A 57,671-nucleotide genomic window follows, 5' to 3' on the forward strand; every position below is an offset into this window, starting at 1 on the left:
TTGATGACGTCGGTGAGCGTCGCCTGCTGCGAGAGGAACCGCTGGGCCGCGCGTCGCACGCCCTCCTCGTCCCCGCGGACCTTGAAGTTGATCGAGGCCTTGATGGCGAGCTTGATCCGGTTCTTGTCGACGCCCTCGACCGTGATGCCGATCTGACGCTGCTCGAGCGAGATCGGGAAGCCCTGCTGGAGCACGGGCCAGACGAAGACGCGCCCGCCGACGACGACGCGCTGGCCGCCGTCGCCCGCGTTCTTGCCGGCGCCCCGGCCCACGATGACGAGGGCCTCGTTCGGCGGGACGCGCCGGATGCGCTTGGTGACGAGCGTGATGACCGCGACGAACGCGATGACGAGCGCGAGGACGGCGAGGACCGCCGAGCCGCTGCTGAGGAAGTCGGGCATGGTGTCCGGGTCGCCCCGGGCTCCTCTCTTCAGGCCCGCGGCCTGTGCCGCGGGGACGGGTGATTGGGTGGGCCGCGCGGCCCGGTGTCAGGCGCGCCGCACGTGGACGCGGGACCCGGAGACCCCGACGACGACGATGCGGGTCCCCGCCGGCAGCTCCTCGTCGGCCCACGCGAGCCGGCTCTCGAGGTCGCGCACGCCCTCGAGCCGGACCTCGCCGCCCTCGGGGCCCGTCGTCGAGGTCAGGACCCCGAAGGCCCCCTCCAGCGGCGGCGGCGGGGCGTCCTCGGACGCCGCGAGCTTGGTGATCACGGTCTGGGCGACGAGCCCGGCGACCACCGCGAACGCCGCCGCGATGACGTAGGCCCAGACGTCGGCGAGCTCGGCCGAGCGCGCGAGCACGCCGGACGCACCGAACACCACCGCGCCGATCCCCACCGCCAGGCCCGAGATGCCACCGTCGCCGATCTCGAAGGACTCGAAGATCTCGCCCACGACGAGCGACAGGACGAGCAGCAGGAGGCCGACGGCGCCGACCACGAAGAACACGGTCACGGGGGTGCTACCTCTTTCTCGCCGGGTCGGGCGGGTGCACGGGCGGATGAGCCGTCCTCTGCGGCGGGAGCGAGCGTCCCCGGCCGTGAGTAACGGAGCAGTATGTCAGAGACCAAGACTCGGTGTGGGCGGTTTCGGACCGCCTGTGCACAGGACGTCAGGTCAGCAGGAACCCGCGGGCACCGTGCCGTCGGCGGTGGGCCGTTCGAGGTAGCTGTACCCGTCCACCCGGACGAAGCCGAGGTCCGCGTACAGCGCGGCCGCGCCCGTGTTGTGCTCCTCGACCTGGAGGAACGCGTGCGACGCGCCGTGCTCGCGCGCCACCTCGAGCCCGCGCAGCGTGAGCAGCCGCCCGGTGCCTCGCCGGCGGTGCTCGGGCCGCACCGCGAGGCACGACAGCGCACCCCAGCGCCCGGCGCGTGCCACGCGGATGATGCCGACGAGCGCGTCGTCCTCGTACGCCGTCAGGTGCCACGCCTCGCCGCCCGTGAGGATCGCGCGGGCCAGCGCGCGCCGCGCACCGCCGTCGCGTGCGTCGGCGCCCTTGACGTCGAGGTGCAGGTCGAGCCATGCGTCGCCGGGCTCGCGTGCGAGCGACGTGCGCACGGCACCGGCCCCGGGCGTCGCCGCGAGGCCGTCGAGCGGGCGCGCGAGCACCGCGGTGACCGCGCGCTCGGCCCACCCGCGGCCGTCGAGCTCGCCGCGCACCTCGTCCTGCAGGCCGCCGTGGCCGACGCGCATCACCGCGGGCAGACCGGCCGCCGCGTAGTGCGTCTCGACCTCGTCCACCGCGCTCGGGACGCCGCCGTCGGGGACCTGGAGCGCGACCGCGCTGTTCGCGCGCTTCGTCAGCCCGCCGGACAGACCCACCCACCACCCCTGGGTCGTCACGACGCGACGCAGCGGGGGCCAGCACGCCATCTCGACCTCGACCCCCGGCGCGAGCGCCGTCGGCACCGTGCCCCTGGACACCGTTCCCCTGGACAACGTGCCCCTGGACACCGCGGACGCGGGCGCGCCACCGTCCCGCGCGCTCACGCGACGGCCTCCGGTCCCCCGGCCAGCAGCCGCTCGAACCCGGCCTCGTCCAGGATCGTGAGGCCGAGCTCGCGCGCCTTGGTCTCCTTCGAGCCCGCGCTCTCCCCCACCACGACGAAGTCCGTCTTCTTCGAGACCGAGCCGGCGGCCTTCCCGCCGCGCACCAGGATCGCCTCCTTGGCCTCGTCGCGCGAGAACCGCTCGAGGCTGCCGGTCACGACGACCGTGAGCCCCTCGAGCGTGCGCTCGGTATCTGCCCCCGCCTCGTCCCGCATGAGGACGCCCGCGTCGCGCCACCGGTCGACGACCTGCGCGTGCCACGGCGTCGCGAACCAGTCCGTGAGCGACTGCGCGATGGTCGGGCCGACGCCCTCCACGCCCGCGAGACGCCCTGCGGCCGTCTCGGGGTCACCTTCGACGACCTCGCGCAGCGCGGTCATCGAGCGGAACTCCTGCGCGAGCGCGCGCGCCGCCGTGGGGCCCACGTTCCGGATCGACAGCGCGACGAGCACGCGCCACAGCTCCTTCGTCTTGGCGAGGTCGAGCTGGTCGAGCAGCGTGCGTGCGGCCTCGGACGGCTCCCAGTCCGGCAGCTCACGACCCTCCGCCTCGGCCGCGGTGCGCTGCGCGCGGCTCCACGTGAGGCGGCGGCGGAACGGGGTGCGCCGGCGCACGTTGCCGTCCTCGTCCTCGCGCGGCAGCCCCGTCTCCGGGTCCCGCACGACGACCTCGATCTCGGCGAGCCTCGCCAGGCTCGCCGCACGCACGCGTTCGCGCTCCTCGTCGGACGCGTCCGCCGCGTACCCCACGAGGTCGAAGAGGTCCGCCTCGGTGCGCAGCGGCGGCTCCCGCGGCACGTCGGGCTGCGTGAGCGCCGCGGCCGTGACCTCGCCGAGCGCCTCGATGTCGAGCGCGCCGCGCGAGCCGATGTGCTCGACGCGCCCGCGCACCTGCGCCGGGCAGGTCTCCGCGTTCGGGCAGCGCAGGTCAACGTCACCCTCGCGCATCGGGCGCAGCGGCGTGCCGCACTCGGGGCAGTCGGCGGGCATGTGCCACTCGACGCGCGGCACGGAGTCGTCGGGGGCCTGGGGCGCGGGCCCCACGACCTCGGGGATCACGTCGCCCGCCTTGCGCAGCACGACCATGTCGCCGACACGCACGCCCTTCGCCCGCACGACGTCCTGGTTGTGCAGCGTCGCCTGGCGCACGGTCGAGCCCGAGACGAACACGGGCTCCATCACGGCGAACGGCGTCGCGCGTCCGGTGCGGCCGATGCCCACCTCGATCGCGAGCAGGCGCGTGTTGACCTCCTCGGGCGGGTACTTGTAGGCGATGGCCCAGCGCGGTGCGCGGCTCGTCGCGCCGAGGCGGCGCTGCAGGCCGATCTCGTCGACCTTGAGCACGATGCCGTCGATCTCGTGCTCGACGTCGTGCCGGTGCTCGCCGTAGTACGCGATCATCTCCCGCACACCGTCGAGCCCCTGGACCACGCGCGTGTGCGAGGACGTGGGCACTCCCCAGCCGGCCAGCAGGTCGTACACCTGGGACTGCCGCGTCAGGTCCGCGGGCCGGGTGCCGTCGGCCCAGCGCAACGCCCCGATCCCGTGCGCGTACATGCGCAGCGGACGCGACGCGGTCACGCGCGGGTCCTTCTGCCGCAGCGAGCCCGCCGCGGCGTTGCGGGGGTTCGCGAACGGCGCCTTGCCCGCCGCGACCTGCGCCTCGTTGAGCGCGGTGAACGCCTCGACCGGCAGGAACACCTCGCCGCGGATCTCGATGAGCTCCGGGTGGGTCGCCGGGTCGCCCGCGAGGACGTCGGGGATCGTCGTGATCGTGCGGACGTTCAGCGTGACGTCCTCACCGGTGCGCCCGTCGCCGCGCGTCGCCGCGCGCACCAGGCGGCCCTTCTCGTACAGCAGGGCGATCGCGAGGCCGTCGATCTTGAGCTCGCACAGGTAGTGCGGCGGCTCGTCGGTCTCCAGGTCCCGCTGGACGCGGTCCGCCCACGCGCGCACGTCCTCGTCGGAGAACGCGTTGTCGAGCGAGAGCATGCGCTCGACGTGGTCGACCGCGCCGAACTCGGTCGAGAACGTGCCGCCGACGAGCTGCGTCGGCGAGTCGGGCGTGCGCAGCCCCGGGTACGTCTCCTCGAGCGCACCGAGCTCGCGCAGCCGCGCGTCGTACTCCGCGTCCGACGAGCTCGGCGCGTCCCGCACGTAGTAGGCGAACTGGTCCGCGCGGATCCGCTCGGCGAGCTCGTCCCAGCGGTGGCGAGCCTCGGGCGGGATCTCCTCGTTCTCTTGCGTCACCCGCCCATTGTGGCGGCGACCGCCGACACACGCCGAGCCCACGGCGCGCCTCGGCTCAGCGCGTCGCGCGCGCCCGCGACGCTCGCCGGCGCCCGGCGAGCAGCACGCTCGCGCAGGTCACCACGCCCACGACGGCCAGCGCCAGCCCGACCCAGAAGACCGGGACGGACGGCTGGGCGACCACGACGGTCTGCGGCGCGCCGTCGACCAGCCACGTGCAGGTCGCGCGCGGCGGCAGGTACGCGTTGTCGAGCGAGGCGCCCTGGACCGAGCCGCTCACGGCCTCGAGGCACGGCACGTCCCCCGACTCGCTCGCGTCGAGCGACTGCGAGCCGAGCGTGATCAGCGTGGTCAGGAGCATGACGATGCCGACGAGCGCCGCGGCGCTCGCGACCAGCAGCACGAGCGGCCGCACGAGGGTCGCGCGCGTCGGTCGCGCGCCGCCCGCCGGGCTGCCGGTCCCCCCGGCCGCGGGTCGGCCACCGTCGGTCGTCGCGCCGCGCGCGTCTGCCTGGTCCACGTCTCTCCTCGCCTCGCGCGCCGGTCGCGCCCGTGCAGCGTACGACGAACCGCCCGGGACCCGTGCGTGCGACCGCCCGGCCACGGCGCCTGCGCGGGTCAGCCGTGCACCGTCTCCGCGACCACGCGAGCGGCCCGCACGACGCCCGCGAGCGCACCGCGCGCCTCGTCGGGACCGCCCGTCGGCTCGGGCGCGAGCAGCACGACGTCGTCGAGGCCCGCCGCGGGCAGCCCGACCCGGCGCCACGGCTCCGTGACGGTGCGCGCCTGGCCCACCGCGTCCGGCCCCGCGCACTGCGACGAGCGCTGCGGCGGCACGTGCGCCCACAGCCGCAGGCCCGCCTCGACCGCCTCCGCGACGCGTTCCCAGCCCGGCTCGTCGAGCGCCGCCACCTCGAGCGCGACCGCGTCGGCACCGGCCGCACGGACGGTCGGGACGGTCGTCCACGCCGCGCCGCCGTGCACGACGACGCCGCCCGCGCCGCCCGACCGCGCGCCGTCGACCACCGTCCCCACCCGCTCGGCCGCGAGCGGTCCCGGCACCCGGCGCAGCCGCGCGTAGCCGGAGAACGACGGCAGGACTCCCGCGACGGCCTGCGCGAGCGACGGCTCGTGCACGAGCACGAGCGGCTCGGCGCCCGGCACGGCCCGTCGGACGGCGCCCAGGTGCTCCGCGACACCGGCCGCGAGCGAGTCGGCGAGGTCGCGCAGCGCGCCACCGTCCGCGACCGCGCGGTCGCCGCGCGCGAGGTACACCGTCGCCGCGAGCGTCACCGGGCCGAGCACGGGCACGACGAGCGGACCCGCGTAGCCGTGCCCGGCGACCGCGAGCGCGTCGAGGTCCTCGCGCGTCGCCGCGCGCGTGCGGGCGAGGTCGCCGCCCGGGCGGTCGGCGAGCCGCCAGCCGTGCGGTCCGAGCTCGGCGGGCAGGTCGACGAGCAGGCCGAGCGTGCGCGCGACGAGCGTGCCGGACGGGCCGCGCGCGGGCAGGTGGACCAGGAACGGCAGCCCGCGGACCTCGGGCGGGACGTCGACGAGGTCGCCGAGCACGGTCGTCTGGGCCTCGAGCACGTCCTCGCCGGGCCAGGCGCCCGGGCCGCTGACGCCGATCACGCGGTGGTCCGCACGACGGCCTGTGCAGGTGCCTGCGCAGTGGCCTGTGCGGTGCCTCCCACGCGCTCGGTCGAGGTGACCGTCGCCTGGCCGAGCACGCGCGTGCCGGCGTACACGACCAGGGACTGCCCCGGTGCGACCCCGCGCAGCGGCTCGTGCAGCCGCACCGCGACGCGGTCCACCTCGCCGTGGCACGCGGGCGGCTCGACCGTCGCGGCCACGGGAGCGCCGTGCGCGCGCACCTGCACGCTCACGGGCCCGAGGCCGTCACCGGCGCGCGCCGCGTCGTCGTGCCAGGCGTCGTACCGGTCGTCGTACCAGACCGCCCGGTCGGCCAGCACGCGGTCGACGACGAGCTCGTCGGCCGGTCCGACGACCACCCGGTTGGCCACGGGCTCGACGCGCAGCACGTAGCGCGGGCGTCCGTCGGCGGCGGGGCGCCCGAGCGCGAGCCCACGGCGCTGCCCGACCGTGTAGGCGTACGCGCCGTCGTGCGTCCCGACGACCTCGCCGCGGGAGTCCACGACCTCGCCGGGCTGCGCGCCCAGCCGGTCGCGCAGGAAGCCCTGGGTGTCGCCGTCGGCGACGAAGCAGATGTCGTACGAGTCGGGCTTCGCCGAGACGGACAGCCCGCGCGCGGCCGCCTCGCGGCGCGTCTCGTCCTTGGACGCGACGTCACCGAGCGGGAACAGCGACCGCGCGAGGCGGTCGGGCCCCATGACCGCGAGGACGTAGGACTGGTCCTTCGCGGCGTCGCGCGCGCGGTGCAGCTCACGCGTCCCGTCGGCGCGCTCGACGACGCGCGCGTAGTGCCCCGTGCACACGGCGTCGAACCCGAGCGCGAGGGCCTTGTCGAGCAGCGTCGCGAACTTGACGTGCTCGTTGCAGCGCACGCACGGGTTGGGAGTACGACCCGCCGCGTACTCGGCCAGGAAGTCGGCGACGACCGTCTCCTCGAACCGCTGGGACAGGTCCCACACGTAGTACGGGATGCCGAGCACGTCGGCCGCGCGGCGCGCGTCCCCCGCGTCCTCGATCGAGCAGCACCCGCGTGAGCCGGTGCGGAGCTGGTCGCGTGTGCGGGACAGCGCCATGTGCACGCCGACGACCTCGTGCCCCGCGTCGACGGCGCGCGCGGCGGCGACCGCCGAGTCCACGCCCCCGGACAGGGCCGCGAGCACCCGCATCACGCCACCTGCTCGTCGTGCGTGCCCGCAGCGCGCGGGGCGGCGGACGACGAGGTCGCTCGCGACGAGCCCGACAGCCCGGCGGCCCGCGCGCGCTCGAGCACCGCCGGGAGTGCGGTGAGCAGCGCCGCGACGTCGTCGGACGTGGACGTCCGCCCGAGCGAGAACCGCAGCGCGCCCCGCGCGTCGTCCTCGTCGACACCCATCGCGAGCAGCACGTGCGACGGGCGCGGCACGCCCGCCTGGCACGCCGAGCCGGTCGACGCCTCGACGCCCGCGGAGTCGAGCAGGTACAGCAGCGAGTCGCCCTCGCAGCCGGGGAACGTCAGGTGCGCGTTGGCGGGCAGGCGCCGCGCCGGGTCGGCGGGGCCGCGCAGCACGGCGGTCGGGTCGATCGCCCGCACGCCCGCGACGAGCTCGTCGCGCAGGGCGGCGAGCCGCGGCGCCGCGCTCGCGCGCGTCGTCACGGCCTCCTCGACCGCAACCGCGAACGACGCGAGCAGCGCCGCGTCGAGCGTGCCCGAGCGCACGCCGCGCTCCTGGCCGCCGCCGTGCAGCACGGGCGTCAGCTCGAGCCCGCGGCGCGCGAGCAGCGCACCCGCACCGCCCGGCCCGCCCACCTTGTGCCCGGTCACCGTGAGCGCGTCGAGCCCGCTCGCGGCGAAGTCCACCGGGACCTGGCCGACGGCCTGCACCGCGTCGGCGTGCACCGGCACGCCGTACCGGCGCGCGAGCGCGACGACCTCGGCGAGCGGCTGGAGCGTGCCCACCTCGTTGTTCGCCCACATGACCGACAGCAGCGCCGCGTGCTCGGCGTTCGCCTCGAGCTCGGCGCGCAGCGCGTCGAGGTCGACGACGCCCTCGTGGTCGACGGGCAGCAGGACCAGCTCGGCGCCCGCGTGCTCGGCCATCCAGAACGCGGGGTCGAGCACGGCGTGGTGCTCGACCGCGGAGACCAGGATCCGGCGCCGCGACGCGTCCTGCGTGCGGCGCGCCCAGAACAGCCCCTTGATCGCGAGGTTGTCCGCCTCGGTGCCGCCGGACGTCCACAGCACCTCGCTGGGCCGCGCGCCCAGCGACGCGGCGAGACGCTCGCGCGCCTCCTCGACGACGCGCCGCGCGGCCCGGCCGGACGCGTGCAGCGACGACGGGTTCCCGGTGCGCGCGAGCTCCTCGGTCAGCACGCGAGCCGCCTGGGGCAGCATCGGCGTGGTCGCCGCGTGGTCGAGGTACGCGGTGGTGCGGGCAGCGGTCACCCCTGGAGTCTACGAACCCGTGCGTGCGACAGCGGTGCGTCCCCGGACGGGGGACGCACCGTCCGGGCCGGACCTGGCAGGATGTCGGCCGTGAGCGCCGACGACGACGTCCTGGCCATGCCGCTCGCCTTCAGCGGGCAGCGGCTGGACTGGCGCGACCTCCCCCGTCACGTGCGCGCGCGCATCAGCGAGCTCGCCGGCGCCTCGGTGTCCGCCGAGACGGACGCCACGAGCGGCTTCTCCCCGGGGTTCGCGGCGGTCCTGGAGCTCGCGGACGGCCGTGACGTGTTCGTCAAGGCCGTCTCGCCCGACCAGAACCCCCACTCGCCGGAGCTCGCGCGCGCGGAGATCCGCAACGCGGCGGCGCTCCCGCCCGAGGTGCCCGCGCCGCGCCTGCTGTGGTCGGACGACGACGGCGAGTGGGTGGTCCTCGGCTTCGAGGTGGTGCACGGGCGCTCGCCCGAGCTGCCGTGGCGGCCGGACGACCTGGGCGAGGTGCTCGCGACGATCGGGCGGCTCGCGGACGCCGAGCCCGTCGTCGGCCACGCACTGCCCCGCACGGACGACCGGCTCGCCGACGACTTCCAGGGCTGGCGGCGCCTCGCCGCGGGACCCGGGTCCGACCTCGACGCGCTCGTGCGCGACGGCGGTGACCTGGGTCGGTGGGCGGTCGAGCACCTCGAGCGGCTGGTCCTGCTCGAGCAGGACTCGCTGCCCGCGTGCGCGGGCGACGCGCTGGTGCACGGCGACCTGCGCGCCGACAACGTGATGATCGACTACGACCGCGGCCGCGTGTGGCTCATCGACTGGCCGCACGCCTCGGTGGGCGCGCCGTGGCTGGACCTCGCGTTCATGCTGCCGAGCGTCGCGCTGCAGGGCGGCGGTGAGCCCGCGCGCATCTTCCGGGACCACCCGTTGTCGGTCGGGGTGTCGGACGACGAGCTGCGCGCGTGCCTCGCCGGGCTCGCGGGATGGTTCGCGTGCTCGAGCGTGCAGCCCGCCCCGCCGGGGATCCCGAACCTGCGGGCGTTCCAGCGCGCGCAGGCGTACGCCACGCTCGACTGGCTGCGCGCGACCTGACGCGGTCCGGTCTCAGCCCTTGAGGCGGCGCAGCTCCGCGGTGAGCTGCGGGACCACGGTCGTGAGGTCGCCGACGATGCCGTAGTCCGCGATCTCGAAGATCGGCGCGTCCGGGTCGGAGTTGATCGCGACGATCGTGCCCGAGGCCTGCATGCCGCCGCGGTGGTGCACCGCGCCGGACACGCCCGCGCCGATGTACAGGCGGGGCGAGACGGTGATCCCGGTCTGCCCGATCTGCGCGTCGTGGCCGATCCAGCCCTCGTCGGTGGCGACGCGTGTGGCGCCCACCGCGGCACCCAGCACGTCGGCGAGCTCCTCGAGCGGCGTGAAGTCGCCCTCGGTCCCGCGCCCGCCGGTCACGACGATGGTCGCGCTGCCCAGGTCGGGACGGCCGGTCGCGGGACGCTCGGTCCGCTCGACCACGCGGACGCGCGACGCGGACGGCGACGCAGTGAACGCGTGCTCGGTGACCTGCGGCTCGACGGGCGCCTCGGCGTCCGTCGCGACCACGCTGTTCGCCTTGACCAGGACGACCGCGAGCGGCGCGCGGACCGCGCATCGCGTGCTCCAGGTGCCGGCGAACACCGTCTTGCCGGCGACGAGCGTGCCGTCGACGCGCTCGAGCGTGTCGGCGTCGGTCACGACGCCCGCGCCCGTGGTCACCGCGAGGTGCGCCGCGACCTCCTTGTTCTCGAACGACGACGTCGCGAGCAGCGTCCGCGCCCCCGTGGCCTCGAGCAGCCCGGCGACGCCCTCGGCGAGCACTGCGGTCGCGTGCAGGTCGGCGTCGGAGGTGAGGCGGTAGACCTGCGTGACGCCGAGCGCGCCGAGCTCCGCGAGCGTCTGCGCGCCCGGCTCGGCACCGTCGACCGCCCACGCCGCGGTCACGGCGCCGCCCAGGCTGCGGGCGAGCGTGACGAGCTCACGCACGGGGGTGCGCAGCGCGCCGGCCGCGGTGTGGTCGAGCAGGACGAGGGTGTCGCTCACGGTGGTCCTCAGTTCTTGCCGGGCCACGCGCCGCGCGGGGCGGCTCGTGGCGGGTCACGCGGGAGAAGAAGGGTCAGACGAGCTGGTTCTCGACGAGGTAGGCCGCGAGCCTGACGCCCGCGTCCCCCGTGTCGTTGACGAGCACGCGGTCCTCGCGCGCGGGGCGCGGCGCGGCCTCGAGCACCTGCGTGCGGGAGCCGGCGTCGCCGACGAGCGTCGCGTCGAGGCCGAGGTCGGCGAGCGTCAGGGTGGTGACCGGCTTCTTCTTGGCCGCCATGATCCCCTTGAAGTTGGGGTAGCGCGGCTCGTTGGCCTGGTCGGTGACGGACACGAGCGCGGGCAGGTCCGCCTCGAGCACCTCGCTCGCGTGGTCGAGGTTGCGGGTCACGCGCACGGTCGTGCCGGTGACCTCGAGGCTCGCCGCGAGCGGGAGGGCCGGCACGTCGAGCAACGCCGCGAGCGCGGTCGGCACCAGGGACGTGAGGCCGTCGAGCCCCGCCATGCCGGTCACGACGAGGTCGGCCCCGCCGACGTGCCGCACCGCGGCGGCGAGCACGCGCGCGGTGCCGAGCGCGTCGGAGCCCGCGATCGCGTCGTCGAGGACGTGCACGGCCTCGTCGGCGCCCATCTGCAGGCCCTTGCGCACGGCGTCCACCGCGTCGTCGGGGCCCACGGTCACGACGACGACCGAGCCCTCACCGCCGGCCTCGACGACGGCGAGCGCGGCCTCGAGCGCGTTCTCGTCGAGTTCGTTGAGCGTCCCGTCGCCGCCGTCGCGGGCGGTGCGACCGTCGACGAGCCGACGGTCCGACTGGATGTCCGGGACGTACTTCACGCAGACGACGATCTTCACGTCCGGAACGTTACCCGCCGCACGCCCCGACGCGTCCGGTGCTGCTCGCCTGCCGGACGCCCCGGTGCCGCCGGACGCCGGCTGTCATGGCCGCGACACCCGCCCGACACGGGCGTCGGACACAATGTGCGGCGTGAGCCCGCGACCGACGACCCCTCGCCGCCCGGCGCGCCTGGGCGTGCACCCGGTGCGCGGCGGCATCGAGGTCGCCGTGCTCGCGACCCACGCGACCGGGGTCGAGGTGTGCCTGTTCGACGGCCACGGTGACGAGCCGCACACCACCGAGCGCCGGTACCCGCTCGACGGGCCCGTGCACGGGGTGTTCTCGGGCTTCGTGCCGGACGTGGCGCCCGGGACGCGCTACGGGCTGCGCGCGCACGGCGCGTGGGACCCGGTGCACGGGCTGCGGCACAACCCGGCCAAGCTGCTGGTCGACCCGTGGGCCCGCGGGCTCGAGGGCAGCCTGCGCTACGGCCCGCAGACGTACGGGCACGTCGTCGACGACGAGCTCCGCGGGGACGTGCACGGCCCGGCCGACCCGCGCGACTCCGCGGGGCACGTGCCGTACTCGGTGGTCGTGGACACCGCGGCGCTCCCGGGACCGGACCCGGCGGCGAACCGGCCGTGGGTGCCGTGGGAGCGCACGGTCGTCTACGAGGCGCACGTGCGCGGGCTGACGATGCTGCACCCCGACGTGCCGCCGGAGCTGCGTGGCACGTACGCGGGTCTCGCGCACCCGGCCGTCGTCGACCACCTCGTCGGGCTCGGCGTCACCGCGGTCGAGCTGCTGCCGGTCCACGCCGCGGCGTCCGAGCCGCACCTGACGGCCCGCGGCCTGACGAACTACTGGGGCTACAGCACGCTCGGGTTCTTCGCGCCCGAGCCGCGCTACGCGACCGCCGCGGCGCGCGCGGCCGGCCCGGCCGCCGTGCTCGCGGAGGTGCGCGGCGCGGTGCACGCGCTGCACGAGGCGGGCCTCGAGGTGCTGCTCGACGTGGTCTACAACCACACGTGCGAGGGCGGCAACGCCGGTCAGCACGTGTCGTGGCGGGGCCTGGACAACACGCTGTACTACCGGCACGACGGCGGTGTCCCGGCGACGCTCGCGGACGTCACCGGGACGGGCAACACGCTCGACCTGCGGCGCACCGAGGTCGTGCGGATGACGCTCGACTCGCTGCGCTACTGGGCGGACGTGGTGGGCGTCGACGGCTTCCGGTTCGACCTGGCGGTGACGCTCGGCCGGGGTCCGGACGGCTTCACGCCGGACCACCCGCTGCTCGTCGGGGTGGCGACCGACCCGTCGCTGCACGGTCTCAAGCTCGTCGCCGAGCCGTGGGACGTCGGGCCCGGGGGGTGGCGCACGGGTCAGTTCGGGCTGCCGTGGGCGGAGTGGAACGACCGGTTCCGCAACGCCGTGCGCTCGTTCTGGCTCGCGGACCCGGCGCGCGCCGCGCACGGCCTTCCGGGGCACCGCGTGCGGGACCTCGCCACGCGGCTGTCGGGGTCCGTCGACCTGTTCGGCCACGGCGACCCGCCGCTCGTGCGCGGGCCCGAGGCGTCGGTCAACTTCGTCACCGCGCACGACGGGTTCACGCTCGCGGACCTGGTCGCGTACGACCACAAGCACAACCTCGCCAACGGTGAGGACAACCGCGACGGCACCGACGACAACCGCTCGTGGAACCACGGCGTCGAGGGGCCGGTCGAGCTCGACTCGCCCGCGGCCGCGCTCCTGCCGCTGCGCCGCCGCTCGATCCGCAACCTGCTCGCGACGCTCGTCGTGGCCGCGGGCACGCCCATGATCACGGCCGGCGACGAGCTGGGCCGCACCCAACGCGGCAACAACAACGCGTACTGCCAGGACACCGAGCTGGGGTGGGTCTCGTGGGACCTGTCCCCGTGGCGCGCGGACCTGCTCGCGACCGCGCGGTACCTGCTCGCGCTGCGCCGCGAGCACCGGGCGCTGCGCGCCACCCGGTTCTACTCGGGGAGGCCGCTGCGTCCGGGCGGACGGCCCGACCTCGCCTGGTACGCCGCCGACGGCACCCCGTTCGACCACGCCCGCTGGCACGACCCGTCGATCCGCACGCTGCAGATGGAGCGCGCGACGGACGACGACGCGCGCACGGCGGCCGACGTGGTGCTCGTCGTCGTGAACGGGGCGCTCCAGGAGGTCGACGTGACGCTCGCCGGCGGGCCCGGCGACCGCTGGCGCCTCGTGTGGGACTCCGTGTGGGACCACCCCGACGAGGCCCGCTCGTCGGCGATCGCGGGTGCGCTGCACGCGACGGCGGGCGCCGAGACGGTCCTCGAGCCGCTGAGCCTGCGGGTCTACGTGCTGGACCCCGAGCACCTGCCGCCGGTCCCCGCACCGACGTCCTGACCTGCGCCTCCTGACCTGGGCCTCCTGACCTGGGCCTCCTGACCTGCGCCGCAGGGACCTCCGGCCCACCCGACCGGCGCACGCCCCCGCGATCCTGGAGGCATGGTCGCGGTGGTCGTGTTCGAGTCGATGTTCGGGTGCACGCGCGCGGTCGCGTCGGCGATCGCCGAGGGCATGACGTCCGCGGGCCTCGAGACGGTGGTCCTGCCGGTCGACGAGGCACTGGCCAACGACGACCTCGTCGCGCGCGCCCGCCTGCTCGTCGTGGGGGCACCCACGCACATGCGCGGCCTGAGCACGCCGCGCTCACGTGCGCTGGCCCGTGCGCGCGGCGCCGACGCGGAGCCAGGGCTGGGCGTGCACGACTGGCTCGACGCGCTGCCGGGGCTCCAGGGCCGCGCGGTCGCGGTGTTCGACACGCGCTCGTGGTCGCGGTTCGCAGGCTCCGCGGGGTCCCGCATCGAGAAGCTGCTCCACCGCCGCGGCGCGGAGCTGGTCGCACCCACGCAGGCGTTCGGCGTGGAGGGCGGTGACGGCGGGCGGGCGACGATCAGCCAGTCCCAGGTGGAGCTCGCCCGCGTGTGGGGCGCGTCGGTCGCCGCGCACGTCGTCGGCGCGTACGCCTGACCCGGGACGTCGCCCGCGCAGCCCCTTCTGGACGGTCGTCCAGCCGGGTTACGCTCGCGGCATGCGAACCCACGACGTCGTGGTCGTCGGCGCCGGCCTGGCCGGGCTCGTCGCGACAGCCGAGCTGACCCGCGCGGGCCGCCGCGTGCTCCTGCTGGACGCCGAGAACGCCGCGAGCCTCGGCGGGCAGGCGTTCTGGTCGTTCGGCGGGCTGTTCCTGGTGGACTCCCCCGAGCAGCGCCGCCTGGGCGTGCACGACAGCGCCGAGCTCGCGCTCGCGGACTGGTTCGGCTCGGCGCAGTTCGCCGACGACGGCTCCGACCGCTGGGGTCGCGCGTGGGCCGAGGGGTTCGTCGACTTCGCGGCGGGCGAGCTGCGCTCGTGGCTGCACGCGCAGGGCGTGCGGTGGTTCCCGCTCGTGCAGTGGGCGGAGCGCGGCGGGTACACCGCGGGCGGTCACGGCAACTCCGTGCCGCGGTTCCACGTCACGTGGGGCACGGGCCCCGGCATCCTCGAGCCGTTCGTGCGGGCGCTGCTCGACGCGCGTGCCGCGGGCCTCGTCGACGTGCGGTTCCGGCACCGCGTGACGGGCCTCGTCGTGACCGACGGGCGCGTCACGGGCGTACGCGGCGACGTGCTGCGCGACGACCACGTGGCGCGGGCGGTCCCCTCGTCGCGCGAGGTCACGGGCACGTTCGAGCTCGACGCCGACGCGGTCGTCGTCGCGACCGGCGGCATCGGCGCGAACCACGACCTGGTGCGCGCGACGTGGCCCGCGGACGCGGGACGCATGCCCGACCGCATGCTCTCGGGCGTCCCCGACCACGTCGACGGCTCGGGGATCGCGGCCGCCCGCGACGCGGGCGCGGCGGTCGTGCACTCGGACCGCATGTGGCACTACCCCGAGGGGATCACCAACCACTCGCCGGTGTGGACCGACCACGGCATCCGCATCCTGCCCGGACCGTCCTCGCTGTGGCTCGACGCCGACGGGCAGCGCCTGCCCGTGCCCCTGTTCCCGGGCTTCGACGCGCTCGGCGCGCTGCAGCACATCACGCGGCGCGGTGACGACCACTCGTGGTTCGTCCTCGACCGGACGATCCTCGGCTCGGAGTTCGCGCTGTCCGGCTCGGAGCAGAACCCCGACCTGACCGGCAAGGACGTCGCGCTGCTCCTGCAGCGCGTCAGGCCGGGCGCCGTGGGGCCCGTCGCGGCGTTCGCGCAGCGGTCGCCGGAGTTCCTGTGGGCGGACACGCCCGCCGAGCTCGCCGCGAAGATGAACGCGCTGTCCGGCGACGAGCGCATCGACGCCGCCGCGCTCGAGCGGACCATCGTCGAGCGGGACCGCCAGGTGACCTCGGGCCTCGGCAAGGACCTCCAGGTCGTCGCGACGAAGCAGGCGCGCGCCTACGGCGTCGACAAGCTCATCCGGGTCGCCAAGCCGCACCGCCTGCTCGACCCGGCGCACGGGCCGCTGCTCGCGGTGCGCCTGTCGGTGCTGACCCGCAAGACGCTCGGCGGGTTGCACACCGACCTCGAGGGGCGCGTGCTGCGGCCCGACGGCGAGGTCCTGCCCGGGCTGTGGGCCGTCGGCGAGGCGTCCGGCTTCGGCGGCGGCGGCGTGCACGGCCACCGCGCGCTCGAGGGCACGTTCCTGGGCGGGTGCCTGTTCACGGGCCGCACGGTCGGCCGCGCGCTCGCCGCGCAGGCCTGACGGTCCGCCCGGTCAGCGCAGGAGACCCGCCGCGAGCGCGGGTGCCAGGGCGGGCGTGAGCGGCAGGCGCGGGAGGAGCGTGGCCTGGACCGCGTGGTAGAGGTCCGCCTTGCCCGCCCACACCGTGCGCGAGACCGCGTTGTCGGGCCCGAGCTCGTGCCACCACGAGCCGCCCGCCCGGTCGACCACGTGCTCGTCGACGTAGTCCCACCACGTCGCGTACCAATCCTCGAACCGCGCGTCCCCGGTGGCGGCGTGCAGCGCGGCCGCCGCGCCGATCGCCTCCGCGGCGACCCAGTGCATGCGCTCCCGCACCACGGGCGCCCCCGACCAGTCGACGGTGTAGACGAACCCGGGCGCGCCGTCGACGGCCCAGCCCTGGGCGACGCCCGCGTCGAACAGCGCGACCGCGTCGTCGAGCATCCACGCCGGGGCCGCGTTCCCGCGCGCCCCGAGCGCGGCGCGTGCGTGCAGCGTGAGGCGCGCCCACTCGAACCAGTGCCCGATCGTCGCGCCGTACGGACGGAACGGGTGCGCGGGTGCGTCGGCGTTGTACTCGAGCAGCGGGTGCCACGCGGAGTCGAAGTGCTCCGGGATCCGCCACGCGTGCTCCCGCGCGAAGCCGTGCACGACGCGCTCGACGACGCGCACGGCGCGGTCGAGCCACACGCGCTCGCCCGTGACGTCGGCGGCCGCGAGGTACGCCTCGACGGTGTGCATGTTCGCGTTGACGCCGCGGTAGCCGTCCAGCTCGGCGAACGCGGTGTCCCACTCCTCGACGACCATGCCCGCCGCGTCGTCCCAGAACCAGAGCTCCTGGACCGCGAGCGCGGCCCCGAGCAGCTCGCGCGCACCGGGGCGCCCGGCGGCCGTCGCCGACGACGCCGCGAGCACGACGAACGCGTGGGGGTAGGCGGCCTTGGCCGACGAGGCGGGTGTGCCGTCGCGCTCGACCTGCTCGAACCAGCCGCCGTGCACACGGTCCGCGAGCGGGCCGGTGATCGCGGCGAGGCCGTGGTCGACCAGCCGCGCCGAGCCGGGGCGGCCGAGCAGGTGGCCCAGCGCGTACACGTGCGTCATGCGGCACGCGATCCACAGCTCCCACGGACCGTCGACCGGCCGGCCCTCGTCGTCCTGCCGGGCGAACGCACCGCCGTCGCCGACGCGCTGCGCGGACGCGCGTCCGAACGCGAGCAGACGGTCGGTCTCGGCCTCGAGCCACCGCGCGTGCGCGCCGTCCGCGAGCCAGCCCATGTGTTCCTCCGCAGGTCTCGGGGCCACGCACCGGGCGGACCGGCCGTCGTGTGCCCGACGGTCACAGCCTGCCGCACTTTGTTTGAGTACCGAACTTAACACCGGGGCGAGGCCCGACCGCCAGGGCCGTCGGGCCGGACCTCCAGGTCGTGGCGGCGTGGCGGGCGGACGAGGCGCGCCGTGTCGGCGCGCTGCAGATGCTGACCCCGCCCACGTCTCGGTAGGTTCGGAGACGTGACGAGCTCCCCCGCCGGTCCGCGCCGCCGTCCCGCGAAGACCCCCGCCCGCACGAGCCCCGCGTCGTCGTCCGCCACCCCCCGGTCGACGGCCCCTGCCACGCCGGCAGCAGCACCCGAGCCGGCGCCCACCGCAGCACCAGCAGCACCCGCCCCGCAGCCGCCCGCGGCGCAGTCCTCCACGGCGCGGCCCTCCACGACCCCCGCCGCCGTCCCCGTCGCGCAGGTCGTCGTCGGCCCGCCGATCGGCCGGATCCCGGTGGTCGACGTCTTCCCGGTCGCCGAGGCGGGCCGGTTCCCGGCCAAGGCCGTGGTGGGCGAGGCGTTCCCGGTGCGCGCCACGGTGTTCCGCGAGGGGCACGACGCGGTCGCCGCGACCGCCGTGCTGCTCGACCCGGACGGTCGCGTGCACCAGCGCGTGCCGATGGTCGACGTCGCCCCCGGCCTCGACCGGTACGAGGCGCGCCTGCAGCCGGACCGCACGGGGCTGTGGTCGTTCCGCGTCGAGGGCTGGTCGGACCCGTACGCGACGTGGGCGCACGACGCGTCGATCAAGGTCGAGGCCGGCATCGACGTCGAGCTCATGCTCGCGGAGGGCGCCCGGCTGCTCGCGCGCGCGGCGGACCGCACGGGCGAGGACGCGATGAGCGAGCACGGCGCGCAGACGCTGCGTGAGGCCGTCGCGGCCCTGCGGGACACGCACCGCTTCCCCGGCGAGCGGCTCGCGTGGGCGCTGTCGCCCCACGTGCGCGAGGCGCTCGCGCGCGAGCCCCTGCGCGACCAGGTGAGCGCGTCGCCCGAGTACCCCCTGGTCGTGGACCGCCCGCTCGCGCTGTACGGGTCCTGGTACGAGCTGTTCCCGCGCTCGCACGGCGCGGTGTGGGACGACCGCGCGCAGGAGTGGCGCTCGGGGACGCTGCGCACCGCGGCCGAGCAGATCCCGCGCATCGCCGCGATGGGCTTCGACGTGGTCTACCTGACGCCGGTGCACCCCATCGGCGTGACGAACCGCAAGGGCCGCAACAACTCGCTGGGCGCGCTGCCGGGAGACCCCGGCTCGCCGTACGCGATCGGCTCGAAGGACGGCGGGCACGACGCGATCGAGCCGACGCTCGGGACGTTCGACGACTTCGACGCGTTCGTCGCCCGTGCGCGCGAGCACGGCATGGAGGTCGCGCTCGACATCGCGTTGCAGTGCTCGCCGGACCACCCGTGGGTCGCCGAGCACCCGGAGTGGTTCACGACGCGCGTCGACGGGTCGATCGCGTACGCGGAGAACCCGCCGAAGAAGTACCAGGACATCTACCCGCTGAACTTCGACAACGACCCCGCGGGGCTGTACGCCGAGGTCCGACGCGTGCTGCAGGTGTGGATCGACCACGGCGTGACGCTGTTCCGGGTGGACAACCCGCACACGAAGCCGCTCGACTTCTGGCAGTGGCTGCTCGCCGACGTGGCGAGGGACCACCCGGACGTCATCTTCCTGTCCGAGGCGTTCACGCGCCCCGCGATGATGCAGACGCTCGCGAAGGTGGGGTTCCACCAGTCGTACACGTACTTCACGTGGCGGCACACGAAGTCCGAGGTGAGCGAGTACCTCGCGGAGGTCTCGGGCGACCAGGGCGCGTGGATGCGCCCGGCGTTCTGGCCGACGACGCACGACATCCTGCCGCCCTACCTGCAGGGCGCGGGTGGGCAGGCGTGGGCGGTGCGCGCGGTGCTGGCGGCGTTCGGCTCGCCGACCTGGGGCATCTACTCGGGCTACGAGCTGCTCGAGAACGTGCCGCGGCCGGGTGCGGACGAGCAGATCGACAACGAGAAGTACGAGCTCAAGCCGCGCGACTGGTCGCTCGCGGACCACCTGGGCATCGCCGACCTGCTCGCCCGGCTGAACCAGATCCGGCGCGAGCACCCGGCACTGCAGCAGCTGCGCAACCTGCGCGTGCACCCGACGTCCGACGACGCGACGGTCGCGTTCTCCCGGCACCTCGCGGCGGAGCACTCGCCGACGGGCCGCGCGTCGACCGTCGTCGTCGTGGTGTCGCTCGACCCGTGGAACGTGCGCGAGGGCATGGTCGACCTCGACCTCGCGGCGTTCGGCCTCCCGCCGCACGGCCCGGTCGCCGCGCACGACGTGCTGCGTGACGAGCACTACGAGTGGGGCCCGCAGGTGTACGTGCGGATCGACCCGGCGGAGCGCCCCGCGCACGTCGTCGTGCTGGAGCACGCGTGAGGCCCGCGACGAGCGCGGGCGGCGAGCACGCCGCGCAGCCGCCCGCGGCCCACCTGCCGCGCGTGCGCGAGCCCGCGCCGACCACGTCGCAGATCCGGCTGCCGGCGGGCCGCCAGCCCGCGGTCCCGCCCGTCGACGAGGAGGGGCTGCTCGACGACCCCGACTGGTACCGGACCGCGGTGTTCTACGAGGTGATGCTCCGCAGCTTCTCCGACTCGACCGGGAGCGGCACGGGCGACCTGCGCGGGCTGATCAACCGGCTCGACTACCTCCAGTGGCTGGGCGTCGACTGCCTGTGGCTGCCGCCGTTCTACCCGAGCCCCATGCGGGACGGCGGGTACGACGTCGCCGACTACACGGCGGTGGCGAGCCAGTACGGCACGCTGGAGGAGTTCGCCGAGCTCGTGCGCGAGGCGCACCGGCGCGGCATGCGCGTCGTCGTCGACCTCGTGATGAACCACACGAGCGACGCGCACCCGTGGTTCCAGGCGTCCAGGAGCGACCCGGAGGGCCCGTACGGGGACTTCTACGTGTGGTCCGACGACAACACGCGCTACCCCGACGCGCGCATCATCTTCGTCGACACCGAGACGTCCAACTGGACGTTCGACCCCGTGCGCCGGCAGTACTTCTGGCACCGGTTCTTCAGCCACCAGCCCGACCTGAACTTCGAGAACCCGCGGGTGCGCGAGGCGATGCTCGACGTCGCGCGGTTCTGGCTGGGGCTCGGCATCGACGGCTTCCGGCTGGACGCCGTGCCGTACCTCTTCGAGGCCGAGGGCACCAACTGCGAGAACCTGCCCGAGACCCACGCGTTCCTGCGCACGGTGCGCGCGATGATCGACGAGGAGTTCCCGGGCCGGATCATGCTGGCCGAGGCGAACCAGTGGCCCGAGGACGTCGTGCACTACTTCGGCACCGAGGAGGAGCCGGAGTGCCACATGTGCTTCCACTTCCCGGTGATGCCGCGGATCTACTACGCGATGCGTGACCAGCGGGCGACGTCGATCGTCGACATCCTCGCGGACACGCCGCCGATCCCCGACAACGGCGCCCAGTGGAGCACGTTCCTGCGCAACCACGACGAGCTCACGCTCGAGATGGTCTCGACCGAGGAACGCGCGTCGATGTACGGCTGGTTCGCACCCGACTCGCGCATGCGCGCCAACGTCGGGATCCGCCGCCGCCTGGCGCCGCTGCTCGACAACTCGCGCAAGGAGATCGAGCTCGCGCACGCGCTCCTGCTGAGCCTGCCCGGCAGCCCGTGCCTGTACTACGGCGACGAGATCGGCATGGGCGACAACATCTGGCTCCCGGACCGCGACGCGGTGCGCACGCCGATGCAGTGGACGCCGGACCGCAACGCGGGCTTCTCGGTGGCCGACCCGGGCAAGCTCAACCTCCCGTTGGTGCAGTCGCTCGTGTACCACTACGGGCACACCAACGTGGAGGCGCAGCTCGCGCAGCCGACGAGCCTGCTGCACTGGGTCCGCGGCATGCTCACGGTGCGCAAGCAGCACCCCGCGATGGGGCTGGGCGACTTCCGGGTCGTCGCGAACGACAACGACTCGGTGCTGACGTTCACGAGGACCTCGGCGCAGGAGACCGTGCTGGTGGTCGCCAACCTCGCGGCCACGGCGCGCTCGACGACCGTCACGCTGCCGGGCCACGGGAACGCCGAGCTGCACGACGTGTTCGGCGGCGCGTCGTTCGGGACGCTCGACCCGAGCGGCTCGGCCCGGTTCACGCTCGGCTCGCGCGAGTTCTTCTGGCTCAGCGTGACGCCCGGCCCGGCCTGGACGCTCTGACGTGCTGACCGCGCAGACCCCGACGCCCGCCGACCAGCGGCTGCTCGCGACGATCGCCGCGGACCTGCCCGGGCGGCGGTGGTTCCCCGTCAAGGGCGCGTCCGCCGACCTCACCGTGCACGCGGTGATCCCGCTGGTGGACCCGCAGGGCGCGGCGGACGTGCGGGTTCTCCTGGTCGCGGCGCGCACGTCGGGCGCCGGGTCGCTCCTGCAGGTGCCGCTGGTCGTCGTGACCGGCGACGACGAGGCGGGCACGCCGCTGGGCGACGGTCGCACGGTGCTCGACGGCGCGGCGCACCCGGCGTTCCTGCGCGCGTGGTTCGCGGTCGCCGACGGCCCGGGTGGCGCACCGGCGCACGTGGACCTCACGCACGTGCAGGCGATCACGGGCGAGCAGTCCAACTCGTCCGTCGTGCTCGGCGCACCGGACGACCCGGGCCGGGCGATCCTCAAGGTCGTCCGGACGCTCCAGCACGGCGAGAACCCGGACGTCGAGGTGCCGCGCGCGCTGGTCGAGCAGGGGTACACCGGTGTGCCGGCTCCGCTCGCGTGGCTGCGCGCGCGGTGGCCGGACGTCGCGACCGGCGAGGTGGGTGCGGGGTACCTCGGGGTCGCGGCGGCGTTCGTCGCGGGGGCGCGCGACGGGTTCGAGCTCGCGTGCGAGCTCGCGGGCAGCGGCTCGCCGTTCGCGGCGCACGCGCACGCCCTGGGTGAGGCCACGGCGCGCATGCACGCGGCGCTCGCGAGCGCGTTCCCGACCGTCGCGGACCCGGACGGTCCCGACCGGCTCGCGCGCGCGCTCCTCGACCGGTACGCGTGGGCCCGGGCCGCGACGCCCGCGGTGGAGCCGTACCACGCGGGCGTCGTCCGCACGGCGGACGAGGTGCGCGCCCTGCGCTCGACGCCCCCACGCCAGCGGGTGCACGGCGACCTGCACCTGGGGCAGGTGCTGCACGGCCCCCACGGCTGGCTGGTGCTCGACTTCGAGGGTGAGCCGCTCGCGCCGCTCGAGGCGCGCACGCGCCCGGACCTCGCGGTGCGGGACGTGGCCGGGCTGCTGCGCTCGTTCGACTACGCCGCCGCGGTGGGCGGCGCGACCGGCGACGCCGCGCAGCGCTGGGTCACGGCGGCGCGTGAGGCGCTGCTCGCGGGGTACGCGCAGGCGTCGCCGCCGTCGTCGCTCGAGCCGGGGGACGCCGCGCTCCTGACCCGAGCGCTCGAGCTCGACAAGACGCTGTACGAAGCGGTGTACGAGGCGCGCAACCGTCCGACCTGGCTGCCCATCCCTCTGGCGGGCCTGGACCGGCTCGCGGGCTGACGGTCCCCCGCCCGTCAGGCCGGGGCCACGACCTCGGCGGGCTCGAGCACCATGCGCGTGCCGCGCCGCCGGGGAGCGAGCTCGGCCTGCAGCACGAGCGCGGCCGCGCCGAGCGCGGCGGCCTCGGGTGCGTGGGACGAGATCGCGACGCGCACCCCGTGGCTGCCGCGTGCGAAGAACGACCGCGAGAGCCGCTCCTGGATCACGGGCAGGTAGAGCGAGCCGGCGATCGCGAACGACGGCCCGGTGAGGACCACGTGCGCGAGGTCGAGCACGTTCGCGAGGGTCTGCGCCGCGACCGCGAGGTACTGCGCGGAACGCTCGAGCAGCGCCATCGCGTCGGCCTCGCCGCGCGCGGCGGCGCGGGCGATCTGCGCGAAGTCCTCGGACACGCCGCGGCCGGCGAGCTCGAAGCCCTGCTCGCGCGCCTGCGCGACGACGGCCGCGGGGCCGGCGAGCGCCTCGACACAGCCCGCGCTGCCGCACCAGCACACCGGGCCGTCGAGCGCGACGCAGATGTGCCCCACCTCGCCCGCGTTGGAGCTGGTCCCGCGGTACACCGTGCCGTCGACGAGGATGCCCGCGCCGATCCCGGTGCCCATGTAGAGCGCGGCGAACGCGCTGCCCGTGGGCACGCCGCCGGACCAGTACTCGCCGATCGCGGCGGCGGTCGCGTCGTTGTCGAGCAGCACGGGCAGCCCGACGGCCTCCTCGAGCGCGGCGGCGAGCGGGAACTCGGTCCAGGCCTGCATGACGGGCGGGGTGAGCGTCATGCCGGTGGACGCGGCGATGGGCCCGGGTGAGACGACGCCGAGGCCGAGGATGCGTTCGGGGGCGACGCCCGTGCGCGCGACGGTCGCGCGGATCTCGGCAGCGATGCGCGCGACGACCTCGCGGGGGTCGTCGGACCCGGCGCCGGGGCGCCGCCAGCGGGCGACGACGGACCCGCCGAGGTTGGCGATCACGTAGGTGATGCCCGCGTGGTCGAGGTGCACGCCGACGGCGAACCGCGCGTAGGGGTCGAGCTCGAGCAGCATGCGGGGCTTGCCGCCGGTCGACTCGGCGCGCCCGACCTCGACGACGAGGCCGTCGTCGATGAGGCGGCGCACGACCGTCGAGACGGTGGCCCCCGTGAGCCCGGAGACCCGGGTGAGCTCGACGCGCGAGACGGTGCCCGCGGCGCGGATCAGGTCGAGGATCGCGGACCTGCTGCTCGCGTGCGCGGCGCCGATGCCCTCCTGGGTGCTGCTCACGACCCTCCTGTCGTCGCCCGGCTCACGGCCGGGTCCGCGGCCCATGGTAACGATCCGGCCACTACCGTCCGGGACCGCACCCGGCGCGTTGACTTACTTTGTTCACCGGTCTAAGAATGTCACCCGGAGCGGGGTCGGAAGGTCCCGTTTGGGCGACGATGCCCTCCACCCACGGCCGGCACGCCGACGTGCCGGGACGACGAGAGGATCACCGATGTTCCCTCACCACCGACGGCGCCGGCTGCTGGGCCTCGCGGCCGCGAGCACCGTCCTGGCCCTCACCGCGGCGTGTTCCGGGGGCTCCGACGACACCCCCGGCGACTCGACGCCCGACGCGGACGCGACCCCCTCCGGCGCCATCACGGTGCTCACCTGGCGCACGGACCTCGTCGAGGACGGCACGTTCGACGACTACGTCACGCAGTTCAAGGCGAAGTACCCCGACGTGACCGACGTGAAGATCGAGGGCATCACCGACTACGAGGGCGAGGTGAAGACGCGCATGAACACCGACAACTACGGCGACGTGCTCGCGATCCCCGGCTCGGTGACCCCCGACCAGCTCGGCGACTTCTTCGAGCCCCTCGGCGACTACGACGAGATGGCGAAGGAGTACCGCTGGATCACGGACAAGACGTTCGAGGGCAAGTCCTACGGCATCCCCGTGGTCGGCAACGTGCAGGGCATCGTCTACAACACGAAGGTCTGGGAGGCCGCGGGCGTCACGGACTTCCCGACGACACCCGAGGAGTTCCTGACCGACCTGCAGGCGATCAAGGACGCGGGCATCAAGGTCGCCCCGCTCTACACCAACTACAAGGACAGCTGGCCGCTGACCCAGTGGGACGGCGCGCGCGGCGCCGTCACCGCGAACCCGGACTACGTCAACGAGATGACGGCGACCGACACGCCGTGGACCGAGGACTCCGACTCGGGCGTCATCGACGGGCTGATCTACGACGTCGTCGCGAAGGGCCTCACGGAGGCGGACCCGACGACCACCAACTGGGAGCAGTCCAAGCAGCTGCTCGGCACGGGCGAGATCGCCACGATGGTCCTCGGCTCGTGGGCGATCCCGCAGATGCAGGCGGCCGCAGAGGCCGCGGGCGCCAGCGCGGACGACATCGGCTACATGCCGTTCCCCGCGCAGGTCGACGGGAAGTTCCACGCGGTGGCGGGCGGTGACTACAACCTCGGCATCAACGTGCACTCGAAGAACAAGGTCACCGCGCGCGCGTGGATCGACTGGTTCAACCACGAGTCCGGGTTCTCGGAGTCGCAGGTCGGTCTGTCGCCGCTGATCGACGGCGAGGTGCCGGCCGCGCTGCAGGGCTTCGTCGACGAGGTCGAGCTCATCACGCTGAACCCCGCGCCCGCGGGCAAGGAGTCGCTGTTCACGGACATCGACACCGCGTCCGGCATCGTGACGACCGACCCGAAGTACCGCCAGAAGATCGTCGACGACGCCCGCTCCGGTGCGCGCACCAAGCAGGAGATCTTCGACGACCTCAACGCCGCGTGGGCCGACGGCCGCGCGGAGGCCGGCGCCTGAGGAAGCGGATGACCACCGCCGAGACGGGCGTGCGGCGCCCGACGACGGCGGCCGCCCCGACCGGCCGCGCCCCCGGGACCTCCTCCCCGGGGGGCGCGGCCGGACCCCGCTGGCGCCGCCGGATCGTCCCCTACCTGTTCCTGCTCGTGCCGGTGGCGCTGCTGGTGCTGCTCACGTACGTCCCCGTCGTGAACATGTTCTGGTACTCGTTCACCGACTGGGACGGCCTGGACAAGACGAAGAACCTCGTCGGGTTCGAGAACTACACCGAGGTCTTCACCGACCCGGAGAACCTGCACGTGTTCTACGTGTCCCTGTACTACTTCGTGGCGTCGTTCGTGCAGATGGTGATCGCGCTGTACTTCGCGACGATCCTGTCGTTCAGGATCCGGTTCAAGAACCTGTGGAAGGGCATCCTGTTCTTCCCGTACCTCATCAACGGCGTCGCGATCGGCCTGATCTTCCTCAACTTCCTGCGCCCCGAGGGCGGGCTCGACACCGTGCTCATGTCGCTCGGGCTCGAGTCGCTCGTCCAGCAGTGGACGGGTGACCCGGACATCGCGAACGCGACGCTCGCGAGCGTCTCGGTCTGGCGCTACATGGGGCTGAACTTCGTGATGTTCCTGGGCGCGATCCAGTCGATCAGCTCGGAGATCTACGAGGCCGCCGAGATCGACGGCGCGAGCCGCTGGCACGAGTTCCGGTACATCATCCTGCCGTCCATCCGGCCGATCGTCGGCCTGTCCCTGATCCTCGCGATCTCGGGCTCGCTGTCCGTGTTCGAGATCCCGAAGGTGATGACCGACGGCGGCAACGGCACGGAGACGTTCGTGATGCGCACGGTGTGGATGGCGTTCAACCGCAACATGGTGGGCCTCGCGTCCGCGATGGCGGTCGTCCTGCTGCTCGTCGTGCTGGTCGTCACGTGGGTCCAGCGCAAGGTGCTCCCCGACGACGAGGTGGACCTCACATGACCCGTACCCTCACCGCCGGCCTCGCGAGCACCGCGAAGTACGTGTCCCTGGTGCTCGCGGCCCTCGTGATGCTCCTGCCGCTCGTGCTGATCGTCATGGGCTCGTTCAAGACCAACCAGGAGTTCCTCGCGACCGGCCCGTTCACGGCCCCCGAGAGCTGGACCGACCTGTCCAACTACGCGACCGCGTTCACACGCGGCGGCATGGCCCGCGGCTTCGTCAACACCGTGCTGATCTTCGCGGTGGCGATCGTCGGGACCATCCTCATCGGCGCGGCGACCGCGTACGCGCTCGACCGGTTCCGGTTCGTCGGCCGCCGCGGCGTGCTCAACCTGTTCCTGCTCGCGACGCTCGTCCCGGGCGTGACCACGCAGGTCGCGACGTTCCAGATCATCAACTGGCTCGGCCTCTACGACAGCCAGGCCGCGCTGATCCTGCTGTTCATGGGCACGGACATCATCTCGATCTACATCTTCCTGCAGTTCGTGCGGAGCATCCCGCGCTCGCTCGACGAGGCCGCGACGATCGACGGCGCGGGCCACCTGCGCATCTTCTTCCGGATCATCCTGCCCAACCTCAAGCCGGCGATCGCGACGGTCGTCATCATCAAGGGGATCGGGATCTACAACGAGTTCTTCCTGCCGTTCCTGTACATCACCGACCCCGAGAAGCGCCCCATCTCGACCGCGCTGTTCGCGTTCAAGGGACCGTTCGGCTCGCAGTGGGAGGTCATCTGCGCGGGCGTCGTCATCACGATCGTGCCGATCCTGCTGCTGTTCCTGTTCCTGCAGCGGTTCATCTACAACGGCTTCACCTCGGGAGCGACCAAGTAGCCCGCGACGACGAGACCTGGACCCGCTCACCGCGTACCACCCGGAGCACACTCATGACCTTCACCGACCTCGCCGACGGCTGGCTGCTGACCGCCACGGCGGGCACGCCCGGCGACCTCGACCCGGCGCTGGCGGCCGCCCTGGCCGCGGGCGTCCCCGCCGCCGTCCCCGGCACCAGCCACACGGCGCTGCTCGACGCGGGCCTGATCCCGGACCCGTACCTCGACCGGAACGAGGAGGCGCTCGCGTGGATGCGGCACGTCGACTGGCGCTACGAGCGCCCGCTCGACGAGCCCGCGGCCGCGCACGACGAGCGCGTCGACCTCGCGTTCGACGGCATCGACACGGTCGCGACGACCTCGCTCGTCGTCGCGGGCGACGCCCACGTGCTCGGCCGCACCGCCAACCAGCACCGCTCCTACCGGTTCGACGTGCGCGCGCTGGTCGGCCGCGCCGGCACGACGCTGCGGGTCGACCTCGCCTCGGCCCTGCACCACGCCGAGGCCGAGGAGGCCCGCCTGGGGCACCGCCCGCTCGCGTACCCGCAGCCGTTCAACATGGTGCGCAAGATGGCGTGCTCGTTCGGCTGGGACTGGGGACCCGACCTGCAGACCGCGGGGCTGTGGCGCCCGGTGCGCGTCGAGCGGTGGCGCGTCGCGCGGCTCGCGCAGGTGCGCCCCGTCGTCACGCTGGGCGCCGACGGCACGGGCCGCGCGGAGCTGCACGTCACCGTGGAGCGCTCGGGCCTGCCCGGCGGTGACGCCCCGCTCACGGTCCGCGCGCAGGTCGCGGGCGTCGTCGCGGTCGCGTCGCTCGCGCCCGACGAGGACGCGGCGACGCTCGTCGTCGAGGTCCCCGACGCGCCCGTGTGGTGGCCCGTCGGCCACGGCGACCAGCCGCTCGTCGACGCGACCGTGACGCTCGCGGCGGCGGGCCACGACGACCTCGGCCGCTGGCACCGGCGGCTCGGCTTCCGCGACGTGCGCGTCGACCGCAGCCGCGACGAGCACGGCACGCGGTTCACGTTCGTCGTGAACGGCCGACCGGTGTTCGTCCGCGGCGCCAACTGGATCCCCGACGACCACCTGCTCACCCGGATCACCCGCGAGCGCCTTGAGCGTCGCGTCGACCAGGCGCTCGGCGCGCACCTCAACCTGCTGCGGGTGTGGGGCGGCGGCATCTACGAGTCGGACGACTTCTACGACGTGTGCGACGAGCGCGGCGTGCTCGTCTGGCAGGACTTCCTGCTCGCGTGCGCGGCGTACCCGGAGGAGTCCCCGCTGCTCGAGGAGATCGAGGCCGAGGCGCGCGAGAACGTCGTGCGCCTCGCGTCGCACGCGAGCCTCGTGCTGTGGAACGGCGGTAACGAGAACCTCTGGGGGCACGAGGACTGGGGCTGGAAGGACGAGCTCGGCGGCCGGACGTGGGGACTGCGGTACGCCACGGAGCTGTTCCCGGCGCTCGTCGCCGAGCTCGACCCGGCACGTCCGTACGCGGACAACAGCCCGTACTCCCCCGGCTTCGCGCCCGACGTGGTGCACCCGTGCGACCCGGACCACGGTACGCACCACCAGTGGGAGGTGTGGAACCGCGTCGACTACACGCACTACCGCGACGACGTGCCGCGGTTCTGCTCGGAGTTCGGCTTCCAGGGCCCGCCCACGTGGGCGACTCTCGAGCGCGCGGTGCGCGACGAGCACGGCGCGCTCGTCGTCGACAAGGAGCACCCCACGTTCCTGGCGCACCAGAAGGCGGAGGACGGCAACGGCAAGCTCGACCGCGGCCTCGCGCCGCACCTGGGCGTCCCCGAGGCGTTCGCGGACTGGCACTGGGCGACGCAGCTCAACCAGGCGCGAGCGGTCGCGTACGCCACGACGCACCACCGCTCGTGGTGGCCGCGCACCGCCGGGTCGGTCGTGTGGCAGCTCAACGACTGCTGGCCCGTGACGTCGTGGGCCGCCGTCGACGGCGACGAGCGCGTCAAGCCGCTGTGGTGGGCGCTGCGGCACGCCAACGCGCCGCGTCTGCTCACCGTGCAGGAGCGCGACGGCGCCCCCGTGGTCGCGGTGGTCAACGACACGGCGGACGCGTGGACCGGGCGGCTGGCGGTCTCGCGGCAGACGTTCGACGGCGACGAGCGCGCGTCCGCGACCCTCGCGGTCGACGTGCCGCCGCGCGAGGTGCGCATCCTGCCGCTGCCCGACGACGTCGCGCGCCCGCAGGACGTCGCGCGTGAGGCGCTCGTCGTGCGGCTCGACGACGCGTCGAGCGTGCACCTGCTCGCCGAGGACGTGGCGCTCGACCTCGACCCCGACCCGCTGTCCGCGAGCGCCACGCCCGTGCCCGGCGGGTACGCGGTCACGGTCACCGCGCGCTCGCTCGCGCGCGACGTGACGGTGCTCGTGGACCGGCTCGACCCGGCGGCGACGGTCGACGACGCGCTCGTCGACCTCCCCGCGGGCGCGAGCGTCACGTTCCACGTCCGCACGGACGCGGTGCTCGACCTCGACGCGCTGACCTCGCCGCCCGTGCTGCGCAGCGCCAACGACGTCGTGGTCCGCGCGGCCCGTCCGGCGGTGGCGTCCGGCGCCCCCGCCGCCGGACGCTGAGGTCCGGCACGGCGCCGCCGGCCCCGGTCGGGCCCGTGCCCGCCGCTAGGCTCTCGACCGTGACGCACGCGGACGCCGTCGGGCTCGTGCTGGCGCGGCCTGCGCGCCTGCTCGGCATCGAGCCGTTCTTCGCCGAGCTCATCTCGGGCATCGAGGAACGGCTGTCGACGGAGGGCCGTTCGCTGCTGCTGCACGTCGTGCCGGACCACGAGGCGGAGATCGCCGCGTACCGACGCTGGGCGTCGGGCGGGGTGGACGCGGTCGTCGTCGTCAACGTGGCGCTCGTCGACCAACGCCTCGAGGTGCTCGCCGAGCTGGGCATCCCGACGGTGGTCGTCGGCGGCCCGACGCGCGACCTGCCGTTCTCCCACGTGTGGATCGACAACGCGCGCGCGATGCGTGACGCCGTCGCGCACCTCGCGGCTCTCGGGCACGAGCGGCTCGCGCGCGTGTCCGGTCCCGCGACGCTCGCCCACACGCAGGCGCGCACCGACGCGTTCGTCGCGGAGTGCGAGCGGCTCGGCGTGCAGGGGGTCGTCGTCGAGGGCGACTACCTCGAGGAGTCCGGTACGCGCGCGACGCGCTCGTTGCTGGGCCGCGGCTCCCCGCCGTCGGCGATCGTGTACGACAACGACGTGATGGCCGTCGCCGGCCTCCAGGTCGCGGGCGAGATGGGCGTACCGGTCCCCGAGCGGCTCTCGCTGCTCGCGTGGGACGACTCCGCGCTGTGCCGGCTCGCGCACCCGCCGCTGTCGGCGATGAGCCTCGACGTGCACGCGATGGGCGGGCAGGTCGCGGACTGCGTGCTCGACGTGCTGGCGGACGGCCCGGTGCGCTCCTACACGGCGCCGCTGCCCCGCCTCGTCTCGCGCGGCAGCACGGCCCCCGCATCGCGCTGACCCGGGCGGGTCCCGCGGTCAGGAGCGGGGCGTCCGGGCAGGTCACGCGGCGGGTACACCTGCGGACCGGCGGAAGGGGTGGTTGGCTAGGCATATGAGCGCGACCGCCCCCACCCCGGTCCCCGCCGAGCCCGACACGCTGCACGCGGTCGCCAACGGCACCTGGTACGACCCGCACGGCGTGCTCGGCCCGCACCCGGGCGACGGCGGCGTCACGATCCGCACGCTGCGCCCCCTGGCCGACGCGGTCGTCGTCATCACCCCGGACACGCGGGTCCCCGCGCGCCACGAGCAGGACGGTGTGTGGGTCGCGGTCCTGCCCGGTGAGGACGTCCCCGACTACCGCGTCGAGGTCACGTACGGCGACACGACGACGCTGCTCGACGACCCCTACCGCTTCCTGCCGACGGTCCAGGAGCTCGACCGGCACCTGATCCACGAGGGCCGCCACGAGGAGCTGTGGGAGGTCCTCGGCGCCCACGTGCGCACCTACCCCGGCACGCTGGGCGAGGTGCACGGCACGTCGTTCGCGGTGTGGGCGCCCAACGCGCGCGCGGTGCGCGTGGTCGGCGACTTCAACTACTGGCAGGGCGCGACGCACGCCATGCGGTCGCTCGGCGAGTCCGGCGTCTGGGAGCTGTTCGTCCCCGGCGTCACCGCGGGAGCGCGCTACAAGTACGAGATCCTCACGCCGGACGGGTCCTGGCGGCAGAAGGCCGACCCGATGGCGCAGGGCACCGAGGTCCCGCCCGCGACCGCGTCCGTGGTCGTCGAGTCCGCGTACACGTGGGGCGACGACGAGTGGATGACGCGCCGCTCGCAGAGCGACCCGCACTCGGGCCCGCTCGCGGTGTACGAGGTGCACCTCGGCTCGTGGCGCGCGGGGCTGTCCTACCGCGAGCTCGCGCACCAGCTCACCGAGTACGTGCTGGAGACGGGCTTCACGCACGTGGAGCTGCTGCCCGTCGCCGAGCACCCGTACGCGCCCTCGTGGGGGTACCAGGTCACCGGTTACTACGCCGCCACGTCACGGTTCGGCCACCCCGACGACCTGCGCTACCTCATCGACACGCTGCACCGCGCGGGCATCGGTGTGATCGTCGACTGGGTCCCCGGCCACTTCCCCAAGGACGAGTGGGCCCTCGCGCGGTTCGACGGCACGCCGCTGTACGAGCACCCGGACCCGCTGCTCGGCGAGCACCCCGACTGGGGGACGTACATCTTCAACTACGGCCGCAACGAGGTGCGCAACTTCCTCGTCGCGAACGCCGTGTTCTGGCTGACCGAGTTCCACGTGGACGCGCTGCGCGTCGACGCGGTCGCCTCGATGCTGTACCTCGACTACTCGCGTCAGCCGGGCCAGTGGCGCCCCAACCGGCACGGCGGCCGCGAGAACCTCGAGGCGATCGCGTTCCTGCAGGAGACGAACGCGACGGCGTACCGCCGTGCACCCGGCACGATGATGATCGCCGAGGAGTCCACCGCGTGGCCCGGCGTGACGGCCCCCACCGACCACAACGGCCTCGGGTTCGGCCTGAAGTGGAACATGGGCTGGATGAACGACACGCTGCGCTACCTCGCCGAGGAGCCGGTGCACCGCCGCTACCACCACGGCGAGGTCACGTTCTCGCTGGTGTACGCGTTCTCCGAGCAGTACGTCCTGCCCATCTCGCACGACGAGGTCGTGCACGGCAAGGGCTCGGTGTACGGGCGCATGCCCGGCGACCACTGGCAGAAGTGCGCGGGCGTGCGCTCGCTGTACGCGTACCAGTGGACGCACCCCGGCAAGCAGCTGCTGTTCATGGGCCAGGAGTTCGCGCAGGCCGACGAGTGGACCGAGGCGCACTCGCTCGACTGGTGGTCGCTGGAGGACCCGCTGCGCGCGGGCGTGCACCGCATGATCAAGGACCTCAACGCGCTGTACCGGGCGACGCCCGCGCTGTGGCAGCTGGACCACACGCCCGACGGGTTCGAGTGGATCGACTCCGACGACGCGGACCACAACGTGCTCGCGTACATCCGCAAGGGCCACGAGGGCACACCTCCGGTGGTCGTGGTGGTCAACTTCTCGGGGGTGCCGCACGAGCGCTACCGGCTGGCCCTGCCCGCGGGCGGCACGTGGCGCGAGGTGTTCAACACCGACGCGCACGAGTACGGCGGCTCGGGCGTCGGGAACCTCGGCGCGGTGGACGCGCTGCCGGACCCGCACCACGGCCGCCCGTACTCCGCGCTCGTGAGCCTGCCGCCGTACGGCGCGATCTTCCTGCAGCCCGGCGAGCGCTGACCGGGCGGTACCGAGCACCCTGGGGAGCGCTCGCGCGGCGGTCCTGCGGGGACGACGAGGGGCGGTGACCCTGCGGTCACCGCCCCTCGTCGTGCGTCACCCGTGCGTCATCGGACGCGGACGGTCACCGTGGCCGAGGCCGCGGTGATCCTGTCCGTGCCCGCGTAGCGCGCCTCGATCAGGTACGAGCCCGCGGTCCGGCCCGCGAGCGAGACCTTGACGGCACCCGAGCCGTCCGACGGCAGGCCCACGACCCGCGACCTCCCGCCGATCGTCACACGCACCGTGCCGGTGGGCTTGACGCCCGCCGACGCGACCTTGACGGTCAGCACCACCGGGGCGCCCGGCCGCACCGTGCTGCTCGCGAGCGAGAGCGACACCGTCGGCGTCACCTTCGTGACCTTGAGCGTGCCCGCGGAGACCGTCCGCGGCCCGACGTTCGCGTCGCCCAGGTACTGGACCTTGACGGCGTGGGACCCGACCGCCAGGCGCGGGGCGGTGACCGACGTCTTGCCCTTGCTCGCGGCCGTGAGGGTCACGCGCTTGCTGTAGCTGCCGATGGAGACCCGGACCTGCCCGGTGGCCGTGGTCGTGCCGGCGTCGACGACCACGTCGACCGTCGGCTGCTGGCCCGCGGTGATCGTCTTCGCCCGCAGCGTCCCGGTGACCACCGGGGTGATCCTGACGACCTTGAGGGAGCCCACGGACGCCGTCCCGGGCACCACGCGCACGTCGCCGCCGTACTCCACCGTCACGGGGTGGGTCCCGACCGGGAGTTCGGGGAGCACCAGGGTGATCGCGCCGTCGTTCCCGGGGCGCAGGGTCCCCCTGACCGTGCTCCCGCCGACCGTGACCGTGACGTCACCCGTGGGACGCGCGGTCGTGCCGGCCGCGACGCGCACGGCGACCTCGCCGCGCGTACCCACCGGGACCGACGCCGGCAGGAGCGTCGCCGTGATCGTCGGCTGCGCGTCCGCGGAGACGACGAGCGCGGCGACCGCGTCACGGACCAGCGCTGCGGCGGCCTCGACGTCGTCCTGGGGAGCGAGGTCGCCGCCCGCGAGGACGACCCGCCCGATCTCGACCGCACGGTCGAGCGCCGCGACCGTCGCCGGCGTCCAGCGGCCGCGCAGCACGTCGCCCGCCTCGTCGAGCGCCGCGACCAGCTCGGTCGTGTCGGACGGCTCGACCTTCTCCGTCAGGGAGAACGCGTCGAGCCACGCCCACGCGCCGGCCTGCAGGTCCCACCGCGCGCCGACCGTGACGGTGCCGGACGCGCCCACCTCGACCTCGACCGACGGGGTGTTCCACACCTTCCACCCGTCGAGCGCGAACGGCGCGGACACCGTGCCCTCGGCGGTGGTCGCGACCAGCTCGAACGTGTCGTCGGTGGCCTCACCGTCGCCCTGCGTCGTCGCGGACAGCACGTACGTCCCCGGCGTCAGGCCGGTGACCTGCTGCGTGACCGACCCGGTGTGGTCGCCCGAGGACCACAGGTTCACGCCGTAGAAGCCGTCGTACGGGTCGCCGGAGTCCTTCCATTCGACCTTGACGTCGGTGCCGGAGTCCGTGAGCGTCCACTCGGGCCAGCCCCACGTCTCGAAGCTCGGGTTCGCCACGTGGTTCACGCCGGACGAGACCGCCAGGACCACGACGGACGCGGTCGCGGCGTCGCCGTCGGCGGTCACGCCGGAGACCGTGTAGCGGCCCGGGACGGTGATCCAGTCCACCGAGTCGCTCCATGTGACCGCGACGTCCGCGCTGTCGCCGTCGTTGTAGTTCACGCGCACCGTACCCGGGAGCTCGACGTCCTCCCCCTGGTCGACGGTGACCGACGCGGGCTCGACCGACGACGCCGCGCGCGGCGCGGTCGCGCCGGTGCGCACGTAGTCGAACACGCCGAGCGACGGGAGCGGTACGCCGTCGACGTCGAACAGCGCCTGGTTGTCCACCGCGGACCCGCCGTACCACTGCGCGGCGTCGTCCTCGTACTCGCCCGCGAAGCTCGTCGCCCAGCCCGAGCCGTGCGCCTCCCACAGCGACGCGTTGTCCTGCGTCGGGGTCCCGACGGGCAGCCACGCGGGCTCCCAGTAGTAGACGCCGATGCCGGCGTCACCGACCGCGTGCACCGCCGCGACCACGTCGCGGAACGCGGTCGCCTGGCCCTGCGGGCTGAACGGGTAGCGCGGGTTCGCGTCGTTCTGCCCGCGGCGCACCGTGTTCGCGTGCCCGTCGCCGTCCTCGAGCGTGTACGCCCACGACGTCTCCGCGACCATGACCTGCTTGTCGTGCTCCGTCGCGATCCCGGACAGCACGTCCGTGAGGTTCGTGAGCGAGCCGTGCCAGAACGGGTAGTACGACGACGCGAAGACGTCGTAGTCCACGTCGTGCTCCGCGAGCTCGTCCGCGATCCACGCGTACGAGCCGGCCTTCTCCGGGTTGGTGAAGTGCAGCGCGACGAGCGCGTCGGGGAACACCTCGCGCACCGCGCGGCTGCCCGCGTCGAACAGCTGCGCGACCTGGCCCCAGTCCCAGTCGGCGTCCGCGACCCACACGCCGGACATGCCGTTGGTGGTCTCGTTGCCGACCTGCACCATGCGCACGTCGACACCCGCCGCCTCGAACCGGCGCAGGCTGTCGGCGGTGAAGTCCTCGACCGCGTCGGCCTTCTGCTCGACGGTGAAGCCGTCCCACGCCTTCGGAGCGGACTGCTTGCCGGGGTCCGCCCAGAAGTCCGAGTAGTGGAAGTCGACGAGCACACCCATGCCCGCGGCGGTCGCCCGCTCGCCGATCTCCACCGCGCGCTCCACGTCGACGGTGCCTCCGCCGTAGCCGTGGCCCTGCGCGTCGTACGGGTCGTTCCAGACGCGCACGCGCACGTCGGTCACGCCCGCCGCGGCGAGCGTGGCGAACAGGTCCGCGGGCCGCCCCGCGGCGTCGCGGAACACCACGCCGCTCTCCTCGAGCGACAGCACCGACGAGACGTCGACGCCGGTCACGAAGTCGGCGGGCAGGCCGGCGACGGGCTCGACGACGACGCCGGCCGCGACCGGTCCCTCGTCGGCGGACGCCGCGAGCGGCGGGGACAGGACCAGGAGCGAGCCGGCCGCCGCGAACGCGGCCCACCGGCGTGATCGTGCAGTCAGCGGTGCAGACACGAGTGGTGTCCCTTCGTCGGTCGTTCGGTAGGACCGGTCCCGCCGCCCGCACGTCAGGGGGCGTGCGGCGGACGGCGGGACCGGAGCGTGTCAGCCCTTCACGGAGCCGGCGGTCAGACCACCGACGATGTACTTCTGCAGGAAGAGGAAGAGCATGAGGACGGGGAGCGCCGCCAGCACGGCGCCCGCCGCGAACAGGCCCCAGTTGGCGTTGAGCTGGTCCGAGACCCACCCGTACATCCCGACCGCGAGCGTCCAGTTGCTCTCGGACGTGAGGATGACCCGCGCGAGGATGAACTCGCCGAACGTCGAGATGAACGACAGCAGCCCGACGACCGCGAGGATCGGCGTCACGAGGCGCAGGATGATCGTCCAGTAGATCTGCGAGTGCGAGGCGCCGTCGATCTTCGCGGCCTCGTCGAGCTCGCGCGGCACGCTGTTGAAGAAGCCGTACATGAGCAGCGTGTTCGACCCGAGCGCGCCGCCCAGGTACACCGCGATGAGCGCGAGCTTGCTGTTGAGGCCGAGCACCGGGATGACCTCCCCGAGCGACAGCAGCAGCAGGAAGATCGCGACGAACGCGAGCATCTGCGGGAACATCTGGATGATGAGCAGGGTGGTCAGGCCCGTGCGCCGGCCCGAGAAGCGGAACCGCGAGAACGCGTACGCGGCCGCGGCCCCCATGAGGACCGACCCGATCGCCGTGGCGGTCGCGACGACGAGGCTGTTGCCGGCCCACTGCCAGAACCGCGTGGCGTCGAGCGCCTGGTAGTTCTCCGCGGAGACCGAACGGAACAGGCTTGTCGAGCCCGTGAGCGTGCCCCCCGCGGCGAGCGACGCGGACAGCACGTACACGAGCGGGAACGCGGCGTACACGACGACGACCGCCGCGACGACGTACTTCCAGCTCACCTCGGCGAACCAGCGGCGGCGCCGGCCGCGCGCCCGCGCCCGCGCGTTGCGCGCCATGACGGAGCCCGGGGCGTGCGTGGTGCTCATCAGTTGACCTCCTCGAGCTGGCGCGTGCGTCGGAACATCAGCGCCGAGATCACACCGATCACGACGAAGATGATGAGCGACAGGGCGCTCGCGAGGCCGTAGTCGGCCCGGCCGCCCGAGACCCCGGAGATCTGGTAGACCATCGAGATCAGGATGTCGGTGTGCCCGAGCGTCGCGGACGTGTCGGTGAACCGCGGCCCACCGCCCGTGAGCATGTAGATCAGCGTGAAGTTGTTGAAGTTGAACGCGAACGACGCGATCAGCAGCGGCGCGGTCGAGACCAGCAGCAGCGGCAGCGTGATCGACCGGAACGTGCGCCAGCGGCCCGCACCGTCGATCCGCGCGGCCTCCTGCACGTCGTCGGGCAGCGACTGCAGCGCACCCGTGCAGACCAGGAACCAGTACGGGTAGCTCAGCCACAGGTTCACCATGACCAGCGAGATCTTGGCGAGCGTCGGGTCGTCGAGCCACTCGATGCGCGCACCGAAGAAGAACAGCTGGTTGACGATGCCGTAGTCGGGGTTCGCGTTGAGCATCCCGCGCCACAGGAGCGCGGACAGGAACGCGGGAAACGCGTACGGGAGGATGAACAGCGTGCGCAGCACGGCCCTCCCGCGCACCCTCGGGTCGTTGTAGAGCAGCGCGAGCACGAGGCCGAAGAAGAAGCTGACGACCACGCTCGCGAGCGCGAACACGAACGTCCACAGGACGATCTTGACCAGCGGTCCGGAGTACGTGTCGTCGGTGAACGCCGTGCCGAAGTTCTCCAGCCCGACGAACACCTTCCAGCCGACCGGGAGCGCGGTGCCGTCGTCGGCCACGAACCGTCCCTCGTCGGTCGCGCGGTAGACGACGCCCGTCTCGGTGTTCGTCATGGTCTGCGCGGTCGCGTCGTACGTCAGGACCGAGCGGTACACCGCGCCGATCGTCGCGTCGCCCGTCCGGATCGAGCCGTCCTGCGCCTCGTCCGTGAGCGGGACCCGCAGCGCGAGCACCTCGTCGGCGAGCACGGCGTCGGACAGGACCTGGCCCTTGGGCACGACCTCCCAGCCGGGGACGGCGGTGACCACGGAGTCGACGACCGTCGCGTCGGCCGCGAGCTCGAGCGGCTGGTCGGCGGCGCCGACCTTGGCGGCCCCGCCCTGCACGACCGCGAATCCCAGAGCGTCGCCCTGGCGGACGATCGTCAGCGGGAAGCTCGGCGAGTCGGGGACCTTCTTCTCGTTCTGGCTGAGCAGCGCGTCGACGGCCTGCTCCTGGCTCACGTTGTGGCCGGTGCCGTAGTTCGTGAGCGCCACGTAGCCGGTGTAGCCGATGGTGAACAGCTGGAACACGGCCAGGAACGCCAGGCCCGGGAACAGGTACTTCAGCGGCACGTGGCGCCGCGTGAAGTAGATCCAGTCCGCGAGCACGAGCAGGACCACCATCGCGCCGAGCAGAACCCAGGCACCGTTCACGAAGGCGGACCAGACCGCCGCGAGTCCGAGCGCGTTGATGACGGCCATGAGGCCGAGCTTCGCGAGGAACCCGACGCCGAAGCCGTTCCAGGAACGGGCGTGGGACTCGCGGGCACGCCGCGGTGGCGGCGGGCTGTCGCCGGCGATGGCGGCGGCGAACGACTGCTGGGTCGACATGTCTCCTCCGGAGGCGGGTCGGGTGCGGGAACGGGAGGGTCGGCGGCGCGGGCTACGCCTGCGGCCGCGCCGCCGACCCGGTCCGTCAGCCGAGCTTCGCCTCGAGGTCGGCCAGCATCTTCGTCCACGCCGCCTCGGGCTCCGCGGAACCCGAGATGATCGAGGACTCGGCCGCGTTCCAGAACTCCCACACGTCACCCATCTCCGGGATCGACGGCATGGGTGCGCCCTGCTTCGCCGAGGCGAGGAAGCCCGCGACGATCGGGTCGGACGCGACCTGCTCCGCGACCGACGTCATCGCCGGCAGACGCGGGTCGGCGTCGTACAGCGCCTTGATGACGTCCGGTGTGGCGACGTAGTTCACGAGGAAGTCGTTCGCGATGAGCTTGCTGTCGCTCTGCGACGAGAGGTAGAACCCCTGGACCCCGACGAACGGGGCGGCGGGCTTCCCGCCTGCCGACGGGATCGGGTCCACGGCGACGTCGACGCCCGCACCGGTGAACGTCGCGATGGCCCAGGGGCCGGCGATCGTGTACGGCGCGTTGCCGTCGGCGAACTCCTGGTTCGCCACGTCGTACGTCCAGTCCGTGCTGAAGTGGCCCTCGCCCTTCATGCCGTTCTCGCCGAGGAACTTCGCGAACGCGAGGCCCGCGTCGCCGCCCATGCCGATCTCGTTGGTGTACGAGCCGTCCGCGTTCTGCTGGAACACGGGAGCGCCGAACGAGGTCTGCAGACCGTAGTACGTGTAGGCGTCACCCGTCGTGCCGTTGGTGTTGATGACGAACGGGTACTTGGTCTTCGCCTCCTTGCCCTTGGCGATGAGCTCGTCCCAGGTCGCGGGCGTCGAGTCGACGAGCGCGGTGTTGCGCACGACCGCGATCGACTCGAGCGCGTACGGCAGGCCGTACAGCGCCCCGTCGTACGTGAACGCCTGCGTCGCGACGCTCTCGAACTGGGACGCCTTCTCGCCCAGGTCGACGGGCTCGGCGACGCCGTTGACGATGAACGAGCCCAGCCAGTCGTGCGCGCCGATCGTGATGTCCGGGCCTTCGCCGGTGGGGACCTGCGCGAGGAAGTCGGCGCGGATGTCCTCGAAGTTCTTCACGACGAGCTCGACGTCGACGTCGGGGTTCGTCTCGTTGTAGATGTCCACCGCGGCCTGGACGGCCGGCTTGCGGTTCTCGTCGACCCAGATGGTCAGCGAGCCGGTCGCACCCGCGGGGGCCGCGCTCGTCTCGGGGGCGGCCGGGGCCGTCGTCGCGGCCGGGGTGTCACCGCCGCTGCTGCAGGCGGCCAGCATCGTCACGGCTGCCAGCACGGCCGCCGAGCGGAACAGGGTCTTGCGCATGAGGGTCCTTCCGGTAGGTGCCACAGCGCTGCCCCTGGGTGACGCGACGCTGCGACGAGGTGAACCGAACTGCAACGGACGCGCGTGGCGCCCGGGGCTCTACGGTTGGCCATCACCTCCGAGCTGCGGGGTCGTCGTACGTAGCACGGCGACCGAGCCGGCGGGGATCACGACCGTCCCGGTCACCGTCGTGGCGCCGAGAAGCTCCTGGCCCGCACCGAGGTCGACCTTGACCTCGTCGGCGGTGTGGTTGATCGCGACGACGAAGTCCTCGCCGTCGCCGTGCCGGGTGACCACCTCGACGTCGAGGGGCAGCCCCGAGGGCTCCAAGCCCGCGTCGGTGTACACCGCAGCGAGCACCGGTGCGAGCTCGTCGATGCCGAGCCGGGTCGAGACGTACCAGCCCTGCCCGGCCCCGTGTGCGTGCCGGGTGATCGCCGGGCCACCCGCGGCGGGTCCGTCGACGTAGGTCCCGACGACCTGCGCGCCGTGCAGCACGAGGTCGTCCTGCCACACGTCGGCGGTCAGCGTCACGGGTTCGCCGCCCTCGGGCGCCCAGCGGACGGTCGCGCTGTCGCCTGCGCGCAGCGGCAGGAACTCCTCGACCTCCACGCCGAGCGCGTCGCGCAGCGGGGCGAGGTACCCGCCCGCGTGCACGGCGTCGTGCTCGTCGACGACCGCCGAGAAGAACGACACGAGCAGCGTCCCGCCGTCCTCGACGTACCGCGTGAGGTTGTCGGCGTCCGCCTGCCGCAACAGGTAGGACGCGGGGGCGACGACGAGGCGGTAGCCGGACAGGTCCTGCGACGGGTGGACGAAGTCGACCGTGACACCGTCGCGCCACAGCCGCTCGTAGTAGGCGCGCACCCGCTCCTTGTGCCGCACGTCCACCGACGGGCGCCACTCGAGGTCCTGCGCCCAGAACGACTCTGCGTCCCACAGGATCGCCGCCTGCGCCCGCACCCGCGCACCGCGCAGCGGTGCCAGCGCGCGCAGGTGCCGGCCCAGCTCGACGACCTCGCGCCACACCCGCGACGACGTGCCGGCGTGCGGCAGCATCGCCGAGTGGAACTTCTCCGCACCCGAGCGCGAGGCCCGCCACTGGAAGAACAGGATCCCGTCGGCGCCGCGCGCGAGGTGCGACAGCGAGTTGCGGGCCATCTCCCCCGCGCGCTTGGCGACGTTGCGCGGCTGCCAGTTCACGGCCGACGTCGAGTGCTCCATGAGGATCCACGGCGCACCGCCCGCGACCGACCGCGTGAGGTCGGCGGCGAGCGCCAGGCCCACGTGGTTCCGCACGTCGGCCGCGGTGAGGTAGTGGTCGTTCGAGACGACGTCGACCTCGCGGGCCCACGCGAACAGGTCGGTCGTCGGGCACTCGTTCGCCATGAAGTTCGTGGTGATCGGCTGCGTCGCATGGGCCCGGATCGCATCGCGCTCCGCGATGTAGCACGCGCGCAGCTGGTGGTCGCAGAACCGCGCGAAGTCGAGCTTCTGCGCCGGGTTGCCGACCGTCGGCGTCGGGTGCGGGGGCGAGACGTGCGCCCAGTCCGTGTAGTGCTGTCCCCAGAACGCCGTCCCCCATGCCGCGTTGAGCGCGTCGAGCGACTCGTACCGCGCACGCAGCCACTCGCGGAACGCGACGACCGCGTTCTGCGAGAAGTCCTCGCCGACCGGCGCGCCGTACTCGTTGTGCACGTGCCACATCACGACCGCCGGGTGGTGCGCGTAGCGTGCCGCGAGCCGCGACGCGATGCGCACCGCCGCAGCGCGGTACTCGGGCGAGCTCGGCGAGGCCATCCCGCGCGACCCGAAGCCGAGGACCGTCCCGTCCTTCGCCACCACGCGCGCCTGCGGGTAGGTGGCGAAGAACCACGCGGGCGGCGACGCGGTCGGGGTCCCGAGGTCGACCGCGATGCCGTGCGCGTGCAGCAGGTCGAGCACCTCGTCGAGCCACGAGAAGTCGAACTCCCCCTCCGCGACCTCGATGAGTCCCCAGGAGAAGATCCCGACGCTCACCAGGTTGACGCCCGCCTCGCGCATGAGGGCCACGTCCTCCTGCCACACCTCACGCGGCCACTGCTCGGGGTTGTAGTCGCCGCCGAACGAGATCGCGCCACCAGTGGGCCAGCTCGCAAAGGTCATGACACTCCGTCGTATCGCCCCGGCACATCCCTGTGCACGGTCACCGCCTGTGAACGTGCACATACTAAGCACGGCGGGCCTGAGAACCGGAAGCCCCCGGCCCGTCCTGTCACCTCATCGTTACCCACCTGTGATCGTGCACAGCCCCAAACCACGCAAACCCTCCAACCCATCCGCTGCCCGCCTGGCGCCCGCCACCCCGCCGACCCCGCCGCACCGGCCCGTCTGGCCCCCGCCGCACCGGCCCGTCTGGCCCCCACCGTGGAGTCGCGGGCCTCTCGGGAAGTCGTGCAGTCGTACCCACGAGTTCCCGACAGACGCACGACCTCACAAGGGACGCACGAACCCTTGGCGGCTGGGCGTTCCGGCGGGGATGGGCATCGGACCGACTGCGCGCAGCCGACCACACCGCGCCGGCGCCACGACTCCCGGCGCGAACGACTGGATGGAGCCGTGCGCACCGAGACCGGCGAGCCCTTCGTCATCCGCGCCGCCACGTCCAGCGACTCGGCCGGGTGCGCGTACGTCCACCACACGTCGTGGCTCGAGACATACTCCGCGCTGGTGCGCGCGGCCCACTGGCAGTCCGACACCCTCGCGCGGCGGGAGGACGCGTGGCAACGCTGGCTCGACGACGGCGCGGTGGTCACCGTCGCCGAGGCGCACGGACGGGTCGCCGGCTTCGCGATCGCCGGGGCGGGGAGGCAGGTCGGTGACCATCAGCCGGTGCGCGACCGCGAGCTCCGCTCGCTGTACGTCCTCGGGGCACACCGCGGGACTGGCATCGGCCAGGCGCTGCTCGACACCGTGCCGGCCCCACGCACGCCGGCGCAGCTCTGGGTCGCCGAGAGCAACCCGCGCGCGCCGGTTCTACGAGCGCAACGGCTTCGTCGCGGACGGCGCCCGCTTCGTCGACGAGAGCGTGCACCTCGCCGAAGTGCGCCACGTGCGCTGAGCCGCACACCAGCGACCACCCCACACCCCGTTGCGAGCCGGCCAGCCGGCCGGAACGCAGCGGCGCCCGGGAACGAACATGCCCGGAAAACAGAAGAAGCCACCCCGTGTGGGGTGGCTTCTTCTGAATGGTGTCCGGCGGCGTCCTACTCTCCCACACCCTGGCGAGTGCAGTACCATCGGCGCTGAAGGGCTTAGCTTCCGGGTTCGGAATGGGACCGGGCGTTTCCCCTTCGCTATGACCGCCGTAACGCTGTCGAGTTGTGAACGGGACTGGTTCGACCGGAGCCGAACAGTGTCGTTCGTTTCTCGGGAACCGCACAGTGGACGCGTAGCAATGAAAGTTGTGGTGAAGTTGTCGGCTGATTAGTACCGGTCAGCTGCGGCAGTCGTTAGTCCTGCCTTCCACATCCGGCCTATCGACCCAGTGTTCTAGCTGGGAGCCTCTCGCCCCGAGGGGCGTGGAAACCTCATCTTGAAGCAGGCTTCCCGCTTAGATGCTTTCAGCGGTTATCCCTTCCGAACGTAGCCAACCAGCCGTGCTCCTGGCGGAACAACTGGCACACCAGAGGTTCGTCCGTCCCGGTCCTCTCGTACTAGGGACAGCCCTTCTCAAGTTTCCTGCGCGCGCAGCGGATAGGGACCGAACTGTCTCACGACGTTCTAAACCCAGCTCGCGTACCGCTTTAATGGGCGAACAGCCCAACCCTTGGGACCTACTCCAGCCCCAGGATGCGACGAGCCGACATCGAGGTGCCAAACCATGCCGTCGATATGGACTCTTGGGCAAGATCAGCCTGTTATCCCCGGGGTACCTTTTATCCGTTGAGCGACGGCGCTTCCACAAGCCACCGCCGGATCACTAGTTCCGACTTTCGTCCCTGCTCGACATGTCTGTCTCACAGTCAAGCTCCCTTGTGCACTTGCACTCGCCACCTGATTGCCAACCAGGCTGAGGGAACCTTTGAGCGCCTCCGTTACATTTTAGGAGGCAACCGCCCCAGTTAAACTACCCACCAGGCACTGTCCCTGGTCCGGATCACGGACCGAGGTTAGATATCCAGAGCGACCAGAGTGGTATTTCAACGATGACTCCACCGACACTGGCGTGCCGGCTTCACAGTCTCCCACCTATCCTACACAAGCCGCACCGAACACCAATACCAAGCTATAGTAAAGGTCCCGGGGTCTTTCCGTCCTGCTGCGCGTAACGAGCATCTTTACTCGTAGTGCAATTTCGCCGAGTTCGCGGTTGAGACAGCGGAGAAGTCGTTACGCCATTCGTGCAGGTCGGAACTTACCCGACAAGGAATTTCGCTACCTTAGGATGGTTATAGTTACCACCGCCGTTTACTGGGGCTTAAATTCTGAGCTTCGCCTTGCGGCTGACCCGTCCTCTTAACCTTCCAGCACCGGGCAGGCGTCAGTCCGTATACATCGTCTTGCGACTTCGCACGGACCTGTGTTTTTAGTAAACAGTCGCTTCTCCCTGGTCTCTGCGGCCCTCCACGCTCCCCGAGCAAGTCGGTTCACGCTTCAGGCCCCCCTTCTCCCGAAGTTACGGGGGCATTTTGCCGAGTTCCTTAACCACGATTCGCTCGATCGCCTTGGTATTCTCTACCTGACCACCTGAGTCGGTTTGGGGTACGGGCGGCTAGGACCTCGCGTCGAGGCTTTTCTAGGCAGCATAGGATCACCAGATTCCCGCTATCGCGGTCACCGTCAGCTCTCAGGCTTCATGAGGTGCGGATTTGCCTACACCTCGCCCTACGACCTTGGACGTGGACAACCATCGCCACGCTTGGCTACCTTCCTGCGTCACCCCTGTTAATACGCTTACCTACTACCGGTTCGGGTCCCGTGCTCCCCTGTGCGGTGCGGCCCGAAGGCCACGGTGCACAGGCTCGGACGGTTAGCATCACCGGGCTCGGTATGGGCGGTCCTTCGCCGGTACGGGAATATCAACCCGTTGTCCATCGACTACGCCTGTCGGCCTCGCCTTAGGTCCCGACTTACCCAGGGCGGATTAGCCTGGCCCTGGAACCCTTGGTCATTCGGCGGACGGGTTTCTCACCCGTCATTCGCTACTCATGCCTGCATTCTCACTCGTGTGGCGTCCACAACTGGGTTACCCCGCTGCTTCACCCGCCACACGACGCTCCCCTACCCATCCACACGACTGAACCACGAAGGCTTGTCGAAAGTGTGAATGCCACAGCTTCGGCGGTGTGCTTGAGCCCCGCTACATTGTCGGCGCGGAATCACTTGACCAGTGAGCTATTACGCACTCTTTCAAGGGTGGCTGCTTCTAAGCCAACCTCCTGGTTGTCTGTGCAACTCCACATCCTTTCCCACTTAGCACACGCTTAGGGGCCTTAGCTGGTGGTCTGGGCTGTTTCCCTCTCGACTACGGAGCTTATCCCCCGCAGTCTCACTGCCACGCTCTGGCTTACCGGCATTCGGAGTTTGGCTAACGTCAGTAACCTGGTGGGGCCCATCGGCTATCCAGTAGCTCTACCTCCGGCAAGAAACGCGTGACGCTGCACCTAAATGCATTTCGGGGAGAACCAGCTATCACGAAGTTTGATTGGCCTTTCACCCCTAACCACAGGTCATCCCCCCGGTTTTCAACCCAGGTGGGTTCGGTCCTCCACGCGGTCTTACCCGCGCTTCAACCTGCCCATGGCTAGATCACTTCGCTTCGGGTCTAGAGCACGCGACTATGAACGCCCTATTCGGACTCGCTTTCGCTACGGCTTCCCCACACGGGTTAACCTCGCCACGTACCACTAACTCGCAGGCTCATTCTTCAAAAGGCACGCCGTCACCCCTGCTAGGGAGGCTCCGACGGATTGTAGGCACACGGTTTCAGGTACTATTTCACTCCCCTCCCGGGGTACTTTTCACCTTTCCCTCACGGTACTTGTCCGCTATCGGTCACTAGGTAGTATTTAGGCTTACACAGTGGTCTGTGCAGATTCACTCCAGGTTTCTCGGGCCCGGAGCTACTTGGGATCCCTCTCGGGAGGCCACGCCATTTCGTCTACGGGGGTACCACCCTCTGTGCCGGGCCTTTCAATGCCCTTCGACTATGACGCGACTTTCTGACTCCCTGCCAGGACGGCAGTCCTGACTGAAAGGTCCCACAACCCCGAACGCGCAACGCCTGCCGGCTTGAACACGCGATCGGTTTGGCCTGATCCGCTTTCGCTCGCCACTACTCACGGAATATCTCTTCCTGCCGGTACTGAGATGTTTCACTTCCCGGCGTTCCCTCCACACACCCTATATATTCAGGTGTGGGTCACCGCACATGACTGCGGCGGGGTTTCCCCATTCGGAGATCCTCGGATCACGGTTCGTTTGCCAACTCCCCGAGGCTTATCGCAGGCTACAACGTCCTTCATCGGCTCCTAGTGCCAAGGCATCCACCCTGTGCCCTTATAAACTTGACCACAAAGACTTTACAAAGATGCTCGCGTCCACTGTGCAGTTCTCAAGCAACGACCGACCCGCCACACCCAGCCCGCCAGCCACCACCCGAAGGCGACGCGGTACGCGACCAGTGACGACCCGAAGGCCACCACCCCCGACCCGGACCCCACACAAGGGACCCGACCAGGAGCACGACCCCGAGACAACAACCAACCGGCTGTTCCCTCAGGACCCAACAGCGTGCCAGACACACCACCGCACCAGGCAGCAACCGTTCCCACCCCCCGACCCGAAGACCGAAGGCGTACTAGGCGCCACCTGCCACAACAGCAGGCCATAGTCGATGTTCCACCCGTGAGCACCACCCCGCACACACTCGGCACGGGCATGGGCCTGGACACCTGCACCAACCCCACGACAGGGCCGGCCAGCTGCCAGATGCTCCTTAGAAAGGAGGTGATCCAGCCGCACCTTCCGGTACGGCTACCTTGTTACGACTTAGTCCCAATCGCCAGTCCCACCTTCGACGGCTCCCCCCCAAGGGTTGGGCCACCGGCTTCGGGTGTTACCGACTTTCGTGACTTGACGGGCGGTGTGTACAAGGCCCGGGAACGTATTCACCGCAGCGTTGCTGATCTGCGATTACTAGCGACTCCGACTTCATGGGGTCGAGTTGCAGACCCCAATCCGAACTGAGACCGGCTTTTTGGGATTCGCTCCACCTTACGGTATCGCAGCCCTTTGTACCGGCCATTGTAGCATGCGTGAAGCCCAAGACATAAGGGGCATGATGATTTGACGTCATCCCCACCTTCCTCCGAGTTGACCCCGGCAGTCTCCCATGAGTCCCCGGCATAACCCGCTGGCAACATGGGACGAGGGTTGCGCTCGTTGCGGGACTTAACCCAACATCTCACGACACGAGCTGACGACAACCATGCACCACCTGTACACCGACCTTACGGGGAGCACATCTCTGCACTTTTCCGGTGTATGTCAAGCCTTGGTAAGGTTCTTCGCGTTGCATCGAATTAATCCGCATGCTCCGCCGCTTGTGCGGGCCCCCGTCAATTTCTTTGAGTTTTAGCCTTGCGGCCGTACTCCCCAGGCGGGGCACTTAATGCGTTAGCTGCGGCACGGAACCCGTGGAATGGGTCCCACACCTAGTGCCCAACGTTTACGGCATGGACTACCAGGGTATCTAATCCTGTTCGCTCCCCATGCTTTCGCTCCTCAGCGTCAGTTGCGGCCCAGTGACCTGCCTTCGCCATCGGTGTTCCTCCTGATATCTGCGCATTCCACCGCTACACCAGGAATTCCAGTCACCCCTACCGCACTCTAGTCAGCCCGTACCCACTGCAAGCCCGAGGTTGAGCCTCGAGTTTTCACAGCAGACGCGACTAACCGCCTACGAGCTCTTTACGCCCAATAATTCCGGACAACGCTTGCGCCCTACGTATCACCGCGGCTGCTGGCACGTAGTTAGCCGGCGCTTCTTCTGCAGGTACCGTCACTTTCGCTTCTTCCCTGCTGAAAGAGGTTTACAACCCGAAGGCCGTCATCCCTCACGCGGCGTCGCTGCATCAGGCTTGCGCCCATTGTGCAATATTCCCCACTGCTGCCTCCCGTAGGAGTCTGGGCCGTGTCTCAGTCCCAGTGTGGCCGGTCGCCCTCTCAGGCCGGCTACCCGTCGTCGCCTTGGTAGGCCATCACCCCACCAACAAGCTGATAGGCCGCGAGCCCATCCCCCACCGATAAATCTTTCCACACCCCCACATGCGCAGGAATGTCATATCCGGTATTAGACCCCGTTTCCAGGGCTTATCCCAGAGTGAAGGGCAGGTTGCTCACGTGTTACTCACCCGTTCGCCACTGATCCAACCAGCAAGCTGGTCTTCACCGTTCGACTTGCATGTGTTAAGCACGCCGCCAGCGTTCGTCCTGAGCCAGAATCAAACTCTCCGTCAATGTCTTGCGCCACCCGATCCGAAAACCAGGCAACAAACATTACGAACGGTCCGAACGGACCAAGATTCGGCTTCAATCAAGGACCCACCACCCACGGGGTGGACGGCAGATCCCCATCTCAACCAACAACCCACCCGACAACATCAGGCAGGCCATATGGCATCGACTACTTGGCACACTGTTGAGTTCTCAAGGAACAGACGCGCATCCGTTCGTGATCTTTCGATCCGGCCCGGAGGCAACCTCTCTAACTTAGCGGATCCGGTTCCTCTCGTCAAACCGCTTGTCAGCGGTTCGTTGATCGGTCGGGCCCGCAGCCGGCGCGCCTCTCAATGCCGGCGACATGGTCGTCGGCTCGAGGAGCTCCGGGGGGCGTCACCTGCGGGACCAGCCATCGCGGTTCGATCCGCGGTGTCCGTTCCTCCCTGCCGGGCGACATCGAGAAGATTACGCAGCGGATGGCGCGGAGATCAAATCCGCGGCTGCGTGACGCCGGTCACCGCGCGCGGATACCCATGATCATGCGGATCCGGCACCCTGCGGCGGCCCCGAGGGGCCAGCACGGCACGGTCGGCGGCTGTTCGGCGTGCCCGGAACGACTCGTCGCGCGCGGTGACCCGACGGGTCGATGAGCGGTCGCGCGCCAGGAACGTCCCGCATGCACGAGGCCGGCCCCCGCAGTGGGGGCCGGCCTCGTGTCCGGATGACGAGCGGGTCGGGCCCGCGTCCGTCCGGCATCGCGCTCGGACGGCGCCGGCGGGTCAGGCTCGTCGGCTCGTCTGCGCCTGGCCAGCTCGCGGCATGGTCCGCGTCGCCGTCGGTGCCCTCGTCAGTAGGTGCCCTCGTCAGTACAGGGCGCTCGCCATGGCGCGGCGGGCGGCCACGACGCGCGGGTCCTCGCCGCCGACGACGTCGAACAGCTCGACCAGCCGGACCCGGACCCGCTCGCGGTCGTCGCCCGCGGTCGCACGCAGGAGGTCGACCAGGCGCTCGAACGCGTCGCCCACCTTCCCGCCCAGCACGTCGAGGTCCGCGACCGCGAGCTGCGCGTCCACGTCGGTCGGGCGGTCCGCCGCGGCTGCCCGCACCGCGCCGAGGTCCGCGTCACGCGTGCGGGCCAGCAGCCCCACCTGCGCGAGCCCCGCACGCGCGTCGTGGTCCCGCGGGTTCTCCCGCAGCGCCTGCTCGTACGCGGCGCTCGCCGCCTCGAGGTCGTCGCGCTCGATCGCGTCGTACGCCGCCTGGTGCAGCGGCGGCAGCTCGGGCTCGGGCTCCTCCTGCGACACCTCGCGCGGCGTCACCGTCCCGGTCAGGCCGTTCGCCTGTGCGGCCTGCAGGACCTGGTCGATCACCGGGCGGATCTGCTCGCGCGGCGCCGGACCCTGGAACAGCGGGACGGGCTGCCCTGCCAGCACCGCCGCGACCATCGGGGCCGACTGCGCCCCGAACGCCTGCGCGATCTGCGGGTTCGCGTCGAGGTCGACCCGGGCGAGCAGCCACCGGCCCCCGTCCTCGTCCGCCAGCGCGGCCAGGTCCGCGACGACCTGCTGGCTGGCCTCGGACCACGTCGCCCACAGGACCACCAGGACCGGGTACTGGGTCGAGTGGCGCACCAGCTCGGGGAACGACGCCTCGTCGACGTCGACGACGTACGCGCCGGGCGTCGGCAGCCCGCCGGGCGTGCCGGGCGGCGGGGTGGGCTTCGCGAGGGCAGACAGGTCGACGGCCCCCCTCGCGTCGAGCCGGGGTCCCTGGGGGTCGTTCAGTGCCATCGCGTCGTCCTTCGTCGTGCCTGTGTCCGCCACGCGTCGCCCACGGACGACGCGATCCTGTCAGGAAGCGGTCGCCGCCGTCACCACGAGCTCGCCCGCGAGCACGCGCACCTGCGCGTCCGAGCCCGACGGGGGCACGTACAGGACGACGACGCCCGTGTACGTGCGCTTGAACTCCTTGGTCGCCGTGCTCGTTCCCGCGAGCGCTGCGTAGAACGGGTCCGAGAGCGGGAGCGACGAGCCCTCACCCGTGATCGTCATGCGCGCGACCGCGGTGAACGAACCCGTGACGATCGCGCCCCCGTCGACCGTGCGCAGCGACGCCACCGGCACCGGGTCCACCGCGTAGCTCGTCGCGGCCTCGCCGACCTTGCCCATGGACGAGCGGTCCTGCGCGCGGACCTTCGCCATCTCGTCGACCAGCGGGCTGTCCGCGAACTGCTCGGCGTACTCCGAGGCGTCGGCGTTCGCCGTGACGTCCATGAAGCGCTCGAGCGCCTCGGCGGGCGTCATCGTCAGGCTGTCGTCGTCGGCCGCGAGCTCCTCGGACCCTTCGTCCGCGGGCGCCGTCGCCGGCATCTGCGCGCCGGGCATCAGGCGCGCCCAGCCCCACAGCTTGTACACCGCACGGGGTGCGTCCTGCCTCAGGACGAGGATGCGCTGGGCCTGCAGGTCCTCGGGCTGCTCGGTCACGACGAGCTGCGTGCGCGACCACGCCGTCGTCTGCGGCACCACCATCGCGAGGGCCGACGTCGGCAAGGACGTCGGCTGCTTGGCGCCGTCGGTCGCCGACGCGCGCACGTACTCCGCGGTGCGCATGGACAGCGCCGGGCCCTCGACGCGCGGCTCGAGCGCGGCGGCGTCCAGCTTCTCGTCGGCGGTCGAGAGCACGTCGCCCAGCGCGGTCAGCACGCGCTCGGACTGCGGCACGGACAGCGCGGCGGGGGCCACCGCGGGGGCGGCGGGTGCGGCGGGCTGCGGGAGCTCGGGCGCGCACGCGCCGACGAGCAGCGCGAGCGTCGCCGTGGCGGTGACGCCGACGAGTCGACGAGGCGCGGACGTCCGTCGTGCGGTCATCGCTGTCCCTCCTGCGGCTGCGCGCCCTCGTCGTCCGTGCCCGGTGCGGCCGGCAGGCCCCACGCCCGGCGCCACGCGTCGGCGCGTGACCCTGCCGTCTCACCTGCTCGCTCGTCGGCGGGCTGCGTCCCCGCGTCGGGGCCCGGTGCGGTGGGCGTGTGCGGGACCCAGCCGCCGGGGCTCGGCAGCACCGGCCCGGCGCCCGACGGGGACGTCGGGGCGGGCGGGCTGACCGCGCCGGTGGGAGCGGTCGGGCCCGCGGGGGTCCGGGCGCCGAGCCACGACGGGCGGGTCCGGCCGGTGTGGTCCGCGGCGGCCGCACCGGACGGGGCCGGAGCGGCAGCGTTCGGAGACTGGACGTTCGGAGACTGGGCGTTCGGCGCCTGGGCGTTCGGGGCCGGAGCGCTCGGCGCACCCGCGTGGCCCGGCCGCCCGCCGGTGGGCGACGTCGCCGAGGACGACGGCAGAGCACCGACGGGGTAGCCCGTCGCCGCGACCGGCGCGGGCCGGCCGGGGCGCGCGCCGGGCGTCGACGGTGCCGGGTTCGCGCCGGGCCGGGGCGGCTGCGGAGCGGACGGCCCGGGGCCGGCGGGGCGCGACGTGGGCGCAGCCGACGGTGCGGCGCCTGCGGTGTCGTGGACGACGGGGATCGCCGAGGTGGGCGTCGAGCTGCCGCGCAGCGCGCGACGGCTCGGCGGACGCTGGTCCCCGGACGGTGCCGCGGGGCCGATCGCCATGGTCGCGGCCGCCCTGCCCTCGGGACCGCCGGTGGTGGTCGCCTCCGGCGCCGACGCCGCGGCGGACGAGCTGACGGGCGCCGACGAGGCCGTGCGCGCGTCGTCGGGACGCGTCACGGTCGCGGCGCCAGGGGCAGCGGACCCTGCGGTGGCAGGCCCGGGGGTGAGCGGCGGGATCGGCGTCAGGGCGGGGGTCGCGGAGTGGCGTCCCTCCTCGTGCGGGGGGTGGACCGTCTGCTGCGGGCCGGTCACGCGCGGGACGCCGCCGGTGGGCGGCCGGCCGGACCGGGCCGCCTCCTGCGCCTCGCGGATCTGGCGGCGGGTGAGCGGCTGCCCCTCGGCCGCGGCCACCGGGACGCTGCCGGTGTGCACCGGCTCCCAGCTGCCGGTGCGGCGCGAGGACCAGTCACGCAGCAGGACGACCCCGGCCGCCGCGACGAGCAGCGCACCGACGACCACGCACGGCCACAGCCACGGGGTCGTCACGACGCGCGGCCAGGAGATCTCGAGGGTCGGCTCGACCTCGCCGCGGCTCACCGCGAGCAGGCTCCACCGTCCCGGCTGCGCGGGCCACACGAGCTCGGCGCTGCCGTCGCCCGTCGCCTGCGCCACCCAGTTGTCGTTGCCCGCGGGGCTGGCCTGCGTGGGGGTGGCGGGAGCCTTCGCGTCGGCGGTCGCCTTCCCGGTCGGCGCGGCGGATGCCGCCGACGAGGCGGCGCTCGTCGCGGCCGCGGTCGCGGCAGCCTTCGGCGACCCGGTCGCGGCGGGCGTCGACGCGGGAGTCGGCGCGTCGGTGGGGACGGCTGCCGGGTCCGGCTCGCCCGTCGTCGTCGCGAGGCGGTCCCAGGCCGACAGCCCCGTGACGCGCGTGTAGGCGTCGGAGCCGACCCACCCGTCGACGTCGGTGTCGCGGCCCACCACGACGACGACCTCGGCGCCGTCGGAGGCCGTCACCCGCACGGTCGCGGGGTCGCCGCCGAGCTCGAGGACGCCGGGGTCGGTGACGACGACGTGCGACGACGCGGTCGTCGTCGCGACCATCACGTCGTCGGCACGCCACACCGTCGCCGATGCGACACCGAGGCCGATGACGACCAGTCCGACGACGCCGGCGGCGGCCGTGATCACTCGCTTGCGCACGCACAGTCCTCTCGGGCGGAGACGCCCAGGATAGGCGCAGGACCGCGAACCGCGACGACACGACCGGGCATATCCGGGCATTCCGGGCAGCGCCGACGACGACCTGCACATCCTGTCCACACGACGGCGACACCCTGCCCGCCACCAGGCGCGGGCACCGGGCCGCCCCCGGGGCCGAGCGTGAGCCGGGCACCGGGCCCGTCACCAGGCCGACCACCGGCACCCCGACCGCAGCCACTATCCTGGCGCAGGGCCCGGAGCCGCCGTCCACGCGCGCCGGCGGCTCGGCGACATCGCCATCAGCCCGGCCCACGCCACCGAGGAGGAAGTCTCGTGCCCGAAGCCCGGCCGCAGTTCCCCGTCGTCAACTTCCGCGGGTACGAGCGTGAGGCCGTCGACGCCCGGATCGCGAGCCTCGAGCAGGCGCTCGCGGACACCCGCGCCCAGGTCGAGGCCCTCGACTCCAAGTCCCTGCAGATCGCGGGCGAGCTGTCCGAGGCGCACCGTCAGCTGCGCGAGGCCGAGCGGCCCACGTACTCCGGCCTGGGCTCGCGGATCGAGCAGCTCCTGCGGTCCGCCGAGGAGCAGTCGTCCGACGTCGTCACGCAGGCCAACGCGCAGGCCGCGGACGCGCTCGCGCGGGCCAAGCTCGCCGCCGGCCAGCTGCGCGCCCGCGCCGAGAACGAGGTCGCCGAGCTGCTCGCGACCGCGCGCCGCGAGGCGGAGGAGGTCCGCTCGACCGCCGCGACCGAGGCGGAGAGCACGCTCGTCGCCGCACAGCGCCGGGCCGAGGAGCTCGTCGGATCCGCGGAGCGCGAGGCCGCCCGCATCCAGAGCGCCATCACGACCGAGGAGTCGGAGCGCCGCACGACGCTCGAGCGTGAGCTGGGGACGCTGCGCGCGACGGTCGAGCACGAGGCGACGCAGCTGCGTGTGGCGACCGAGCGCACCGCGAGCGAGCTGCGCGCACGCACCGAGGCCGAGACGACCGCGCTGCGCGACGAGGCCGACCGGTACGCGCAGGACCTGCGGCAGACGGCCGACGAGGAGACGACGAACCTGCGCACGCGCACCGAGGCCGAGGCCGCGGCGCTGCGGGCGGAGGCCGAGCGGTACTCCGCCGAGCTGCGCGCGACCGTCGCGGTCGAGGCCGCGCAGGTGCGGCAGGAGGCCGAGAACGCGGCGACCACGCTGCGCACCCAGGCGCAGGAGTTCGCCGACAGCACGCGCGCCGCGGCGGAGCGCGACGCCACCGCGCTCCAGCAGCGCGTCGCCGCCGAGGTCGCGGCGCTGCGCACCGAGGCGGACCAGTACTCGGCGTTCGTGCGCGCCCAGGCCGACCGGGAGACGGGTGAGCTGCGGGCGAGCGTGAACGACGAGGTCGCGGCGCTGCGCCAGCAGGCCGACCAGGCGGTCGTGCTCGCCCGCACCGAGGCCGAGCAGTACGCGGCGGAGGTCCGCGCCGCGGCCGAGCGCGAGGCCGCCGAGCTGCGCGAGCGCGTCGCGTCCGAGACCACGCACCTGCGCGAGAGCACCGAGCGAGAGACCACCGAGCTGCGGGAGACGACGACGCGCGAGGCGGCGGAGCTGCGCGCGACGACCGAGCGCGAGACGCGCGAGCAGCGCGAGCAGACGCGCCTCGACACCGAGCGTGTCCTCACCGAGGCGCGTCGTTCCGCGGGCGAGACGTTCGCGAACGCCAAGGCGCGCGCCGACGAGCTCGTCCGCGAGGCCGAGCAGCGCCTCGCGGACGCCGAGCTGGAGATCGCGTCGCGCCGCGAGGCGAGCGAGCGTGAGGACGCGGCCCGGCACGACGCCGCGCGCGCCGAGACCGAGCGTCTCGTGCGGGACGCCGAGGCACACGCGGCCGACGCCGAGGAGCGCGTCGCCAAGGCGCTCGTGCACGCCGAGAAGGTCCGCGTGGACGCCGAGACGCACGCCAAGGAGCTGCTCGCGAACGCGCGGCGGAACGCCGACAAGGTCGTCGCGGAGGCGCGCGAGCACGCCGAGAAGCAGATCTCGGAGGCCATGACCGAGTCCGAGCGCGAGCGGACGACCGCGGCACGCCAGGTCGAGGACCTCAACCGGCAGCGGGAGTCGATCACGACGTACCTCGACGAGCTGCGCGGCCTGCTGGGCAGCGAGCCCACGAGCGCGTCGGTCGAGCGGGCGCGGCGCGCCGAGGCCGAGTTCGCGGCGGCCAACGGCCCCGCAGCGACGGCGACCGCAGCGGCTGCGTCGGCCGCGCCCGCGGCGCCGGAGCGTACGACGCCCCCGGCGGCGAAGTCCCCGGCCCCCGCCCGGCCCGCGGCGAAGGCGCGCGCGAAGTCGCGGCCCGCGCCGCTGTCCGCCGCACCCGCACCGGTCGCGGTCGACGACCCCGCGCCGGAGCCGGCCGACGAGCCGAGCAAGGACGCCGCCGAGGAGCAGAGCGGCCCCGCGCCCGCGGAGCAGGTCGACGCCCAGGCCACGGCTCAGGGCGACGGGCAGACCGACGGGGTCGCGGAGGCCGAGGCCGACGGCGAGCGCCCGCAGGACGCCCCGGACGGCGCGGCCGAGCCGGCCGACGACACGGCCGCCGCGCAGCACGACGACGAGGCACGCAGCGACGCGGACGACGAGCAGGTCGGCTCGCGCTGAGGCCGCAGCGGCGGCCGTCCCGACCGGGCCGGCCGCCGTCCCGCGTCGGACGGACACCTCGTCGGACGCAGGACGACCGCCCCGACCCTCAGGTCCGGGCGCCCGACGACCGATCAGGACGGTCATGAGCGACACCGACGCCGCGCGCTGGCGCGCCGAACGCCGTGAGGCCGCGCACGCGCACGCGGAGGCGCTGCGCCAGCGGCGCGAGTCGGAGTCCGCGCAGGCCCGCGCGATGATCACCGAGTTCCTCGCGCACGCGCGTGAGCACGGCCCGCAGCCCGAGCCGCTGCGCGTGCGCACGTACGACGGCCGCGCCCGCTACCGCACGCCGCTGCACGGCTGGTACCTGCGGTTCGACGAGACCGTCGCGATCGACACCGACGGCGAGTTCTACGTGCTGCGCACTCCCCCGAGCGTCGTCGGCCGGTTGCGCGGCGTGCGCCCCGAGCCGTCCGACCCGCCGCTCGTCATCGGTGCGGGCGGCAAGGACGGCGAGTCGATCGACATGAGGGACGCGCTCGCGCGGCTGCGCACGGAGGGCTGAGCGGGCCCGGCGTCGACGACGTCAGGACGACACCGCTCGCTGCACCAGGTCGTCGAGGGCGGCCGCCACCGCGCCGGGCTGCTCGACCGCCGACATGTGGCCCGAGCGCGGCACGACGACGAGCTGCGCGTCGCGCGCCGACGAGGCGAGGTGCTCGGCCGCCGCGACCGGCGTCACCGCGTCCTCGTCACCGACCACCACCACCACCGGGCCGTCGAACGCCGCGAGGACGTCCGTGCGGTCGGGCCGCGACGCCATCGCGCGCTGCGCCCACGCGACCCCGGCGGGCGACTGCTCGTCGATCCAGGCAGCGAGCTGCGCGGTGACGTCCGGCCGCGCGGCGCGCGTCGACTCGCCCACGAGCGTCGTCGCCATGCCGCGGACCGGGTCGACCGTGCCCGTCGACTCCGCCTCGTCGGCGATCCGCAGGCGGTTGGCGCGCGCGTCGGCCGTGTCCGCGGTCGACTTGGTGTCGACCAGGCCGAGCGCCGCGACGAGGGGCGCGTGCCGCTCCGCGAGCGCGAGCGCGACGTAGCCGCCCATCGAGAGCCCGACGACGACCGCGCGCGTCACCCCCGCCTCGGCGAGATCGGCCGCGACCCGGTCCGCCGCGGCCTCGACCGACGGCTCCGGCAGGTCCGCGTCCGCACCCGCCGCGCCCGGCAGGTCGGCCGCGAGCACGCGGTGCGGCGCGGTGAGGCGTCCCGCGACCGCGGTCCACATGCGGTGGTCGAGCGGGAAGCCGTGCAGCAGCACGACCGCCAGGTCGTCCCCGCCGTCCCGCAGCACGTGCAGCGTCATGCGTCCTCCTCGCGCGCGTCGCCGCGCTCGTCGTCGGC

The 57,671-nt window shown here is 72.8% G+C and carries 37 protein-coding genes, 3 rRNA genes and 1 pseudogene (2 of these 41 only partly in view); 16 read left to right on the forward strand and 25 right to left on the reverse strand.

Annotation, left to right across the window (positions count from 1 at the left end):
• The 8 genes from ACT17Q_RS11780 to ACT17Q_RS11815 all read right to left on the reverse strand — a co-directional run.
• Positions 1 to 401: the beginning of an SPFH domain-containing protein gene (locus ACT17Q_RS11780; protein ID WP_094179477.1), read on the reverse strand. Its footprint begins 1,078 nt before the window's first position; 401 of the gene's 1,479 nt are visible here — the first part of the coding sequence; its start codon is at positions 399 to 401; its stop codon lies beyond the left edge, outside the window.
• A gap of 87 nt (positions 402 to 488) precedes the next feature.
• Positions 489 to 956, reverse strand: a complete 468-nt coding sequence (locus ACT17Q_RS11785) for a hypothetical protein (protein ID WP_268533872.1) — start codon at positions 954 to 956, stop codon at positions 489 to 491.
• 162 nt (positions 957 to 1,118) lie between these two features.
• Positions 1,119 to 1,928: a GNAT family N-acetyltransferase gene (locus ACT17Q_RS11790; protein ID WP_444662609.1), complete on the reverse strand. Its 810-nt coding sequence runs from the start codon at positions 1,926 to 1,928 to the stop codon at positions 1,119 to 1,121.
• 62 nt (positions 1,929 to 1,990) lie between these two features.
• A complete protein-coding gene (gene ligA / locus ACT17Q_RS11795; protein WP_444662611.1) occupies positions 1,991 to 4,303 on the reverse strand; it encodes an NAD-dependent DNA ligase LigA in 2,313 nt (770 codons plus the stop codon).
• A 55-nt stretch (positions 4,304 to 4,358) separates the two neighbouring features.
• Positions 4,359 to 4,823: a hypothetical protein gene (locus ACT17Q_RS11800; protein WP_141319009.1), complete on the reverse strand. Its 465-nt coding sequence runs from the start codon at positions 4,821 to 4,823 to the stop codon at positions 4,359 to 4,361.
• Between the two features lie 98 nt (positions 4,824 to 4,921).
• On the reverse strand, positions 4,922 to 5,935 hold the full coding sequence (locus ACT17Q_RS11805) for a hypothetical protein (RefSeq protein ID WP_444662613.1): 1,014 nt from the start codon (positions 5,933 to 5,935) through the stop codon (positions 4,922 to 4,924).
• Positions 5,932 to 7,122: a tRNA 2-thiouridine(34) synthase MnmA gene (gene mnmA / locus ACT17Q_RS11810; protein ID WP_444662615.1), complete on the reverse strand. Its 1,191-nt coding sequence runs from the start codon at positions 7,120 to 7,122 to the stop codon at positions 5,932 to 5,934. The genes ACT17Q_RS11805 and mnmA overlap by 4 nt, the downstream gene beginning before the upstream one ends.
• The gene (locus ACT17Q_RS11815; RefSeq protein WP_141319063.1) at positions 7,122 to 8,327 is read right to left on the reverse strand and encodes a cysteine desulfurase family protein; all 1,206 of its coding nucleotides are present in this window, start codon (positions 8,325 to 8,327) and stop codon (positions 7,122 to 7,124) included. Before ACT17Q_RS11815 ends, mnmA begins: the two co-directional genes overlap by 1 nt.
• Before the next feature lie 141 nt (positions 8,328 to 8,468).
• Here ACT17Q_RS11815 and ACT17Q_RS11820 point away from each other — a divergent pair, with 141 nt between their 5' ends.
• Positions 8,469 to 9,458: a phosphotransferase family protein gene (locus ACT17Q_RS11820; RefSeq protein ID WP_371860752.1), complete on the forward strand. Its 990-nt coding sequence runs from the start codon at positions 8,469 to 8,471 to the stop codon at positions 9,456 to 9,458.
• Between the two features lie 12 nt (positions 9,459 to 9,470).
• Here ACT17Q_RS11820 and ACT17Q_RS11825 read toward each other — a convergent pair whose 3' ends face one another.
• The gene (locus ACT17Q_RS11825) at positions 9,471 to 10,445 is read right to left on the reverse strand and encodes an electron transfer flavoprotein subunit alpha/FixB family protein (protein ID WP_268533903.1); all 975 of its coding nucleotides are present in this window, start codon (positions 10,443 to 10,445) and stop codon (positions 9,471 to 9,473) included.
• A 73-nt stretch (positions 10,446 to 10,518) separates the two neighbouring features.
• A complete protein-coding gene (locus ACT17Q_RS11830; protein ID WP_141318998.1) occupies positions 10,519 to 11,298 on the reverse strand; it encodes an electron transfer flavoprotein subunit beta/FixA family protein in 780 nt (259 codons plus the stop codon).
• Between the two features lie 124 nt (positions 11,299 to 11,422).
• Between ACT17Q_RS11830 and glgX the strand changes: the two genes are divergently transcribed.
• The 3 genes from glgX to ACT17Q_RS11845 all read left to right on the forward strand — a co-directional run bounded on the left by glgX (position 11,423) and on the right by ACT17Q_RS11845 (position 16,025).
• Complete coding sequence (gene glgX / locus ACT17Q_RS11835; RefSeq protein WP_444662618.1) at positions 11,423 to 13,684, forward strand: glycogen debranching protein GlgX; 2,262 nt, start codon at positions 11,423 to 11,425, stop codon at positions 13,682 to 13,684.
• 102 nt (positions 13,685 to 13,786) lie between these two features.
• Positions 13,787 to 14,311: a flavodoxin domain-containing protein gene (locus ACT17Q_RS11840; RefSeq protein WP_094179467.1), complete on the forward strand. Its 525-nt coding sequence runs from the start codon at positions 13,787 to 13,789 to the stop codon at positions 14,309 to 14,311.
• 61 nt (positions 14,312 to 14,372) lie between these two features.
• Positions 14,373 to 16,025 carry an FAD-binding dehydrogenase gene (locus ACT17Q_RS11845; RefSeq protein ID WP_444662620.1) on the forward strand — a complete coding sequence of 551 codons (1,653 nt, stop codon included), beginning with the start codon at positions 14,373 to 14,375 and terminating at the stop codon, positions 16,023 to 16,025.
• A 12-nt stretch (positions 16,026 to 16,037) separates the two neighbouring features.
• Here the strand turns inward: ACT17Q_RS11845 and ACT17Q_RS11850 are convergent, their stop codons facing one another.
• On the reverse strand, positions 16,038 to 17,279 hold the full coding sequence (locus ACT17Q_RS11850) for an AGE family epimerase/isomerase (RefSeq protein ID WP_444662622.1): 1,242 nt from the start codon (positions 17,277 to 17,279) through the stop codon (positions 16,038 to 16,040).
• 234 nt (positions 17,280 to 17,513) lie between these two features.
• Here ACT17Q_RS11850 and ACT17Q_RS11855 point away from each other — a divergent pair, with 234 nt between their 5' ends.
• From ACT17Q_RS11855 to ACT17Q_RS11865, 3 genes are all read left to right on the forward strand, one after another.
• Positions 17,514 to 19,748 carry a maltotransferase domain-containing protein gene (locus tag ACT17Q_RS11855; RefSeq protein WP_444662624.1) on the forward strand — a complete coding sequence of 745 codons (2,235 nt, stop codon included), beginning with the start codon at positions 17,514 to 17,516 and terminating at the stop codon, positions 19,746 to 19,748.
• Between the two features lie 62 nt (positions 19,749 to 19,810).
• The gene (treS, locus tag ACT17Q_RS11860; protein WP_444665393.1) at positions 19,811 to 21,556 is read left to right on the forward strand and encodes a maltose alpha-D-glucosyltransferase; all 1,746 of its coding nucleotides are present in this window, start codon (positions 19,811 to 19,813) and stop codon (positions 21,554 to 21,556) included.
• A gap of 1 nt (position 21,557) precedes the next feature.
• A complete protein-coding gene (locus ACT17Q_RS11865; RefSeq protein WP_444662626.1) occupies positions 21,558 to 22,874 on the forward strand; it encodes a maltokinase N-terminal cap-like domain-containing protein in 1,317 nt (438 codons plus the stop codon).
• Between the two features lie 14 nt (positions 22,875 to 22,888).
• Here ACT17Q_RS11865 and ACT17Q_RS11870 read toward each other — a convergent pair whose 3' ends face one another.
• Positions 22,889 to 24,127 (reverse strand): ROK family transcriptional regulator, encoded by a 1,239-nt coding sequence (locus ACT17Q_RS11870; RefSeq protein ID WP_094179463.1) that lies wholly within the window; start codon positions 24,125 to 24,127, stop codon positions 22,889 to 22,891.
• A gap of 214 nt (positions 24,128 to 24,341) precedes the next feature.
• Between ACT17Q_RS11870 and ACT17Q_RS11875 the strand changes: the two genes are divergently transcribed.
• The 6 genes from ACT17Q_RS11875 to glgB all read left to right on the forward strand — a co-directional run bounded on the left by ACT17Q_RS11875 (position 24,342) and on the right by glgB (position 33,278).
• The gene (locus tag ACT17Q_RS11875) at positions 24,342 to 25,679 is read left to right on the forward strand and encodes an ABC transporter substrate-binding protein (RefSeq protein WP_444662629.1); all 1,338 of its coding nucleotides are present in this window, start codon (positions 24,342 to 24,344) and stop codon (positions 25,677 to 25,679) included.
• Between the two features lie 8 nt (positions 25,680 to 25,687).
• Positions 25,688 to 26,653: a carbohydrate ABC transporter permease gene (locus ACT17Q_RS11880; protein ID WP_444662631.1), complete on the forward strand. Its 966-nt coding sequence runs from the start codon at positions 25,688 to 25,690 to the stop codon at positions 26,651 to 26,653.
• Positions 26,650 to 27,486 (forward strand): carbohydrate ABC transporter permease, encoded by an 837-nt coding sequence (locus ACT17Q_RS11885; RefSeq protein WP_094179461.1) that lies wholly within the window; start codon positions 26,650 to 26,652, stop codon positions 27,484 to 27,486. The genes ACT17Q_RS11880 and ACT17Q_RS11885 overlap by 4 nt, the downstream gene beginning before the upstream one ends.
• Before the next feature lie 53 nt (positions 27,487 to 27,539).
• Complete coding sequence (locus ACT17Q_RS11890) at positions 27,540 to 30,095, forward strand: glycosyl hydrolase 2 galactose-binding domain-containing protein (protein ID WP_444662633.1); 2,556 nt, start codon at positions 27,540 to 27,542, stop codon at positions 30,093 to 30,095.
• A gap of 59 nt (positions 30,096 to 30,154) precedes the next feature.
• The gene (locus tag ACT17Q_RS11895) at positions 30,155 to 30,994 is read left to right on the forward strand and encodes a LacI family DNA-binding transcriptional regulator (protein WP_232514598.1); all 840 of its coding nucleotides are present in this window, start codon (positions 30,155 to 30,157) and stop codon (positions 30,992 to 30,994) included.
• Positions 30,995 to 31,088: 94 nt separating this feature from the next.
• On the forward strand, positions 31,089 to 33,278 hold the full coding sequence (glgB, locus tag ACT17Q_RS11900) for a 1,4-alpha-glucan branching protein GlgB (protein WP_444662635.1): 2,190 nt from the start codon (positions 31,089 to 31,091) through the stop codon (positions 33,276 to 33,278).
• Between the two features lie 107 nt (positions 33,279 to 33,385).
• Here glgB and ACT17Q_RS11905 read toward each other — a convergent pair whose 3' ends face one another.
• The 5 genes from ACT17Q_RS11905 to ACT17Q_RS11925 form a co-directional block, all read right to left on the reverse strand.
• Complete coding sequence (locus ACT17Q_RS11905) at positions 33,386 to 36,436, reverse strand: glycosyl hydrolase 53 family protein (protein WP_444662637.1); 3,051 nt, start codon at positions 36,434 to 36,436, stop codon at positions 33,386 to 33,388.
• A gap of 90 nt (positions 36,437 to 36,526) precedes the next feature.
• The gene (locus tag ACT17Q_RS11910) at positions 36,527 to 37,435 is read right to left on the reverse strand and encodes a sugar ABC transporter permease (protein ID WP_444662639.1); all 909 of its coding nucleotides are present in this window, start codon (positions 37,433 to 37,435) and stop codon (positions 36,527 to 36,529) included.
• Positions 37,435 to 39,069 carry an ABC transporter permease subunit gene (locus tag ACT17Q_RS11915; protein WP_444662641.1) on the reverse strand — a complete coding sequence of 545 codons (1,635 nt, stop codon included), beginning with the start codon at positions 39,067 to 39,069 and terminating at the stop codon, positions 37,435 to 37,437. Before ACT17Q_RS11915 ends, ACT17Q_RS11910 begins: the two co-directional genes overlap by 1 nt.
• A gap of 85 nt (positions 39,070 to 39,154) precedes the next feature.
• On the reverse strand, positions 39,155 to 40,417 hold the full coding sequence (locus tag ACT17Q_RS11920; RefSeq protein WP_444662643.1) for a sugar ABC transporter substrate-binding protein: 1,263 nt from the start codon (positions 40,415 to 40,417) through the stop codon (positions 39,155 to 39,157).
• Between the two features lie 99 nt (positions 40,418 to 40,516).
• On the reverse strand, positions 40,517 to 42,562 hold the full coding sequence (locus tag ACT17Q_RS11925; protein ID WP_444662645.1) for a beta-galactosidase: 2,046 nt from the start codon (positions 42,560 to 42,562) through the stop codon (positions 40,517 to 40,519).
• A gap of 564 nt (positions 42,563 to 43,126) precedes the next feature.
• On the opposite strand from ACT17Q_RS11925, the pseudogene ACT17Q_RS11930 reads away from it, so the two are divergent.
• Positions 43,127 to 43,312 (forward strand): annotated as a pseudogene (locus ACT17Q_RS11930) (GNAT family N-acetyltransferase); the annotation flags it as partial.
• A 337-nt stretch (positions 43,313 to 43,649) separates the two neighbouring features.
• On the opposite strand, the gene rrf reads toward ACT17Q_RS11930, so the two are convergent.
• The 6 genes from rrf to ACT17Q_RS11960 form a co-directional block, all read right to left on the reverse strand.
• A 5S ribosomal RNA gene (gene rrf, locus ACT17Q_RS11935) occupies positions 43,650 to 43,766 on the reverse strand.
• Between the two features lie 96 nt (positions 43,767 to 43,862).
• Positions 43,863 to 46,971 (reverse strand): 23S ribosomal RNA (locus ACT17Q_RS11940).
• Positions 46,972 to 47,400: 429 nt separating this feature from the next.
• Positions 47,401 to 48,919 (reverse strand): 16S ribosomal RNA (locus ACT17Q_RS11945).
• Together the 16S, 23S and 5S rRNA genes form the textbook arrangement of a ribosomal RNA operon.
• 845 nt (positions 48,920 to 49,764) lie before the next feature.
• Positions 49,765 to 50,691 carry a tetratricopeptide repeat protein gene (locus ACT17Q_RS11950; protein WP_094182038.1) on the reverse strand — a complete coding sequence of 309 codons (927 nt, stop codon included), beginning with the start codon at positions 50,689 to 50,691 and terminating at the stop codon, positions 49,765 to 49,767.
• 60 nt (positions 50,692 to 50,751) lie between these two features.
• A complete protein-coding gene (locus ACT17Q_RS11955; protein ID WP_444662647.1) occupies positions 50,752 to 51,768 on the reverse strand; it encodes a hypothetical protein in 1,017 nt (338 codons plus the stop codon).
• On the reverse strand, positions 51,765 to 53,645 hold the full coding sequence (locus tag ACT17Q_RS11960) for a hypothetical protein (protein ID WP_444662649.1): 1,881 nt from the start codon (positions 53,643 to 53,645) through the stop codon (positions 51,765 to 51,767). The genes ACT17Q_RS11955 and ACT17Q_RS11960 overlap by 4 nt, the downstream gene beginning before the upstream one ends.
• A gap of 333 nt (positions 53,646 to 53,978) precedes the next feature.
• Here ACT17Q_RS11960 and ACT17Q_RS11965 point away from each other — a divergent pair, with 333 nt between their 5' ends.
• Both ACT17Q_RS11965 and ACT17Q_RS11970 read left to right on the forward strand, forming a co-directional pair.
• Positions 53,979 to 56,285 carry a hypothetical protein gene (locus tag ACT17Q_RS11965; RefSeq protein WP_444662651.1) on the forward strand — a complete coding sequence of 769 codons (2,307 nt, stop codon included), beginning with the start codon at positions 53,979 to 53,981 and terminating at the stop codon, positions 56,283 to 56,285.
• Positions 56,286 to 56,409: 124 nt separating this feature from the next.
• The gene (locus ACT17Q_RS11970) at positions 56,410 to 56,832 is read left to right on the forward strand and encodes a hypothetical protein (protein ID WP_444662653.1); all 423 of its coding nucleotides are present in this window, start codon (positions 56,410 to 56,412) and stop codon (positions 56,830 to 56,832) included.
• A 21-nt stretch (positions 56,833 to 56,853) separates the two neighbouring features.
• On the opposite strand, the gene ACT17Q_RS11975 is transcribed toward ACT17Q_RS11970, so the two are convergent.
• Positions 56,854 to 57,633: an alpha/beta fold hydrolase gene (locus ACT17Q_RS11975; protein ID WP_444662655.1), complete on the reverse strand. Its 780-nt coding sequence runs from the start codon at positions 57,631 to 57,633 to the stop codon at positions 56,854 to 56,856.
• A protein-coding gene (locus ACT17Q_RS11980; RefSeq protein ID WP_232514594.1) for an alpha/beta hydrolase crosses the window boundary here: on the reverse strand, positions 57,630 to 57,671 show its end. It continues 831 nt past the right edge of the window; only the last 42 of its 873 coding nucleotides appear in the window; the start codon falls outside the window, past its right edge; the stop codon is at positions 57,630 to 57,632. Before ACT17Q_RS11980 ends, ACT17Q_RS11975 begins: the two co-directional genes overlap by 4 nt.

Origin of the sequence: Cellulomonas sp. CW35, assembly GCF_052378485.1 — a bacterium.
Classification (GTDB): domain Bacteria; phylum Actinomycetota; class Actinomycetes; order Actinomycetales; family Cellulomonadaceae; genus Cellulomonas; species Cellulomonas uda.

Bases quoted from the DNA above. Each gene is read 5' to 3' on its own strand.
- mnmA (WP_444662615.1), bottom strand. From the start codon at position 7,122: ATGCGGGTGCTCGCGGCCCTGTCCGGGGGCGTGGACTCGGCGGTCGCC.
- ACT17Q_RS11815 (WP_141319063.1), bottom strand. From the start codon at position 8,327: ATGCTGCCCCAGGCGGCTCGCGTGCTGACCGAGGAGCTCGCGCGCACC.
- glgX (WP_444662618.1), top strand. From the start codon at position 11,423: ATGTGCGGCGTGAGCCCGCGACCGACGACCCCTCGCCGCCCGGCGCGC.
- ACT17Q_RS11840 (WP_094179467.1), top strand. From the start codon at position 13,787: ATGGTCGCGGTGGTCGTGTTCGAGTCGATGTTCGGGTGCACGCGCGCG.
- ACT17Q_RS11845 (WP_444662620.1), top strand. From the start codon at position 14,373: ATGCGAACCCACGACGTCGTGGTCGTCGGCGCCGGCCTGGCCGGGCTC.
- ACT17Q_RS11850 (WP_444662622.1), bottom strand. From the start codon at position 17,279: ATGGGCTGGCTCGCGGACGGCGCGCACGCGCGGTGGCTCGAGGCCGAG.
- ACT17Q_RS11875 (WP_444662629.1), top strand. From the start codon at position 24,342: ATGTTCCCTCACCACCGACGGCGCCGGCTGCTGGGCCTCGCGGCCGCG.
- ACT17Q_RS11880 (WP_444662631.1), top strand. From the start codon at position 25,688: ATGACCACCGCCGAGACGGGCGTGCGGCGCCCGACGACGGCGGCCGCC.
- ACT17Q_RS11885 (WP_094179461.1), top strand. From the start codon at position 26,650: ATGACCCGTACCCTCACCGCCGGCCTCGCGAGCACCGCGAAGTACGTG.
- ACT17Q_RS11890 (WP_444662633.1), top strand. From the start codon at position 27,540: ATGACCTTCACCGACCTCGCCGACGGCTGGCTGCTGACCGCCACGGCG.
- glgB (WP_444662635.1), top strand. From the start codon at position 31,089: ATGAGCGCGACCGCCCCCACCCCGGTCCCCGCCGAGCCCGACACGCTG.
- ACT17Q_RS11910 (WP_444662639.1), bottom strand. From the start codon at position 37,435: ATGAGCACCACGCACGCCCCGGGCTCCGTCATGGCGCGCAACGCGCGG.
- ACT17Q_RS11915 (WP_444662641.1), bottom strand. From the start codon at position 39,069: ATGTCGACCCAGCAGTCGTTCGCCGCCGCCATCGCCGGCGACAGCCCG.
- ACT17Q_RS11920 (WP_444662643.1), bottom strand. From the start codon at position 40,417: ATGCGCAAGACCCTGTTCCGCTCGGCGGCCGTGCTGGCAGCCGTGACG.
- ACT17Q_RS11925 (WP_444662645.1), bottom strand. From the start codon at position 42,562: ATGACCTTTGCGAGCTGGCCCACTGGTGGCGCGATCTCGTTCGGCGGC.
- ACT17Q_RS11950 (WP_094182038.1), bottom strand. From the start codon at position 50,691: ATGGCACTGAACGACCCCCAGGGACCCCGGCTCGACGCGAGGGGGGCC.
- ACT17Q_RS11955 (WP_444662647.1), bottom strand. From the start codon at position 51,768: ATGACCGCACGACGGACGTCCGCGCCTCGTCGACTCGTCGGCGTCACC.
- ACT17Q_RS11970 (WP_444662653.1), top strand. From the start codon at position 56,410: ATGAGCGACACCGACGCCGCGCGCTGGCGCGCCGAACGCCGTGAGGCC.
- ACT17Q_RS11975 (WP_444662655.1), bottom strand. From the start codon at position 57,633: ATGACGCTGCACGTGCTGCGGGACGGCGGGGACGACCTGGCGGTCGTG.